General features: G+C 62.4%; 36 protein-coding genes (2 of these 36 only partly in view). 20 read left to right on the top strand and 16 right to left on the bottom strand.

Annotated elements, in window-relative coordinates:
• The 3 genes in view from gor to rpiA are tightly spaced (at most 18 nt apart) and all read right to left on the bottom strand, a layout consistent with a single transcriptional unit that may run on beyond the window.
• Positions 1–1,125 carry the 5' portion of a glutathione-disulfide reductase gene (gene gor, locus ACS3WA_RS06890; RefSeq protein ID WP_438277798.1) on the bottom strand. Its footprint begins 261 nt before the window's first position, so 1,125 of the gene's 1,386 nt are visible here — the first part of the coding sequence; its start codon is at positions 1,123–1,125; its stop codon lies off the left edge, out of view.
• Positions 1,126–1,143: 18 nt separating this feature from the next.
• Positions 1,144–1,653 carry a DUF2059 domain-containing protein gene (locus ACS3WA_RS06885; RefSeq protein ID WP_438277797.1) on the bottom strand — a complete coding sequence of 170 codons (510 nt, stop codon included), beginning with the start codon at positions 1,651–1,653 and terminating at the stop codon, positions 1,144–1,146.
• Position 1,654: 1 nt separating this feature from the next.
• On the bottom strand, positions 1,655–2,374 hold the full coding sequence (gene rpiA / locus ACS3WA_RS06880; RefSeq protein ID WP_438277796.1) for a ribose-5-phosphate isomerase RpiA: 720 nt from the start codon (positions 2,372–2,374) through the stop codon (positions 1,655–1,657).
• Positions 2,375–2,777: 403 nt separating this feature from the next.
• Here rpiA and ACS3WA_RS06875 point away from each other — a divergent pair, with 403 nt between their 5' ends.
• The 5 genes from ACS3WA_RS06875 (at position 2,778) to ACS3WA_RS06855 (ending at position 7,634) form a co-directional block, all read left to right on the top strand.
• Complete coding sequence (locus ACS3WA_RS06875) at positions 2,778–3,467, top strand: HAD family hydrolase (RefSeq protein ID WP_438277795.1); 690 nt, start codon at positions 2,778–2,780, stop codon at positions 3,465–3,467.
• A 163-nt stretch (positions 3,468–3,630) separates the two neighbouring features.
• Positions 3,631–4,092: a hypothetical protein gene (locus ACS3WA_RS06870; RefSeq protein ID WP_438277794.1), complete on the top strand. Its 462-nt coding sequence runs from the start codon at positions 3,631–3,633 to the stop codon at positions 4,090–4,092.
• Positions 4,093–4,206: 114 nt separating this feature from the next.
• Positions 4,207–5,238 carry a GTP 3',8-cyclase MoaA gene (gene moaA, locus ACS3WA_RS06865; RefSeq protein ID WP_438277793.1) on the top strand — a complete coding sequence of 344 codons (1,032 nt, stop codon included), beginning with the start codon at positions 4,207–4,209 and terminating at the stop codon, positions 5,236–5,238.
• Between the two features lie 249 nt (positions 5,239–5,487).
• Positions 5,488–6,027, top strand: coding sequence for a TRAP transporter small permease subunit (locus ACS3WA_RS06860; RefSeq protein WP_438277792.1), 540 nt, complete (start codon positions 5,488–5,490; stop codon positions 6,025–6,027).
• On the top strand, positions 6,024–7,634 hold the full coding sequence (locus tag ACS3WA_RS06855) for a TRAP transporter large permease (RefSeq protein ID WP_438277791.1): 1,611 nt from the start codon (positions 6,024–6,026) through the stop codon (positions 7,632–7,634). The genes ACS3WA_RS06860 and ACS3WA_RS06855 overlap by 4 nt, the downstream gene beginning before the upstream one ends.
• Positions 7,635–7,661: 27 nt before the next feature.
• Here the strand turns inward: ACS3WA_RS06855 and ACS3WA_RS06850 are convergent, their stop codons facing one another.
• The 3 genes from ACS3WA_RS06850 to ACS3WA_RS06840 form a co-directional block, all read right to left on the bottom strand.
• Complete coding sequence (locus tag ACS3WA_RS06850; RefSeq protein ID WP_438277790.1) at positions 7,662–8,750, bottom strand: TRAP transporter substrate-binding protein; 1,089 nt, start codon at positions 8,748–8,750, stop codon at positions 7,662–7,664.
• Positions 8,751–8,996: 246 nt separating this feature from the next.
• Complete coding sequence (locus tag ACS3WA_RS06845) at positions 8,997–10,130, bottom strand: Mrp/NBP35 family ATP-binding protein (protein ID WP_438277789.1); 1,134 nt, start codon at positions 10,128–10,130, stop codon at positions 8,997–8,999.
• Positions 10,131–10,303: 173 nt separating this feature from the next.
• Positions 10,304–10,693 (bottom strand): VOC family protein, encoded by a 390-nt coding sequence (locus ACS3WA_RS06840; RefSeq protein ID WP_438277788.1) that lies wholly within the window; start codon positions 10,691–10,693, stop codon positions 10,304–10,306.
• A 369-nt stretch (positions 10,694–11,062) separates the two neighbouring features.
• On the opposite strand from ACS3WA_RS06840, the gene ACS3WA_RS06835 reads away from it, so the two are divergent.
• From ACS3WA_RS06835 to ACS3WA_RS06815, 5 genes are all read left to right on the top strand, one after another.
• Positions 11,063–11,932: an NAD(P)-dependent oxidoreductase gene (locus ACS3WA_RS06835; protein WP_438277787.1), complete on the top strand. Its 870-nt coding sequence runs from the start codon at positions 11,063–11,065 to the stop codon at positions 11,930–11,932.
• A 183-nt stretch (positions 11,933–12,115) separates the two neighbouring features.
• On the top strand, positions 12,116–13,720 hold the full coding sequence (locus ACS3WA_RS06830) for a sensor histidine kinase (RefSeq protein WP_438277786.1): 1,605 nt from the start codon (positions 12,116–12,118) through the stop codon (positions 13,718–13,720).
• A gap of 111 nt (positions 13,721–13,831) precedes the next feature.
• Positions 13,832–14,344, top strand: a complete 513-nt coding sequence (locus tag ACS3WA_RS06825) for a TIGR02281 family clan AA aspartic protease (protein WP_438277785.1) — start codon at positions 13,832–13,834, stop codon at positions 14,342–14,344.
• Positions 14,345–14,634: 290 nt separating this feature from the next.
• Positions 14,635–20,271 (top strand): hypothetical protein, encoded by a 5,637-nt coding sequence (locus tag ACS3WA_RS06820; protein ID WP_438277784.1) that lies wholly within the window; start codon positions 14,635–14,637, stop codon positions 20,269–20,271.
• Positions 20,268–23,321 (top strand): hypothetical protein, encoded by a 3,054-nt coding sequence (locus ACS3WA_RS06815; RefSeq protein WP_438277783.1) that lies wholly within the window; start codon positions 20,268–20,270, stop codon positions 23,319–23,321. Before ACS3WA_RS06820 ends, ACS3WA_RS06815 begins: the two co-directional genes overlap by 4 nt.
• 23 nt (positions 23,322–23,344) lie before the next feature.
• On the opposite strand, the gene malQ is transcribed toward ACS3WA_RS06815, so the two are convergent.
• Positions 23,345–25,315, bottom strand: coding sequence for a 4-alpha-glucanotransferase (malQ, locus tag ACS3WA_RS06810; RefSeq protein ID WP_438277782.1), 1,971 nt, complete (start codon positions 25,313–25,315; stop codon positions 23,345–23,347).
• Between the two features lie 179 nt (positions 25,316–25,494).
• Between malQ and ACS3WA_RS06805 the strand changes: the two genes are divergently transcribed.
• The 7 genes from ACS3WA_RS06805 to ACS3WA_RS06775 all read left to right on the top strand — a co-directional run bounded on the left by ACS3WA_RS06805 (position 25,495) and on the right by ACS3WA_RS06775 (position 42,165).
• Positions 25,495–27,468: an alpha-1,4-glucan--maltose-1-phosphate maltosyltransferase gene (locus ACS3WA_RS06805; protein WP_438277781.1), complete on the top strand. Its 1,974-nt coding sequence runs from the start codon at positions 25,495–25,497 to the stop codon at positions 27,466–27,468.
• 8 nt (positions 27,469–27,476) lie between these two features.
• Entirely contained in the window at positions 27,477–30,743 is a 3,267-nt protein-coding gene (gene treS, locus ACS3WA_RS06800; RefSeq protein WP_438277780.1) for a maltose alpha-D-glucosyltransferase, read from the top strand.
• A gap of 15 nt (positions 30,744–30,758) precedes the next feature.
• Positions 30,759–32,909: a 1,4-alpha-glucan branching protein GlgB gene (gene glgB, locus ACS3WA_RS06795; protein WP_438277779.1), complete on the top strand. Its 2,151-nt coding sequence runs from the start codon at positions 30,759–30,761 to the stop codon at positions 32,907–32,909.
• Positions 32,909–34,984 (top strand): glycogen debranching protein GlgX, encoded by a 2,076-nt coding sequence (gene glgX, locus ACS3WA_RS06790; RefSeq protein ID WP_438278027.1) that lies wholly within the window; start codon positions 32,909–32,911, stop codon positions 34,982–34,984. Before glgB ends, glgX begins: the two co-directional genes overlap by 1 nt.
• The gene (treZ, locus tag ACS3WA_RS06785; RefSeq protein ID WP_438277778.1) at positions 34,981–36,741 is read left to right on the top strand and encodes a malto-oligosyltrehalose trehalohydrolase; all 1,761 of its coding nucleotides are present in this window, start codon (positions 34,981–34,983) and stop codon (positions 36,739–36,741) included. Before glgX ends, treZ begins: the two co-directional genes overlap by 4 nt.
• Entirely contained in the window at positions 36,741–39,587 is a 2,847-nt protein-coding gene (gene treY, locus ACS3WA_RS06780; RefSeq protein WP_438277777.1) for a malto-oligosyltrehalose synthase, read from the top strand. Before treZ ends, treY begins: the two co-directional genes overlap by 1 nt.
• A gap of 88 nt (positions 39,588–39,675) precedes the next feature.
• A complete protein-coding gene (locus ACS3WA_RS06775; RefSeq protein ID WP_438277776.1) occupies positions 39,676–42,165 on the top strand; it encodes a glycogen/starch/alpha-glucan phosphorylase in 2,490 nt (829 codons plus the stop codon).
• A 157-nt stretch (positions 42,166–42,322) separates the two neighbouring features.
• Here ACS3WA_RS06775 and ACS3WA_RS06770 read toward each other — a convergent pair whose 3' ends face one another.
• The 5 genes from ACS3WA_RS06770 to ACS3WA_RS06750 all read right to left on the bottom strand — a co-directional run bounded on the left by ACS3WA_RS06770 (position 42,323) and on the right by ACS3WA_RS06750 (position 47,084).
• A complete protein-coding gene (locus ACS3WA_RS06770) occupies positions 42,323–42,583 on the bottom strand; it encodes a DUF2249 domain-containing protein (protein ID WP_438277775.1) in 261 nt (86 codons plus the stop codon).
• 204 nt (positions 42,584–42,787) lie between these two features.
• The gene (locus ACS3WA_RS06765) at positions 42,788–43,588 is read right to left on the bottom strand and encodes an FAD binding domain-containing protein (RefSeq protein WP_438277774.1); all 801 of its coding nucleotides are present in this window, start codon (positions 43,586–43,588) and stop codon (positions 42,788–42,790) included.
• A gap of 23 nt (positions 43,589–43,611) precedes the next feature.
• On the bottom strand, positions 43,612–45,951 hold the full coding sequence (locus tag ACS3WA_RS06760; protein WP_438277773.1) for a xanthine dehydrogenase family protein molybdopterin-binding subunit: 2,340 nt from the start codon (positions 45,949–45,951) through the stop codon (positions 43,612–43,614).
• Between the two features lie 80 nt (positions 45,952–46,031).
• Positions 46,032–46,517, bottom strand: a complete 486-nt coding sequence (locus ACS3WA_RS06755; RefSeq protein ID WP_438277772.1) for a (2Fe-2S)-binding protein — start codon at positions 46,515–46,517, stop codon at positions 46,032–46,034.
• Between the two features lie 267 nt (positions 46,518–46,784).
• On the bottom strand, positions 46,785–47,084 hold the full coding sequence (locus tag ACS3WA_RS06750; RefSeq protein ID WP_292612135.1) for an HU family DNA-binding protein: 300 nt from the start codon (positions 47,082–47,084) through the stop codon (positions 46,785–46,787).
• A 193-nt stretch (positions 47,085–47,277) separates the two neighbouring features.
• Here ACS3WA_RS06750 and ACS3WA_RS06745 point away from each other — a divergent pair, with 193 nt between their 5' ends.
• From ACS3WA_RS06745 to ACS3WA_RS06735, 3 genes are all read left to right on the top strand, one after another.
• Positions 47,278–47,661 carry a VanZ family protein gene (locus tag ACS3WA_RS06745; protein WP_438277771.1) on the top strand — a complete coding sequence of 128 codons (384 nt, stop codon included), beginning with the start codon at positions 47,278–47,280 and terminating at the stop codon, positions 47,659–47,661.
• Positions 47,662–47,763: 102 nt separating this feature from the next.
• Positions 47,764–49,146: a cation-efflux pump gene (locus ACS3WA_RS06740; protein ID WP_438277770.1), complete on the top strand. Its 1,383-nt coding sequence runs from the start codon at positions 47,764–47,766 to the stop codon at positions 49,144–49,146.
• A 211-nt stretch (positions 49,147–49,357) separates the two neighbouring features.
• The gene (locus ACS3WA_RS06735) at positions 49,358–51,682 is read left to right on the top strand and encodes a PAS domain-containing sensor histidine kinase (protein ID WP_438277769.1); all 2,325 of its coding nucleotides are present in this window, start codon (positions 49,358–49,360) and stop codon (positions 51,680–51,682) included.
• Here ACS3WA_RS06735 and ACS3WA_RS06730 read toward each other — a convergent pair.
• The 4 genes from ACS3WA_RS06730 to ACS3WA_RS06715 form a co-directional block, all read right to left on the bottom strand.
• Complete coding sequence (locus ACS3WA_RS06730; RefSeq protein WP_438277768.1) at positions 51,679–54,642, bottom strand: bifunctional [glutamine synthetase] adenylyltransferase/[glutamine synthetase]-adenylyl-L-tyrosine phosphorylase; 2,964 nt, start codon at positions 54,640–54,642, stop codon at positions 51,679–51,681. The two genes, ACS3WA_RS06735 and ACS3WA_RS06730, sit on opposite strands and share 4 nt — an antisense overlap.
• Complete coding sequence (locus tag ACS3WA_RS06725) at positions 54,639–56,096, bottom strand: sensor histidine kinase (protein WP_438277767.1); 1,458 nt, start codon at positions 56,094–56,096, stop codon at positions 54,639–54,641. Before ACS3WA_RS06725 ends, ACS3WA_RS06730 begins: the two co-directional genes overlap by 4 nt.
• Before the next feature lie 5 nt (positions 56,097–56,101).
• A complete protein-coding gene (locus ACS3WA_RS06720; protein ID WP_438278026.1) occupies positions 56,102–56,779 on the bottom strand; it encodes a response regulator transcription factor in 678 nt (225 codons plus the stop codon).
• 341 nt (positions 56,780–57,120) lie between these two features.
• Positions 57,121–57,671, bottom strand: the final stretch of a protein-coding gene (locus ACS3WA_RS06715) for a Do family serine endopeptidase (protein WP_438277766.1). Its footprint extends 1,024 nt past the window's final position; 551 of the gene's 1,575 nt are visible here — the last part of the coding sequence; its start codon lies beyond the right edge, outside the window — the gene reads right to left on this strand; it ends in the stop codon at positions 57,121–57,123.

Raw genomic sequence — 57,671 nt, 5'->3', positions numbered from 1 at the left:
CCGGAAGCTCGTCTTGTAAATATCGACATTGGTGAACTGCGCGCGCGCCTGCGCCTCTGTCAGCCCCACCGTGCCGACCTCGGGTTGCGAGAAGACCGCCGTCGGAATGTCCGCATGATCCACACGCGTGGGTTTGTTGCCGAACACCGTGTCCGCAAATGCGTTCCCTTCCCGGATCGCAACCGGCGTCAGGTTGAAGCGATGCGTGACGTCGCCGACCGCATAGATGTGCGGCACGTTGGTTTGCGAAAAACCGTCGACGGCAACGCCGCCGTTCTTCGGGTTGATGGCGACGCCGGCCTTCTCGAGCCCGAGATTTGCAACGTTCGGATGGCGGCCGATCGCAAACAGCACCTGATCGGAGGCAATGCTCGACCCGTTCGACAGATGAGACGTGAACTCGTCACCGTGCCGATCGACCTTCTCGACGGTGCATCCCGTCAGGATGGTGATGCCCTCTTTTTCCATCTCCGCGCGGACGTGGGCGCGGACATCGTCGTCGAAACCGCGAAGGATATTGTCGCCGCGATAGATCAGCGTCACATCGCTGCCGAATCCGGCGAAGATGCAGGCGAACTCGAGCGCGATATATCCACCGCCCTGGATCGCAATCCGCTTCGGCAACTCCGCAAGATGAAACACCTCGTTGGAGGAGATCACGTGCTCGATGCCGGGAATGGACCGCCCGTGGTTGGGCGCGCCGCCCGTTGCGATCAGCACGTATTTCGAGCGGATGGTTTCGCCCGTCGCCAGCCTCAGCGTGTGCGGGTCCTCGAACACCGCCCTCGCCTTGACGACGCGCGCGCCCGCCTTCTCGACATTGGACGTATAGGCTGCCTCGAGCCGGGCGATCTCCTTATCCTTGTTGGCGATCAGCGTCGGCCAATCGAACGTGGCGGAGGGAATCGACCAGCCAAAGCCGGCGGCATCCTCGATGTCGTGGCGGATTTGGGATCCGTAGACCAGCAGCTTCTTCGGCACGCAGCCCCGGATGACGCAGGTGCCGCCCATCCGGTATTCCTCGGCGATCATGACGCGCGCGCCATAGCCGGCGGCGATACGGCCGGCGCGCACGCCGCCCGACCCCCCGCCTATGACGAACAGATCGACGTCGAAATCAGCCATTCGCAGGTTGGACCGAACTCAGATTTCCTTGCCGCGCTTGCGCATTTCCGAGCGGAATTCGCCGTTGACGATCTCCGCGAACTGCTGCGCCCACTGGTTCATGTATCCCATGCTCTGCTCGATCGCCTTGGGCTCCTGCGCGAGCAGCTTCTGTCCGAGCGGAGACTTGTAAAAGGTGACCAGATCCTTCAACTCCTGCTCGGTGAACTGGCTGGCATAAATCTTCGCCATGCCGTCGCCGATCTCCTTTTCGCGACCTGCCAGAGACTTGGCGACGACCAGGGCGACCTCGTTGAGATCCTTCTGGTAGTTCAGATTGGATTGAAGCAGCGTGGTCTTGGTCCGCTCCACCATCCCCGGAACCGCATTTGCGTACATCGCGTCCGCATGCTTCAGAGTCAGAAGCTCCTTGGCCGAGGCAATGGCGGCGGCCGACGGTTGGGCCGGCGGCTGAGCCGACGCAATGCCTGAGAACGTCAGCGCCGCGGCAAGACAAGCCGCCGACAGAAACCCTGAAAGACCCTTCATCTCAACTCTCCTGGTTGCGGCTCGACGGCCGCTCAACAACACGAATTCCTTGTGCGCCCGCCAACATCGCAACGCTCGCCATGCCAATGAACAACCCGTGCTCGACGACGCCAGGTATCGGATTCAACAATCTGGCCAGATGGGCGGCATCGGGTATTTGCCCGAGATCGGCATCGAAAATCCAGTGGCCGCCATCGGTGACGAAAGCATGGCCGTCGGGTCCCTTTCTGACGACCATTTGACCGGAAGCTCCGGCTTTCTCGAACGCCTCGGCAATCGCGCGTCGCGTCGCCGCGAGCCCGAACGGAATGACCTCGATCGGAAGGGGAAAGCGGCCGAGTCTTGCCACCCATTTCGTCTCGTCCGCGATCACGATCATGCGCTCCGAGGCCGCAGCCACGATCTTCTCGCGCAGGAGCGCCCCGCCGCCGCCCTTGATCAGATTCAGGTCTGGATCGATTTCGTCGGCGCCATCGACCGTCAGATCGAGCCGGTCGAGATCGTCCAGGGTGGTCAGCGGAATACGGCACCGCTCCGCGTCGGCTCGCGTTGCTTCGGACGTCGGCACGCCGACGACCTTCAGCCCATCCCGAACGCGCTCACCCAGAAGCTCGACAAAGTGCCTGGCGGTCGATCCCGTTCCCAGACCCAGTTTCATGCCGTCCTGGACATATTCAAGCGCACGGGCGGCAGCCTGTCTTTTCAATTCATCCAACGTCATTCCGACCTCGATTTTACGCAGTCCGCCTGTCCGGCGAGGCGTTTTCAGGTGAGTCGCCACCGAGCGGGTCGGTCAGGCAAACTCCCGAATCCGCACCAAGTGTGGAGTTGCTGGCATCCCGTTGATTCCGAAGCCCGCGTCAAGGGTTGCCGCAAGGACATGTCGGTCGGAACGCCGGCAAATTTGTGATTCCAGCATGGTTTAGGTTTAGAAGTTCACTTGAAGAATTTGCAGACAGGAAAGACTTGCAAAGAAAAAGAGCGAACTTCCGAGCCTAACCCACATCACACTAGCGTCGTTCGGCTGTAAGGAACAGGGCCAACCGGCGTTTTCGGCAGCTTCGATCTCCGCTTCGCACGTCGCCCTTGCATGTCCGATTGAAGGAAGGTACCGATCCGCCACCATGACGTCTTCACCCTCCCCCCTGGTCGTCTTCGACCTCGACGGGACGCTGGTCGATACCGCACCAGATCTCGCCGCTGCGCTGAACTTCGTTTTGAATCGCGAAGGCCTGCCCGCGCTATCTTTGCCGACGGCCCGCTCGATGATCGGCGCGGGAGTTCGGCGCATGATCGAGCGCGGCCTCGAACACGAGGATCACCCCGCGACGGTTGATGACATCACGCGGATGATGGGCGACTTCATCGACTACTACACGGCGCATATCGCCGACGAATCCCGCCCGTTCGACGGGCTCATCGAGGCGCTCGACGACCTGGCGACGCGAGGATATCGCTTCGCGGTCTGCACCAACAAGCTGGAAGCGCTCGCGAAACAACTGCTCGATCAATTGGATTTGAGCCCGCGCTTTGCCGCGATCTGCGGCGGCGACACCTTCGGCGTATCCAAGCCGGATCCGGCTATTCTGCTGCAGACAATCGCGCGAGCCGGTGGCCGTCCCGAGACCACGATCATGGTGGGCGATGCGGGCCCCGATATCGGAGTGGCGCGCCGGGCCAGCATTCCCGTGATCGGGGTCGAGTTCGGCTATACTGAAGTTCCAATCGCAGAACTCAAGCCCGACCGCCTCGTTGCGCATATGAGGGAACTGCCGGAAGCGGTCATCGCCCTTCGTGCCTCGGCACTGACGTAAATTGCTGATTTTGCTATAAATAACAACGCCGCTGGTTACGGCTATGAACAGCCCTTCAACAAGGGCGATCAGCGGTATTGCGACAGCCTTGTCACACTTCTATGGTCCGTGCGGGGGAGGCTGCGGCGGCTCGCCGCAACCGCAAGGGACGGATTGATCGAACATGCGCCGGTTTATCGTGATCGCCGTGGCAGGCGTCAGTCTGGCCGGCTGTTCCTCGTTTTCGCCTGACGCGTTCAAGCCTGCGCCACCTAAGGTAACGGTTGAGCTGGACTCGGTGCCCTCGGGCGCGGAGGCCCGGACGTCGCAGGGACAGTCCTGCAAGACCCCCTGCTCGGTGGAGGTCCCGGCCGCCGAAGGCTTCAGCGTGTCCTATACGCTGGCCAACTATCAACCTTTGACAGTGCCGGTTCAGGTGACGCATCAGCCCGGCGATTTGACATCCCCCGCGATCACGACGGCCGATCCCAACCCGGTGGTCGGTGAACTGCAGCCGGTCGCGCCGGCGAAACCTGTCCGGAAAAAGCCCCGCAAACGACGCGCGCCCAAGGCGGCCGCCGCTGCTCCGGCAGCCTCGCCTTTCCCTGAACCGGCCGCAGTTTCGGCACCCGCCCCGGACCGTTAACTTCTTACGCACTGCAACAAACACAAACCTTAGCGCATTGCGCATTGTATGGTAGCTGCAATCTGCCTACATTGCGGGATAGGCGCCGCTTGCCGTTGCGACAAGGCAAATTGAATGACCGGTTCTTCTGCCCTCTCCGAGGTTTCGAGCTCCCGGAAAATGGTCGACCCGTTTGGCCGTTCCATCAGCTATTTGCGCGTATCGGTCACGGATCGCTGCGATCTTCGCTGCTTCTATTGCATGTCCGAGGACATGACGTTCCTGCCGAAGGTTGACCTGCTGACGCTCGAAGAGCTCGACCGTCTGTGCTCGGCGTTCATCGCCAAGGGCGTGCGCAAGTTGCGGCTGACCGGTGGCGAGCCGCTAGTGCGCCGTAACGTGATGTCGCTATTCCATTCACTGTCGCGTCACCTCCAGACCGGCGCGCTGAACGAACTGACGCTCACGACCAACGGATCGCAACTGGCCCGTTTCGCCTCTGAGCTGAAGGATTGCGGCGTGCGACGGATCAACGTGTCGCTCGATACGCTCGATCCGGCCAAGTTTCGCGAGATCACGCGCTGGGGCGACATGCAGAAGGTCATGGCCGGCATCGATGCGGCGCAAACCGCCGGCCTTGCTGTGAAGATCAACGCGGTCGCGCTCAAAAACCTCAACGAAGATGAAATCCCCGCTCTGATGGAATGGGCTCACGGCCGAGGCATGGCGCTGACCCTCATCGAGGTCATGCCGATGGGCGACATCGGACAGTCCCGCACCGACCAGTACCTGCCGCTGTCGATGGTGCGGGCGCGGCTCGCCAGCCAGTACACTCTCACCGACGTGGATGACAGCACGGGCGGCCCTGCCCGCTACGTCCGGGTCAGCGAGACCGGAGGGAAACTCGGCTTCATCACGCCGATGACCCACAATTTCTGCGAGTCCTGCAACCGCGTCCGCATCACCTGCACGGGCACCCTGCACACCTGCCTCGGTCATGAAGACGCCTCGGACCTGCGCCGGCCGCTGCGCGCATCCGCCAGCGACGATCTGCTGTACGAAACCATCGATCGAGCCATCGGTCTGAAGCCGAAAGGTCATGACTTCATCATCGACCGCCACAACCGCCCGAGCGTAAGCCGACACATGAGCGTAACCGGCGGCTAGGCAGACAAGCCTCCCGGACGGCGTGTGTGCCGCTCTATACTCCCCCGATATCAACAAGCCTCCGGTTGACGACGGCAGCCCGGCGCTGGAATGGTGCGCCGGCTTCATGGTAGCGCAGTCCCGCGGTCCGCTCCACTCCGGGGAAGCGCCGAAACGTCGCGGCGCGCCGCCTACCCTGTCCTGCTTGCGTGAGCCCTGCTGGTCTGCAGTCCGGCTTCCAAAATCGCGGCGGGTCGCGAGGAGGATGTGATGCGTCCGTTTCTGGCCTTGAGCGCGGCCATCGACCAGCTCAACGAAAAGATCGGGTACGTCTGCAATATCCTCGTGCTGCTCGCCGTTCTGGTGAGCGCCGGCAATGCGATGATCCGATATGCATTCGGCTACAGCTCGAATGGCTGGCTCGAACTGCAGTGGTACATGTTCGCCGTACTCGTGATGTTCGGTGCGTCCTACACCTTCAAACGCAACGAGCATGTCCGCGTCGAAATCTTCTATTTGTTTCTCTCCGAGCGCGGCAAGCTCTGGCTCGACCTCCTCGGCACGCTGTTCCTTCTGATTCCGGCCTGCCTGTTGCTGAGCTACCTGTCGTGGCCGTTCTTCATGCAGTCCTACGCGGTCGGCGAAATGTCGGGGAATGCCGGCGGCCTGGTTCGCTGGCCGATCAAGCTCGTCATCCCCGCCGGTTTCGTGATGCTTGCACTTCAGGGTGTCTCGGAGGTGATCAAGCGCATCGCGGCACTGCTCGGCGTCGTCACGCTCGATACGACGTATGAGAGACCGACCCAATGATTACGCTCCAGATGATGCCGCCGATGATGTTCGGCGGGCTGGTTCTGGCGATGTTGATCGGCTTTCCGGTAGCCTTCACGCTGGCTGCGGTCGGACTCTCGTTCGGCTTCCTCGCGATCCATCTCGGCTTCTTCGACCTGAATTTCCTTCAGGCCATTCCGGGGCGCGTGTTCGGCAGCGTGCTGTCCAACGAGCTGCTGCTTGCGATTCCGTTTTTCACCTTCATGGGATCGGTGCTGGAGCGCTGCGGCCTCGCGGAGGACATGCTCGACTCGATGGGCCAGTTGTTCGGACCGATCCGCGGCGGCCTCGGATATTCGGTCATTCTTGTCGGATTCATTCTTGGCGCCATCACCGGCACGGTCGCTGCGCAGGTGATCGCCATGGCGCTGATCTCGATGCCGGTGATGATGCGCTACGGCTACAACACGCGCTACATCACCGGCGTGCTGGCGGCATCCGGCACCATCACCCAATTGGTCCCGCCGTCGCTGGTGCTGATCGTTCTCGCCGACCAGCTCGGAAAGTCGGTCGGCGACATGTATCTCGGCGCGTGGGGACCTTCGCTGTTCCAGATCGTGCTGTTCGCCGGCTACACCTTCCTGCTCGGCATCTTCAAGCCCGATCACGTTCCGCCGGTACCGAAGGAATTCCGCACGCTCACCGGCTGGCCGCTCTGGCGCAAATGCCTGATGGGCATCATTCCCTCCGCTGTCCTGATCTTCGTCGTGCTCGGCACCATGATGATGGGGCTGGCCACTCCGACGGAAGCGGGAGCCATGGGCGCCGTCGGCGCGATCGTTCTTGCGGCCATCCACCACAAGGATTTCAGCACCACCGGCCGAAAAGTCCTGATTGTCGGCGCGATCGCCGGCGGCATCGGCACGCTTGTGGGAATCTTCATAGCAGAAGGACCGGTCTTCAGGATCGCCTTCGCCCTCACCTATCTTGCCGTCGTGTGGATTTGCCTGGAAGCCGTCCGCATTCCCAGCCTTCGGGACCTCATCAAACAGGGCTATCAGTCGACGATGCGCCTCACCACCATGGTGACGTTCATCCTGATCGGCTCGACCTGTTTCTCCGTGGTGTTTCTCGGGGTATCCGGCGGCGAATGGCTCGAACATCTGCTGACGTCGTTGCCAGGCGGGGTGTGGGGCTTTCTCGCCTTCATCAACGTTTTCATCTTCTTCCTGGCATTTTTCCTCGATTTCTTCGAGATCGCCTTCATCATCCTGCCGATGATCGCCCCGGTTGCGCAGAAGCTTCTCGCTCCGATCGTCGGCGCGGACGCCGCTCTGATCTGGTTCGGCGTCATGATCTGCGTCAACATGCAGACCTCGTTCCTGCATCCTCCGTTCGGTTTCGCGCTGTTTTACCTGCGCGGAGTGGCGCCGCGCGAGGTGAAAAGCTCCGACATCTACTGGGGCGCCGTACCCTGGATCGGATTGCAGATCATCATGGTCGTGCTCGTGATCGCGTTCCCCGCAACCGTAACGGGGCTACTCGGCAAACCGGCGACCGTCGATCTCGACAAGATCAGGATCGAGGTCCCCGATATCGACGTCGCGCCGCTCGATTTAGGTCCACCGCCGAAACCACAGCAATAGAGTGCTGCATGCCAGGTGGCCGCGCCTTCAGCCGCGGGTGCGCGAGCGGATCATGAAGCTGTCGTAGGTATATTCGGCCACCTGCCACCACAGGTATTCGTCCGAGCGATAGGCCTGCATCGTATCGATCGCCTTCTTGAATTCGGGATTCTTCGCCGATATCTCGCCCCACAACTCGTTGGTGGCTTTCAGACACGCTTCGAGGATCTCGTTGTTGAACGGCCGCAGTTGGGTGCCGCCTGCGACGAGACGCTTGAGCGCGGCGGGATTCTGCATGTCGTAGCGAGCCGTCATCCAGGTGTTGGCGTTCGCCGCCGCATTCATCACGATCGTCTGGTAGGTCTTCGGCAAGGTATTCCACTTTTCGAGATTGCAGAATGCGTGAACCGTAGGGCCGCCCTCCCAGAAGCCGGGATAGTAGTAGTATTTCGCGACCTTCTGAAAACCCAGCCTTTCATCGTCGTAGGGGCCGACCCACTCGGCCGCGTCGATCGTGCCCTTTTCCAGCGAAGGATAGACGTCGCCACCTGCAAGTTGTTGCGGCACGACACCAACCTTCTGAAGCACCTGCCCGGCGATGCCGCCAATACGCATCTTCAGGCCCGACAGGTCGGCGACCGTCTTGATCTCCTTGCGGAACCAGCCGCCCATCTGCGTGCCGGTATTGCCGCAGGGAAAGCCGATGACGCCGAACTTCTTGAAGAACTCATTGGCGAGTTCATTCCCTCCGCCCTGATCGAGCCAGGAATTCTGCTGACGTGCGTTGAGCCCAAACGGCACGGACGCGAAAACCGCAAAGGTCGGATCCTTTCCGACATAATAATAGGAAACCGTGTGGCTCATCTCGACCGTATCGTTGGCCGTCGCATCGAGCGCCTGCAATCCCGGGACAATTTCTCCGGCAGCGAAAAGCTGGATTTGAAACTTGTTGTCGGTCATTTCCGCGACCTGCTTCGCGAAAAATTCAGCGGCGCCATAGATCGTATCGAGCGACTTCGGAAAACTCGACGTCATCCGCCACTTGATCTCGGGCGCCGATTGCGCGATTGCCGGCGAGGCGACGGCTGCCGCGGCGGCACCGGCTGCTGAGACCTTCAAAAAATCACGGCGTTTCATTCAGGCACTCCTTGTGAGGAACGTTTTGTGGGAAGGTTTTTGAATCCTGCGTACGGTTGCAGACGGCTCCGGCGAAACCGGGCTGCAGTCGAATAATTGACATTCTCCACCCGATTTGCAGCGAACGCGAAAGGCGAATGTCAAATCCAAAAACTCCACCAGACATCCATATCTGCGAGTAATCCTTGATTCCCGACATTTGCAAGAACGCCTGCTACACCGGAATGCGACTGTCAGATCTGACCCCTAGCAGGCGGTAGCGGTCGTCTCCTGAAGCCGGTCGCGCACATGTCCGGCAATCGTACGGTAGATCGCCGCGTGCGGTCCGTCGGGATCGCTCTCCACCACGGGATGGCCTGAATCCGAGGTCTCGCGAATCGACATGTGGAGCGGGATTTCGCCGAGGAACGGTACTCCCAGCCGTTCCGCCTCATGTCGCGCTCCGCCGTGACCAAAAATATCGCTTCGCGCGCCGCAATGCGGACACTGGAAAAAGCTCATGTTTTCGACGATGCCGAGAACCGGCACGTTGACCTTCCTGAACATGGCCAGCCCGCGCCGTGCATCAATCAGCGACAAATCCTGCGGCGTCGAAACGATAACGGCCCCCTTGAGCGGCACGGATTGCGCCAGCGTCAGTTGCGCATCGCCGGTCCCCGGCGGCATGTCCACGACCAGCACGTCGAGTTCGCCCCAGGCGACATCCCGCAACATCTGCCTGATGGCGGACGTCACCATCGGTCCGCGCCAGATCATCGCGCTTTCTTCCTCGATCAGAAAGCCGACCGACATGATCGCGAGACCGAAACGCTCGATCGGAACCATTTTTTTTTCGTCGTTCAGTTGCGGCTTTTCCCGAATACCGGTCAGCCTCGGCATCGAGGGTCCGTAGATGTCCGCATCGAGCAGACCAACGCGCAAACCGAGAGCCCGCAGACCGAGCGCGAGATTGAGCGCGGTCGTCGACTTGCCGACGCCGCCTTTTCCGGAGGCAACGGCAATAACGGCGGCAACGCCGGGAATGTCCGCCTGTCGCGACATCGGCGACTCTGGCGGCTTCTGCGGCGAACGATGTGCCGACACATGCGGAATCCCTTGCGCGCGCCGGGCCGGCGGATTGGTGGCGTTGCCAGGCTCGCGTTCGGCAGTCAAGGCAACCATCGCAACCGACACGCCGGGCATCGCACGCACGGCAGCCTCCGCCTGAGCGCGAATGCCCTCCCATGCGCCCGTCTCCGACGCCTCTACATTGATGGAGAAAAACACCCTGTCGCCGTTAATGGCGATCTCCGACAGTACGCCGGCGTCAGTCAGTGCCACGCCGCGCGGAGAAAGAACGCCAGCCACGCGATCGAGAACTTGTTGCGGCGTTACAGTCAAGTCATCACTCCGGGATCGGCTCACTAGAGCAAGAATGCCAGCCGCACCGGGATGCAAACGCTGGAATCGGATCACAAGTTGCGAAACAGGCTCAACATGGCTACCCGCCTCACCCCGGTCAACGTCCCTGCTTGACTAATCGAACGGCAAGTCCAGGCTCGAAGCAGCGGATGTCACTCCCGTTCAGCCGCCGCATCGTAGTTCAGTTCGATCATCACCCCGTTCGGGTCGTTGACGAAAATCTGCCACAGGGCTCCGCCGGGGACTTCGCGAGCCCTGAAAGCGAAGCCCTTGGACTCCAGATGCTGTTTCATGCCCCTGAAATCGCGGCTGGCGAAGGCGATGTGATGAACAACACCGGAATCCGGCTTCTGCGGCTCGGACGTCGGTGAAATATCGACGAGGTGAACCACCGGCCTGCCCTCGCTGTACAGCCACGCGCCGGGAAACGCGAAGTCCGGCCGATCGCCCTTGGTCAAACCGAGAATCTCCTCGTAAAAGCGTACCGTCTCGGCAAGCTTGCGGGTCCGGATGTTGAAATGATCAAGCGTACCCACACCCATGCCGCGCCGCTCCTGTGTCCGACTGATAAACCGATGCCGATCCAACTCTAACGCGTTTTGTAGCGTCTTGGAATTCCGCCGGCGACAACCCTCCATCTTACCATTGCATTGGTCTTCGCGCGCGCTTTCAGGATATTCCCTTCTTTGCCGCCGTAACCTCAAGGACTATGCTGGATGGCGGGCTGGTGGTCCGATTCTAACATTTGCATCCCGTTGCAGAGAGCGTCTTTTTTGCAAATGTTAGAATCTGAAGGACCACTGGCAATTACAAACTACTCGTGGCGTTTGGATTTGACATTCGCATCGCTAACTCGCGAGGCTCGACCGCGATGACGGAACAACCCAGGATTTTTTGAATAAGGTTTGGACATGGCCAAAGTCGCATTTCTCGGTCTCGGCGTCATGGGATTCCCCATGGCAGGACATCTCGCCGTGAAGGGTGGCCACGAGGTGACCGTGTTCAATCGAACGCCGGCCAAAGCCAGGGCATGGGCGGAGAAATTCGGCGGCAAAATCGCCCCGACGCCGCAAGCGGCAGCCGAAGATCAGGATTTCGTGATGGCCTGCGTCGGCAACGACGACGACTTGCGTGCGATCACGATCGGCAACGGCGGCGCTTTTGCCGGAATGAAGCGAGGCGCTACCTTTGTCGATCATACCACCGCCTCGGCAGAGGTCGCGCGCGAACTCGACGCCGAAGCGACCAGACGCGGCTTCGATTTTATCGACGCCCCGGTCTCCGGTGGCCAGGCCGGCGCTGAAAACGGCGTTCTCACCGTCATGTGCGGCGGATCGGAGAGCGCTTACGCAGGCGCCGAACCGGTCATCGCGGCCTATGCCAGGATGTGTAAACGGCTCGGCCCCGCGGGCGCGGGTCAGTTGACCAAAATGGTCAACCAGATCTGCATTGCGGGCCTCGTGGAAGGACTGTCGGAGGGCATCCATTTCGCCAAGAAGGCGGGACTCGACGTCACCTCGGTGATTGACGTGATTTCGAAGGGCGCAGCTCAATCGTGGCAGATGGAAAACCGCTCCAGAACCATGAACGAAGGCAGGTTCGATTTCGGCTTCGCCGTCGAATGGATGCGCAAGGACCTCTCGATCTGCCTATCTGAAGCCCGCCGCAACGGCGCCAGTCTTCCGGTCACTAGCCTGGTGGATGCGTTTTACGCGGAGGTCGAGAAAATGGGGGGCCGCCGCTGGGATACGTCCAGTCTCCTGGCGCGGCTCGAACGTTAACGGATGTCCGTTTCACGATAGGTGCGACCCGGGCCATTCGCCGCAGGAAATCCTGTTTCGAGCAGGATTTAACCTCCCGTTAACTGAATTGGCCTGCACTTTAAGGCAGCCCTTAATGATTTAGCGCCAGAAATAAGCGAGTGAGAGACTCGCGCGGCCGCGTGCAGGATTCGTGTTTGTTTGATGAGTACCCCCGCCGATAAACCTGAAGTCGTCCAGGTTCCGGTCGCGCCCGCGATTGTACCTTCCGCGCGTCATCGGCGCGCCGCTACCCAGCGGGTGCGCGAAGCGCGGGACCGCTTGACCTCGACGAGCGGAACGCGCCCCGCGTTCGACCACGAACTGCTCCGTCAATATGCGCAAACGCGGCTGTCGGCCTCGTTCGTGGTGATGCTGCTCGTGGTCGCCGCCGGCGTGCTGTTCGGCTTCTGGATGGAGCCCACCACGGCTGCGGCATGGATGTTCGTGATGCTCTCCATCCATGCCCTCATCATTTACAACTGCAACAATTTCCTCAAGGAGACCTCGTCCCACAACAGCACGCGCAGGTGGCGCGTGCGCTTCATCCTGCTCGACCTGCTGTACGGCCTGTGCTGGATGGCGATCCTGATCCACCCCTCCGGTTCGGACCCGGTTGCCATTACCCTGATGATGTCCCTGATGCTGCTGATCGTTGCGGTTTCGAGCATGCTCGCCGCCAGCCTGCCGATTGCAGCGCTTGCCGCAACCGCGCCGGTGACCTCGGCGATCGCGCTGAAGTTCGCAATCGGCGGCACCTTCAACAATTATATCCTTGCCGTTCTCGCGCTGGCTGCGGAAGGGTATTTTGCGCTGCTTGCGCATCGCCTTCATTCCACCACGCTGGCGACGCTTGAAGCACGCGCGGAGAAGGACGCTTTGATCGCTGAACTAGAGCAGGCCAAGGCCATTTCGGACGAAGCGCGACATCGCGCGGAGTCGGCCAATGTCGCAAAATCGCGATTCCTGGCTCAAATGAGTCACGAACTGCGGACGCCGCTCAACGCCATTCTCGGATTCTCCGAAGTGATGAAGAGCGAGATCTTCGGCGCGCATGCGGTCGCAGCCTACAAGAGCTATTCGGCCGACATTCATAATTCCGGCGTTCACCTGCTGAATCTCATCAACGAGATTCTCGACCTGTCGCGGATTGAGGCCGGCCGTTACGAGCTCAACGAGGAAGCGGTGTCTCTGGTCCATGTCGTCGCAGACTGTCACCATCTCCTGAAGCTGCGGGCCTCCAGCCGCGGCATCACTATTCACGAGGTGTTTGAACAAGGCATGCCGCGGATCTGGGGCGACGAACGCGCCACGCGCCAGATCGTGCTCAACCTGTTGTCGAACTCGATCAAATTCACGCCGCAGGGCGGCGAGATTTGGCTGAAGGTCGGGTGGACCGCCTCAGGCGGGCAATATCTCAGCGTCAAGGACAATGGCTCTGGAATCGCGGAAGACGAAATCCCGATCGTGCTGGCGTCTTTCGGGCAGGGTTCGAATTCGATCAAATCCGCGGAGCAAGGCGCGGGCCTCGGACTGCCGATCGCAAAGAGCCTGATCGACATGCATGGCGGCACGTTCACGCTGCGCTCCAAGCTCCGTATCGGCACTGAGGTTATCGTCACCTTTCCGCCGGAGCGCGTGATGTCCGCTTTGGCGCCGATGGCGGAGGAAGCTCCGCCGCTGCAACCGGCTCAAGCAGCCGACCCGACCATGGATGAAAGGCGCCGCATGCGGAACAAGCCGATCATGAACGCCGGCACAGGTCTTTAGACAAAAGCTCGGGAGCGCATGAATGATCGCCATCATCCTGAATGAGTATCGAAACGCCATGCCGAGCAGGTCGCATCGACCCACGACAGCCGAAAACATGATGGGTGCATCATGATCCGTATCCTGCTTGTCATCGGGATGCTGGCGGCGACGGCGGGCGCCGTGGTCGCCTATGGCGATCCCGCGCGAATATCGGCTGCGAAAAGCGTAGTCTCGACCATGCTGCGAGAGGCCGGCGCGCGCCCCCCGCGCAGCGTCCAGATTCCCCGCGCCCAGAACGGCGATTTTACGCTGCACGCCAAGATCAATGGCGTGAAAACGGCGATGATCATCGACACCGGCGCAACCTCCGTCGTCCTTACCTACGAGACCGCGAAGGCGGCCGGGTTGCCGCTGGAATTGCTGAACTACGACGTCGACGTCGAGACGGCGGGCGGACACGCGCGCGCGGCGCGGCTGACCCTCGACCGCCTTGCGGTCGGAAAGCTCGTCGAGCGATCCGTGCCTGCGCTCGTGGTTCCGCGCGGCCAGATGAAAACAAACCTTCTCGGGATGAGTTTCCTCAACAGGCTCGAGAGCTGGGAAGTTCGCGCAGACCGATTGATGCTCCACGGCTATCCCTAAAGCGGCGTTCGATTGCATGGAATCGATTCGCTTCCCGCGCGATGCGCGGCAATGACATCTCCACGTCGAACGCTGAAGCGGCCACAGCGCGAGCTTTGAACAGCATTTGTCACAAAAATGCGCACTTTGATTGAGAGCTTGTAAGCGTTGATTCGCTGCGTCTCTCTCGACTCTTGTTTTCCATATTTTGTCGGTCATCCGTTATCTCTATGGAAGAGCCGCTCCATATTTCAAATTCGATTTGACGGAATTGTTCGTACCGCGTCATTGCCGTTTCGGCGGAGGGCATTTTGACGACATTGCGATCCTGGATCGAGAGTAACGATTGGCTTCAAGGCATACTGTTAACATCGACGATTGATACGCTTCTCAGCGGACTCGAAGTTGATACCGCCACCATCAGCGACCCGGTCGGCGGATCCTATAAAGGCGAAGCGCACGCGGGAGCCGCGGCGCATCCGCTGTTTTTCGATCTCTCGCTCGCGCCGTTTGGTCCCCCGCTGCCGTTTCGTTTCGCCCTTCGGCCGGACGGCTTTGATCTCGCCTTCGACCTCGGACAGGTGCCTCCCGCCACTCGCTTCACCGATCTCGCGGCCGACAGCGCAGGACGCGCGTTCACGCCCGCGATCCACAATGGCGTAGCCGGCGGCGAGGAATGGCTCACCGCGACGGCGGGCCAGGTCAAGGTGATGGGTGCGACGATCGCACTCGTGATCGAGGGCCGGAAGGGCGCGCAGGCGACCATGCGCCTCGGGCCATCGATCGATCAGCCGGACGGCGTGGTCGGACTTACGCTCGATCCACCGACCGTCATGCTGGGATCGAGCGGTTTCGGCCTCGAGCTGCCGGATGGCTTCTTCATCGACATGAGCGCGCAAGCCACTCCGCCGCCCGCATCGGTCGACGGCCATCCGATCGCGCTGCCCGGCGATACGCCGGCGTGGAAAGGATTGTCGATCCGCAACGCGCGTTTCTACTTGCCCGAGAGCGTGCCGCTGTTCGGCCGCACCGCCGTCGATACGCAGATCGAGATCGGGCTCGATCCCGCAGGGATCGCGCTATCTGCGGAGGCTCATGTGCCGGCGCGCGATGGCAGGCCCGCAATGACGGTGCGCATCGAATGCATCGATCCGACGGCGACCGGCCTCACCTCTTTCCTTCCAACATTGGTCGAGGTCGCGGTGGAATTACCGGTCGACCAGTATCATGAGAACGTTGGTGGCGGAACTTTGCATATTCTCGCCAGCCGGCCGCTGATCGCACGCGCCCGCTTCGCGCGCGAGACCAATGACGCTGCCGCTCCCACGCGGCTGTCGATCGGCATCGAGGCGCAGGGCGATAACGGTATTCTGGCGGTCAGTGCCGAGGGTGGCGGTACCGCCGAGAAAGGCTTCATCGCCGCCGGCGCATTTGCGACCGCGCTGATTGCGGAGAAGAATCTCGGCAGCGCCGGCGCGGGGACACCAGCGGTTGCGCTGCTCACCGCCGGCATGGCGCTCAGCACGCTGCTCAACGACAAGGGCCGTCTCGTGGTCCACGGCGTCGAGCTTGCCACCGAAGGCAAGCCGAAGGGCCTCGCGCTCACCGACAAGCAGACCTTCACGCTCGACTATGCAGTCGATGTCGTGATCCGCCCCATCGACCTCGGCGTGATGTCGGTCTCGCTGGCGCCCGAGGAGCCGCTGCGCATCCGCTTGCGCGGCGTGGTGCTCTCGCTCGACCATTCCAAAAGCGGCCTCGGCATGATCGGGCTCGACTACCGGCACGCCACGATGGAGGTCGAGGATCCCGGCCGCTGGCTCATCGAAGGACCGGGCTCGTTGTTCGACGTGCTGGGCTCGCGCAGCGGGCGAGGTTCGATCTGGCTCGAGGTCGATCTGCGCTTCAAGCTCAACCTCGGCCCGATCCGGGTCTCCGGCGCGACCATCCGCGCGACGCTCGATCCCGACACCCACAAGATCACGGCAAGTATCCGCGGTCTCGACGCGCAGATCACCATGCCCGGCGTCATCGAGGGCGAAGGCAAGGTCAGCGTCAGCGACGCCGGCTTCGAGGCGATGATCCGCGTGCAGGTCGTGCCGGCCGGATTCAATGCCGAGGCGTCGCTGCGATTGCATGGCAAGATGGTGCTGCTCGAACTCGCAGCCGACCTGCCTGGACCGTTGCCGCTCGCCAACAGCGGGCTCGGCCTGTTCGGCGTCGGCGGCACGTTCGGTATCGCGACCACGATCGCACCGCCGGCTCCGGGCGAGGACCCGATCGAGCACGCGCTGCTGTGGGACCCGCAGGAGCCGCCGCCGCCCGGCCGCCCCGAGCCGTTCAACGAGTCCGCCGGCAACTTCACCTTCGGATTGGAAGCCGTGATCGGTACGCTGCCCGACATGGGCTTCGCCTTCAGCGCCAAGGCCGGCCTGTTCCTTACTGTGCCGGACCTCGTCGTGCTCGGCGCGATCGACGCGACGATCCTCTCCGGCCGCATGAGCATCACGCACAAGCCGGATCCCGATCCCGACTTCCTCGCGCTGCGCGGCGCCATCATCGTCGACCCCGCCGACGCGGTGACGTTCGGCATAGCGGGCACGCTGAACATTCCGGTGCTGCTGACGGCAAGGATTCCGTCTGGCGGACGCTTCCCCGTCACCGGCGATATCTCCGACTGGTCCCTCTACATGGGCGCCGACGGCTACGACGGCCAGGGGCGCGGCATCGGACCGGCGACTGTCAGAGTCTTGCCGGACATTTTTAACGTCGGGGCTTCCGGCTACTTCATGCTGCGCGGGAACGGCATCGAGAAGTGGCCGCGCGGCGGTCCGATGAGCTTCGACGGCTTCATCCTCGCCTTCGGTTTCGGCATCGACCTGAACTTCGGCCCGCGGCCGATCGTGTGGGCCGAGGTTCATGCATCGGCCGACATCCTGGTCGCGACGAGTCCGCTGATCCTCGCCGGCTTCGGTCATGTCGACGGCTCCGCGCATATCGGCCCGGTCTCTGTCGGCGTCTCTGCCGACCTGCAAGCCTTCATCGCCGAGGGCAACACGTCGATCTACGCCAAGGTCTGCGGACACGTGAACCTGCTGTTCACGAAGGTCCGCAAGTGCGTCGAATTGAAATTCAGCTCCGAACCACCGCTGACGGTGCCGCCTCCGACCTCGCTGCCGCTCGACCGGCTCGAAGGCGGGCAGATCGTCGGCCAGAACGCTCTGCTGATCGACGACAAGTACCAGCTTCTCCACGAACTGCGGCAGGCGCCTGAACAAGCGCAGACGGTCTGGCCCGACGCGCTCATCGCCCTCACCTTCGCGTTTCCGCCGCGTCTCGCCGGCGGCTGCGGCGGCGCGCAGTTTCCCACCATCGACCAGTATCCCGAGGGCGATCGCGCCCGGCCGTTCGGGAGCAACCTGCTCGATTATCAATGGGAGCTGCGCAGCCTCCAGCTTTTCGATGTCACCGGCGACGAACACGGTCCGGGCACACCGGCGCCGGGCAAACTGAGCGCCGCGTGGCAGGCGGGACGTACCGGCAATCCCGGCACGTCGGCGGAACCGGCCGAGCTGATCCTGTTCGATATTAAGGGCACGTTCTTCATCGACCGCATGAGCGACGCCGGCCAGTCGCTGCCGGGCGATCCGATCGGCGCGCTCGGCAGCGTTTGCAGGCCCGATGCACGAGCGCGCATCGGCTGGACGCTGGGCATCGACGCGGTTGCGCATGAGGAACTCTGGCGCCTGACGCCAGAGACCGTCAGCGCCGATCCGACGCGGAGCCGCGTCGGCGGGCTGCTGATGCCGGGGTTCACGCGGTCGGACGTGCAAACCGTCACGCCGCTCGACGAGATCGGGCGTCAGGCGCTGCCGCCGATGGTGAACTACGTGAAACCGCGCGGCGCGTCCCTTCCCTCTCCGATCAAGGTCGAACGGGACTTTACCGGCGCGCTGCTGCTGGAATACGCGATTCCGGCTGATGGCAGTGAACTCGCATTCGAGAGGCTCAACCTTCGCTTCAACGCGACGATCTATCTCGACGAACCGATCGCCAGCAGCGGCTTCCTGTTCCTGTGGGCGCCGTCCGCAAGTCTCGACGGCAAGGGACCTGGCCTGGTGCGCGTGTACGATCCCAAGGACCGGAGCAATGCGTGGTATCCGGACACGAAGGACATCGGCAACGGCCAGCAGGTGCTGATCTTCAAGGCTCCGGGCACCGTGACCGCGCTGCGGATCGAGTGGCCGGCGACGCAGCAGCTTGGCCTGCTCGGACTGGAAGGCATGACGGCAACGGCGCTTGCCGCCGCACAGGCGCGCAACGACGCGCAGGCCGCGGCCGCCGCCATCCAACAGCAGGCCGCCAACCACGGACCGCTCACCGATACCGCACATCAAAACGGCGCCTCGCGCTGCCTGCTGCAACCCGGCAAGACCTATCGCCTCGATGTGGAGTTGGCGTGGACCGGCACGCTCTACAAGCAGATCATCTATGGCTTACGCGTACCGGCCGCGACGTCAAGCTCCGACGTCGATCCGACGCTACCGACAAAGCGCAGCTATTTCTTCAAGACCACGCCCGTGCCTCCGACGCCCGCGCCGCAGCCTCATCCGGCGCCCGGCGGCACCGTCTATTACGGACAACCGATCACAGCCGTGAAGTTCGGATTGCCGAACTATCTTCAGACGCTACATCGCGCGCAGGATACGTTCGCGCCGGAACTGCTGGAACGCCACCTCTCCGGCTACGAGCCGTCACAGAGCGAAGTCGCGCGCTTCCGCCACGATCCGCTGCGCGCGCATTTCGACGTCGGGCACATCGAAGCGCTCGCCAAACTTTACAATTACACGCTCAAGCTCGGCCTGCGCCGCACCGATACCGCCGAACCGTCCAGCAATCTGTCCCGGCTGGTTGCCGCATTCAGCGCGGCGCTCAATCCGGCATTCCTGAGCGGCGCCGACCAGCGCCGCTATCAGGTCGCGACCGGCGTCGCCCTGATCGATGGCGATGTGGTTGTGGCTGAGACACATCCCTGCCCGGTGCCCAAGCCCGGCCTCACGCTCGACGCCACCGCAGAGCTTGAGCCGCAGGCCTGGTACGAACTTTACGTTCATATCGATTCGACAATCGCGGGCGCGCCCGCCGCGCGACTGCCGGGCGTCAGCTTCCAGACCTCGCGCTGGTTCGCACCGGCCGACATGCTCGCCGCCTTGAGCTTCGGCGCGACGACGGCCGGCGCTGCGACGGGCGATCTCGAGATCCAGGCGGTTTCCGGTTTTGCGCGCGGACCCGTGCTCGGCGACGACGGCGCATTCGACGACGCGCTCCGCCGGATCGGACTCGAAGGATGGCCGATCGCGGAAAAGCCACGCACGAGTCTCTTGTGGCTGCCGCGCTCGGACGGCAGCGGCTGGGATTGCGCCGGCGTCCTCATCGAATCGCCCGAGCCGATCCATCGCGAAGGCCGCTGCACCGTGGACGGATTGAGCGCCGTGCTTGCGCCGAGTCATCCGGTCGTGACCTTTAACACCCAGTTCCGCGACCGCTCCGGCTCGCGCATCCTGTTCCTCACAGATACGCCATTCCTGCCCTCGCCCTGGTTCGATGTTGGCCATCTCGTTCCCGGCAGCAAAATCCCCAGCGGGATTTTCAAGCGGCTTGCCCGACCGATAACGAAGACCCTCTCGGACGCCGCGCCCCGAACCGCGACGACGCGCACCAAGGCCGCACGGCGCTCGCTCAAGGTGGCGGTTGCGCCGTCGCCGGTCGTCGGCCACCCAAGCCACCTCATCAAGCCAGGAGGAATGAAGCCGCTGCCGATTCCTCTGAGTCACCAACCCATGTTGCGGCTGAACATGACCGACCACCGACCCGATGGGACAATCGCGGCGCTCACCGGGCTCCTCGTTCTTCCCAAAGCGCCGCTGTTCGCGGGAGAAGCCCGATGATCCGCTTTGCTTCGCCTGCCTGGCTTGCGCTGTTCGCATTGCAAGCGGAGAATGACGCCGATCTGCCGGACGGCGTTCATATCCGCATCCAGTCGTCGCCGCTGCTCGGCCTTCCGATCGCGCCGTGGCTCGTCTGGCAGGTGCCGGTCAGCACCCGCACCGTGGCGGCGCCGCGCGATCCCAAACGGCTCAAGACTCCGCTCCCGATCGAGCCGCCCGAAGCGGAGCAGGACACGACCCGCTATGTCGCGGTCGAGGCTGTTCCACCCAGCGGCGGCAGGACCACAATTGCGCTGCTCGATCCTGACACAGGCGAGCTAATTTCGCGGCGATCCAGGCGGGCCACCATCGTCGGCGGTCCGGTGACCCGCCGAGTGCGTCTTGGCGGCAACGTCGCAGGCACGCGTCTGAAGATCTATGCGATCTATTTGAAGTCGAGCGAACGGATCCGCGAAGAGAAGCCCATCGCGACACTGCCGTTGCCCATTTCCGGCGACTGCGGCTGGTACTACGGCGGCATCACTCAGCAGGACGGTCTGAAGCGCGTGGCGCGCGGCGCACCGCGTCGGTATACGGCGCTCGATCAGCCCGATGGACAGCTCGAATCGCTCGGCCCTGAAGACGAAGTTGCCAGGATCGATGCCCAACGCGCCGAGGTCGATGCCGCACTGGAGGCGGTGATCCGTGCTCCCGCCGATGCGCCATGGAACGTGACGCTGGCCGTGCCCGACCAGGGCAGCTCGCCGCCGCAAAGCGCCGATGTTCCGCAGCTCGACAGCGTGCTGATGCCGATCTGCGATCCGGGCTTCGCGCGCTATCTCGGCTTCGCGGACAATATCGGCAAGGTGATCCGCCGCGACATGGCGCGGCCGATGATCGGACTGGTCGCCGCCGGCGTGTTCGCAGTCGATCCGAAGCGGGTCATCTCCGAAATCGAGTTCGGCCCGTTCAAGCTGGTCACGCGGCTCGAAGATCGGCTGCCGCCTCTCGATGCAGACGAACAGGCGATGGTCGATCGCGTGCTCGGTCTCACCGGCGCCAGTGATGTCGCCAACGAGTTGCGTGACAAGGGTTTCGAGATCCGCTGTTTCACGGCTGCCGCCGGCGCGGTGCCGCCACCGGATCCGCTGCCGGCGCCCGGCGTCTCGCTCGCAAAGGCAAGCTGGATTGCCGCGCCGAGCGGCATCAGCACCTCGTTCCGGCAAGGCTTCGCCCTGTCGACCACGCCGTTCGCACCGCTGCTGGCGATGGCGCGGGACGACGGCAAGGGCTTCAAGCCGCGGACGCGCTGCATCAAGACCAAGACCGTGCGACGGCACGTCGTGCTGCTGCGCGGAGAAGACAGTGCGGGTAACCAGATCGCATCCGATGCGCCGATCTCTGCTGGCGCGAAGAATCGTTATCGTTTCTGCTCCGGCGATCTGTTCGGCCGCTTCGGCAAGCCGTCAGACATCGACGTGCCAGATCCCGACCGCCCCGCTCCGCCTCCGCCGGTGCTTCGCGCAATGCCGCTGCGCGCGGCGCTCGACGATCAGGCTCCCGGCAAGCTGTCGCCGGGCTCGCTCGACGTGCGGGTGCCCGTTCCCGACGACAGTTCGGTCGGCATCGGTGGCCGTCCGATCGCAACGCTGGAACTCGCCTTCGCAGACGAGACGCTCAAACTTGCCGCAACACCCGGTACAACGATCACGCAAGTGTTCGCGCTGCCGGCGCTGCCTCCCCAAAAAAGCGACGCATGGTCTCTCACCGCCAAGTTCCTCGATGACAACGGTACACCATCGCTGCAGACTACGCAGACTGTGCACATCACCGATGGCCGGCGTCCGCGGCCGACGCCCGCCGGGCCCGGCATCATCTGGACCAGCCGGCCGGGCCCGTCGCCGGACGTCGAACTGCGCCTGTCGTGGCCGGCGGAGCCGGGACAAGCCTATCGGGCGTGGATCGCCGACCAGCGCGGCCTTGAGCTAGCCGTGGCTCCAACCCGCGCGGCTATTGCGCTCGACGGTTACACGAAGCAACAGCAAGGCCATTTGAACGGTCGCGCTGATCGTTTCCGGCTTATCACCGACACGCCAATCACCGCCGACAGCGACGGACGCGCGCGCCTTGCAACGACGCTGCCGCGGACGTTGCAGACGGTCGGATTCCTGCGGATCGTGCCGGAGACCGCTCGGGACACCGAAACGAACCCAAACGCCTGCGGCCTCGTGCAGGCGGACTTCGATGCTTGCGGTCTCGTGCCGGTCGCGGTGCCAAGCGACAATCGCCCGCCGATCCCACGCCTCACCCTCGCCATGAATTCCGCGGGCACGCCGGAACTGACGGTCGAGGCGGTAGGGTTCGACCTTGATGCGATTGAGGCGGCAGAGCCCGGACTGTTCGCGCAGCCGCCGACCGCGGCGAACCCGCCTCACTATCGTCTGCGCCGCGCCAGCGGCGCGGTCAACGATCCGATCTACGCGCGCATGGTCGGCGGCATCCGCCCTCTTTCGCTCGATCGCAGCAGTACGCCTCGCTTCGCTGCGACGTTCGCGGATACGTCCGGGTTGCTTCCGTTCGTGCGTTATACCTGGTGGGCGGAGGTCCGCCTGCCTGCGGAGCGACGTCTCCCTCGCGGCGCGACGATGCTCCCGCCGCCGGGAGCGATCACGGCGGAGAATGCCGCGCAGGCCGAGGATGCGCCTGCAGCCTTCAGTCTCCTGTCAGCCCCGGTCACCGTCGTGAACGCGCCGCCGGGTGCGCCGGCCGCGCTCGACGCCGCTTCGATCACCGCCACCATCATCGCTGCGGGCGGCGGATTTGCGCTTCAAATCATTATCGCCGACGTGCCCGTTGCTCATCCGCAAGCAGTTGGTCCCTACCGCGTCCGGCTGTGGGCGGAGCAGGATGGCGCAGCGCCCGTCCTGCTGGTCGACGGGATGCCGACCGTCAATCCGACGTTCCAGTGGACCGGAGCGGTCGCATCGAACGGCGCCACCAATGTTTATGTCGCAGTCGTCGACCCGCTCGGCCGGGACAGTGCGACCACGGTCAAGGAGGTCGTGGCATAATCACATCGCGGCGGCGCGCGATTTCAACGATCGTCGCGAAGCGCGTGTCGAAGCGCTCCGACATCGATCCAACGGTCGATATCCTGCAATTCGACTGCCAGCCGCCGGCGCCAATTGGGATGCTCATTCACCGTGCCCGGAATGTTCGGCTGATCCTTCAACCCGATGAGGTCGTCGAGCGCGATCGCGAGTATGCGCGAGGGTGTCCGCGCGAGAAATCCAATGGCTCCAAAAAAGCTCTTCGATGCGATATGTTCTTCGCCGAGTCTCCATTCGAACGCGCGGTGTGCGTGCATCCGCATCTCGTCGGTCTCGCCGGGATCAAGACCCAGCCCTCGCTTGAGCTTGAGATCGGAATGCGATTGCCAGCCTGCGAACGAGGCAAGGTCATGCGTGTTGAAAGTCACAAGGGCATTCGCGGCATAACCTGACGACCCGAAAAACGCACCATCATGACCGCGCTCGAACATCATCACCTTGTACGACCACACGCCCCATGTCGCGAGGATGTCGCGAAAGCCATCCGGCACCGTTCCCAGATCCTCGCCGATCACCACGCAGCGCTGGTCGACGCTTTCCTGCGCAATGACGCCGAGCAGCGCCTCCAGCGGCATCTCCACATAGACGCCGTCCCGGGGCGAGGTTCCCGACGGTATCAGGTAAAGCCGGTTGAGACCGAGAACGTGATCCAGCCGTATAGCTCCCGCGAAGCGCATCGATGCGCGCAGCATCTCGCGAAACGGTGCGAAGTCGCTCGCCTCCAGTCCGGCGGCATTGAATCCCGCCAGCCCCCAGTCCTGGCCGGCCGTATTGAGTTGATCGGGCGGCGCGCCGACCGAAAGCGCGCGAGAGATGGCACCCTGTTCATTCCAGGCATCGAATCCGCCAGCCTGCACGCCAACAGCGATATCGAGATAAAGTCCGACCGCCATTCCGCGTTCGGCGGCAAGATCAGCGCATGACTGTAACTGGGCCGCCGCGCACCACTGCACGAACTCCACGAATTCGATCTCGGCACGCTGCGGACCATTTCGAAAGGCTTGAATTCGGGCATCATCAGGTCGCCGCCACTCCTCCGGCCATTGCCACCACGGCAGCAGACCAAATTGCCGCCGCAGCACCTCGAAGCACGCAAAACGCCGCAGCAATTCGCCACGCTCCCGCCTGAACGACTCGAACGCGACGAGAGCGGCCGCATGTGCAGTATTGGCCGTATCTGTAGTCTGGAAGATCTCGAACGCGTGCCGAAGCGCCGCCAGTTTCAATTCCGCAACAGCCGCGTAGTCGATCAGGTTACCGGAGCGGGCGCGGTCGAGGTGCTCGCGATGCCGCGTCAGCCACGCGCCCGAAAACCCCGGCAACCGTTCGGGATCGATATAAAGCGGATTGAGAAACAGCCGGCTGTTCGGCGCATAGGGACTGCATTCGAGCGGCCGGTCATCGAACAGCGCATGAAGCGGATTGAGTCCGATCCCCGCGCAGCCCCAACCCGCAGTCAGTTCGATCAGCGCGGCGAGATCCGTGAAATCGCCGATTCCCCAATTGCGCGACGACGCCAACCCGTAGAGTTGAACCGAAAGAACCCAGACTCTGTCGAACGACGCTCCTTGATAAGCTCTCGCCGGCGTCACCAGTAACGGAATCGAATCGATCGTATTTCCGTGCTCCCGCTCGATCGTCAACCGGTACGTTCCGATGGGGATCGCAGGCGGCAAATCGATCGTTCCGCCAGCCACGCACCCTCGCGCGAGCATCTGGTTGGATTCAACAAGCCGCCAGGCAAAACCGTCCGCTTCGGTGCCAACCGGCACCCGACGACTGTCGGCGTCGGCGACGATAACCACGGGTTGTTTCAGGAACGGATGTCGCGAAGGAGGCGGCAGACCATCAACCACGGCGCGCAGCCGTTCGCCACTCACCACATGGCGGTGACCCTGCCCGTCGATAAATTCCAGATCGACGCCATAGTCGCGTGCTTTTGAATAAACATCCATTCCCCAGCCCCAAGCCGAAGGCACGAACCATCCGAGATTTCGACTATCCGCGATTTCGTCGGAACGACGTCACGGAAAGAGTTAACACCATAGCAAGATCGCAGTTCCGCCGGGAACTTTGCGGCGCCGCACGGGTTAACGCCCGGGTCCTTCATTCACAAGCAGATCGGCAGCGCGTGATGTCCGTATCAACGCAAAAGAACATGCCGTTACGGGTAGGCGAACGCGGTGCAGCCACAGGCAGTTTCCACATCGAGGATATATATCCCTGCGTGGACGGCGGACGATTTCCGGTCAAGCGCGTTGCAGGCGACGTCGTCGACGTCTGGGCAGATATTTTCAGAAGCGGTCACGATATCATCGCCGCGCAGTTGATCTGGCGGCGCGAGACGGATCGTGATTGGCGGAAGTCGCCAATGACGCTGCACGACAACGATCGCTGGTTCGGCAGCTTCACGCCTCGCGATCCCGGATGCTACGTCTATGCCATCGAGGCCTGGACCGATGAGTTCGCCACATGGAGGCATGGCTTCGAGCTGAAGCAGCAGGCCGGCCAGGACGTCTCCCTCGACGCGCTGGAGGGAGCCACGCTTCTGACGCGCGCGCAATACGGCGGCGAGGAAGCCACCACTGTCATCGTCCGCCAATGCGAGGACTATCTGAAAAGCGGCGATCCCGCGTGCCTGCTTGTGCCGGAGCTGGCAAGCGCCATGGCCGAGAGCCTCGAACGCGGCGATCTCACGCGGTCCCAGCTTTACCCACTGACGATCGACCGCAACCTGGCGGTGGCGGGAGCGTGGTACGAGATGGTGCCCCGCAGCCAGAGCCCCGTGCCCGGCCAGCACGGCACCTTCCGCGACTGCATCGCGCGCCTGCCCGATATCGCCGCAATGGGGTTCGACGTTCTCTACTTTACGCCGATCCATCCGATCGGCAGAACCAATCGCAAGGGCCGTAACAATGCGCTGACTGCCGCCGAAATTGACCCCGGCAGTCCCTACGCCATCGGCGGACGCGAGGGCGGGCATGACGCGATCCATCCCGAACTCGGCACCTTCGACGACTTCCGTGATCTGATCGCTGCCTGCAAGACTCATGAAATGGAGGTCGCGCTCGACATCGCGGTGCAGTGTTCGCCCGATCATCCCTGGTTGACGCAGCACCCCGATTGGTTCAAGCGGCGTCCCGACGGCACGATGCGCTATGCGGAAAATCCTCCGAAGAAATACGAAGACATCGTCAATCCTGATTTCGGTTGCGACGATGCCGGCTCGCTGTGGAACGCGCTCCGCGACGTTATCCTGTTCTGGGTGAACCAGGGCGTGCGCATCTTCCGGATCGACAATCCGCACACCAAGCCGTTGAATTTCTGGGAATGGCTGATCCGCGAGGTCCAGACGAAAGACCCGGGCGTCATCTTCCTCGCCGAGGCGTTCACGCGACCGAAGGTCATGAAAGGCCTGGCGAAGCTCGGCTTCACTCAGTCCTATACCTACTTCACGTGGCGTACGCGGAAGTGGGAGATCGAATCCTACCTCACCGAACTGACAGGATATCCTGAACGCGACTACTACCGACCGAATTTTTTCGTCAACACGCCGGACATCCTGCCCTACCACCTGCAAAGCGGCGAAGCGTGGATGTTCAAGTCGCGCGTGGCGCTGGCGGCGATGCTGTCGAGCAACTACGGAATCTACAATGGGTTCGAGCTTCTGGAGCACGAACCCATTCCGGGTCGCGAGGAATATCTCAACTCGGAGAAGTACGAAATCAAGACCCGCGACTGGAATGCACCGGGCAACATCAAGCCTTACATCGCCGCGCTCAATCGCGCGCGTCGCGAAAATCCGGCGCTTTTGCAAACCCGCAATCTGAGATTTCTTCCCGTGAGCAGCGACCAGATTGTCGCCTTCACCAAGCAAACGACGGATGCCAACAACACCATCGTCGGCGCCATCGCGTTGTCGCGCGACGCATCCGAATTCTGGCTGCCGCTGGATTCGGTCCGCATCCGGGTCGCCGACGACCTGTCGCCCGTGGTCGCAGTGGAAAATCTCATGACCGGAGAGCGTCACGCCATCGAGTGGGGCGGTGTGCGCTTGAGGATCGATCCGCTCCGCGATCCCGCGCTCTTATTTCGTTGTCTGGCGTGAGGCGCGTCATGAACGACATGACTCAAATCCGTGCCGACAGATACGTCCAGACCGACGATCTCTGGTACAAGGACGCCATCATCTATCAGCTTCACGTCAAGGCCTTCGCCGACAGCAACAACGACGGCATCGGCGACTTCGTCGGCCTGACGGGCAAACTCGATTATCTTCAGGAATTGGGCGTCACCACGCTTTGGCTTCTGCCGTTCTATCCGTCTCCCGGCCGCGACGATGGATATGACATTGCCGATTACGGTTCGGTCAATCCCGACTTCGGCACGATGAAGGACTTTCGGCGCTTTATCTCCGAAGCGAAGCGCCGCGGACTTCGCGTGATCACCGAGCTCGTCATCAACCACACCTCCGATCAGCATAGCTGGTTCAAGCGAGCGCAGCGCAGTCCGCCCGGATCGAGCGCGCGGAACTGGTATGTCTGGAGCGATACTGACAAAAAATACCAGGATACGCGGATCATTTTCACTGACACGGAAAAGTCGAACTGGGCGTGGGATGCCGAGGCCAATGCCTATTACTGGCACCGTTTCTTCACGCATCAACCCGATCTCAATTTCGACAACCCGCGCGTGGTCAGGGCCGTCGTTCAGGTCATGAAGCGATGGCTCGACGCGGGCGTCGATGGATTCCGATTGGATGCCATCCCGTATCTATGTGAGCGCGACGGCACCAACAACGAGAACCTTCCCGAAACGCATGCAGTGATCAAGCACATTCGCGCCGAGCTCGATTCCTACGCCAAGGGCAAGGTGCTTCTCGCCGAGGCCAATCAATGGCCGGAGGACGTCCAGTCCTATTTCGGCGACGGCGACGAATGCCACATGGCCTATCACTTCCCCCTGATGCCGCGCATCTACATGGCTATCGCGCAGGAGGACCGCTTTCCGATCACCGACATTCTGCGGCAGACACCGGATATTCCCGCAAATTGCCAATGGGCGATGTTTTTGCGCAACCATGACGAGCTGACGCTCGAAATGGTGACGGATATCGAGCGCGACTACCTCTGGTCGACCTACGCCGCCGATCCACGCGCGCGCATCAATCTCGGCATTCGCCGCCGCCTCGCGCCCCTGATGGACAATGACCGGCGCAAGATCGAGCTGATGAACTCGTTGCTGATGTCGTTTCCCGGCACGCCGATCATCTATTACGGCGACGAAATCGGCATGGGCGACAATATCTATCTTGGCGATCGCAACGGCGTCCGCACCCCGATGCAGTGGACGCCGGACCGCAACGGAGGATTTTCGCGTTGCGATCCCGCGCGCCTTTATGCGCCCCCGGTCATGGACGCGGTCTACGGCTACGAGTCTGTCAATGTCGAGGCTCAGTCGCGAAGCCTGTCATCGCTGTTGAACTGGATGAAGAAGCTGATTTCGGTTCGCAAATCCAGCCACGCGTTCGGCCGCGGTACCATGTCCTTCGTGCGCTCCTCGAATCGCAGCGTGCTCGCTTACGTGCGGCAGCATGGCGACGAGGTTCTGCTCTGCGTCGCCAACCTCTCACGATCGGCACAAGCCTCCGAACTCGATCTGTCGCACTGGAAGGGCCGCTCGCCGGTCGAAATGCTGGGACGAACGACCTTTCCCGATATCGGCGAACTGGCCTATCTGATCACGCTTGCTCCGTATGGATTCTACTGGTTCCAACTGACTGAAAAGCCGCCCTCCCCGAATGTCGCTACGGTGATCGTGCCGGATTACGAGACCCTCGTTGTTCCACTGGGCTCGACCTGGATGTCGCTGGCGCGGACCCGTTCGATCTTCGAGCGCGACGTTCTTCCCTCCCATCTCGCCCGCGCTCGCTGGTTCCCGGAGCGATCGGCCACCGCTATCACCGCGCGCGTTCCGGCGGCGATACCGCTCATGAAAGATCAGATTTCCCGGCCATGGCTGATGATCTTCGACGTTACCCATCGCGGCCAGTCGGGGCGATACGCGATGCCGATCCGGATCCGATGGGACCGGCTCGATCGTCGCAATTTCGATCCACGAAACATCGCCGCGGTGCGGCAGGGATCGCGCGAGGGAACGCTGATCGACACCGCTCATGAGAGCGACTTGATCGCTGGCATCATCGATGGCCTGCGCCAACGGGCAAGCTTCGAGGAAGGCGAATTGCGGCTTTCCTACAGGCCCACGGAACGGCTCGCCTCGATTGCGGAGGAGCCGATCTCCAACGTGCGCGCGGTGCAGACCGAACAGTCGAACAGCACCGCACTGGTGGACGACAGGTTTGTCGTCAAGATCTATCGCAAGCTGGAAAACGGCATCAACCCGGAAGTGGAAGTGGGCCGCTTTCTGACCGACGTCGCCGGGTTCGCCAATACGCCCGCTTTGCTCGGCAGTGTCGAGTTGACGGGACCCGAGGTTCAGACTGCCGTCGCCATCGTTCATGCCTTTGTCGGCAACCAGGGCGACGCATGGACCGTCAGCGGCGCCGCGCTGGATCGCTTTGTTGACGAGCAGCGGCTGGTCGGAGCGAGCGATTCGGCTCCGGCGCTGGAGGAGAAGGCGGCATACCAGCGCTACATGATGCAAACCGGCAAGCGGGTCGCCGAAATGCACATCGCGCTGGCCGGCCACGACGACATCGCGGATTTCCGGCCTGAACCCCTGACTGCTTCCGACGTCGCGCACCTTGTCGATCGGCTGGTGGCGCGCGCCGAGAAAACATTCGACCGCCTCGCCCAAGCCAAGCTTTCCGAGTCGGATCAACGCCTTGCCGGCCAACTCCTGAATATCCGTGGGTCGCTGCATGATCGGCTCACGGACCTGCTGCCGCCTTCGATTCAGATGCATAACATCCGGCACCATGGCGATTTTCATCTCGGGCAGATCCTCGTCGTCCGCGACGATATCTTCATCATCGACTTCGAAGGCGAACCCCGGCGAGCTCTCCCCGAGCGGCGAATGAAGGCGCCGGCAGCCCGCGACGTCGCCGGCTTGATCCGGTCCATCGACTATTCCGTGACTTCGGCGCAAGAGCGCGCCCTCAAGACTGGAACGGATGACGACGGCCGGCTGGCCGCGGCCTTGTCGGCATGGCGCGACGAGGCGACGCAAACCTTCCTGACGGCCTACCGCGAAGCGATGTCCGATCTTCGGCTATGGCCGCAGGATGACGACCAGGCCGACAGCACGCTGCGGTTCTTTCTGCTCGAGAAGGCCTTCTATGAAATCGACTATGAACTCGCGCATCGTCCTGACTGGCTTCGCGTTGCCTTGAGCGGCGCGCAGCGCGTGCTGCGTCAATAGGAAGCGAGATCGCGCATGACCGAACTGTCTTCCGAAGCCCGCGCCATCGTCGAAGGGCGGCATTCCGATCCCTTCCACTATCTCGGCTGTCATCGCGAGAATGACCGCAGGGTGGTTCGCGCCTATCTGCCCGAGGCCTCCGAGGTACGCGTCGTCGACGAGCGCGGCGAAGAGACGGCACTGACGCGCATTCATGACGCCGGGCTTTTCCTGGGTGACCTGCCGAACGGCGCCGAGCGCTACCGCTTCCGCGCTCGCTATGGCGCCGACACGGTCGAACTCGAGGACCCTTACCGCTTTTTGCCGATCCTCAGCGATTTCGATCTCTATCTGCTTGGCGAAGGCACGCATCAGCGGCTCTATGACAAACTCGGCGCCCATCCGATGACAATGGACGGCGTCGACGGCACGGGATTCGTCGTGCTTGCGCCCAATGCGCGGGCCGTCGCCGTCGTCGGAGATTTCAATTGCTGGGACCGGCGCCGGCATCCGATGCGCGTGCGAGCCAGCGGATTCTGGGAATTGTTTATCCCGGGCGCGCGGACAGGCGACCGCTACAAATTCGCGATCACCGACCAGAGCGGTGGCCTGCTGCCGTTGAAATCCGATCCGATGGCTTTTGCCGCAGAAGTGCGACCGAACACCGCCTCGATCGTATTCGACGAGACCGCGCTTCCCCGCCCCACGCCCGCGGCCGCCACGATCAATGCGCGCAACACGCCGATCTCGATTTACGAGGTCCATCTCGGGTCGTGGCGACGTGGCGACGGCAACCGCTGGCTGTCGTACCGCGAACTCGCGGACACGCTGCCGCACTATGCCAGCGACCTTGGCTTCACCCATGTCGAATTGATGCCGGTGAACGAGCATCCGTTCGACGGCTCCTGGGGCTACCAGCCCACCGGCCTTTATGCACCGACCAGCCGTTTCGGTCCGCCCGAGGATTTTGCGTATCTGGTCGATGCCTGCCATCGCGCAGGGCTTGGGGTTTTGCTGGACTGGGTGCCCGGCCACTTTCCCGACGATCCCCACGGGCTCGGCCGTTTCGACGGCACGTCGCTTTACGAACATGCCAATCCCTTGCAGGGCCGCCACCTCGACTGGGACACCCTGATCTACAACTACGGCCGCACCGAAGTCGTCAATTTCCTGGTTGCAAACGCCTTGTTCTGGCTCGATCGCTACGGTGTGGACGGTCTTCGCGTCGATGCAGTCGCCTCCATGCTCTACCTCGATTACAGCCGTCCCGAAGGCGGCTGGATTCCCAACAAGCACGGCGGCCGGGAAAATCTCGAAGCCATCGAATTTCTGCGCCGGTTCAATCGAGAGGTATTCGGACAATTCCCGCACGCCACGACGGTGGCAGAGGAATCGACGGCATGGCCGCAAGTCTCGCGCCCGACCGAGTTCGGCGGCCTTGGCTTCGGCTACAAATGGAACATGGGCTGGATGCACGACACGTTGAACTATATCGGCAAGGACCCGGTCTATCGCAAGCACCATCACGGCCAGATCCTGTTCGGGCTGCATTATGCGTTCTCGGAAAACTTCATCCTGCCGCTGTCCCATGATGAAGTGGTACATGGCAAACGCTCGATCCTGGGCCGCATGCCGGGCGATGACTGGCAGCGTTTTGCAAATCTCCGCGCCTACTACGCGTTCATGTTCGGTCATCCCGGCAAGAAGCTGATGTTCATGGGCTCCGAGTTTGGCCAGGAACGCGAGTGGAACCACGATCACGCGCTCGACTGGTATCTTCTCGATCAAGCCCGGCACCGGGGAATACAGAACCTCGTTCGCGACCTCAACGCGCTCTATCGCGCTCTGCCGGCGCTGCACGAACTGGATTGCGATCCGGCCGGTTTCGAATGGATCGTCGCGAACGATGCTAATCGCAGCGTCTTCGCATGGATGCGCAAGGGCGACAACGGACGGTCGCGCTGTCTCGTGGTCGCCAATTTCACGCCTACGGTCCATCGCGGATACCGCGTGCGCGTGCCGTTCGCGGGCAAGTGGCGCGAAACGCTCAATACCGATTCCGCGCATTACGGCGGAAGCGACGTCGGCAACGACGGTATGGTCGAGACACTGGACGGTGTCATCCCCGAACTCAGCCTGACGCTGCCGCCGCTCGCGGTGATCTTTCTGGTGCCGGAATCTGCATGATGAAAATCTCGGAAGGCACACATGTCCGCCTCGGTTCGAACTGGGATGGGCGCGGCACGAACTTTGCGCTTTTTTCAGCCCATGCGGAAAAAGTCGAACTTTGCCTGTTTGACAGCCAGGGGCGGCGGGAGATCGAGCGCATAGCCCTGCCCGAGCACAATGAGGATGTCTGGCATGGCTACCTGAGCGACGTCTCGCCCGGCCAACTCTACGGCTATCGCGTGTACGGACCCTACGATCCTCAGCACGGACACCGCTTCAATCCCCATAAGCTGCTGCTCGATCCTTACGCCAAGAAGGTCAGCGGACGGCTCGTCTGGAGCGATGCGCATTTCGCCTACCGCACCGGCAGCCCGCGCGAAGACCTGTCCTTCGACCGGCGCGACAATGCGCGCGCCATGCCGAAAGCCACCGTCATCGATGACACGTTCAACTGGGGCCGGCGCGAACCGCGGCCCAGCATTCCCTGGGAAGATACGATTATCTATGAGGCTCACGTCAAGGGCCTGACCAAGACGCGTCCGGACATATCTCCCGATTTGCGCGGCAGCTACCGTGCGCTCGCAGCCCCCGCCATGATCGACCATCTGCGGCGACTCGGCGTCACCACGATCGAACTGCTGCCGATTCACGGCTTCGTCGACGATCGGCATCTCGTCGAGCACAAGCTGAGCAATTATTGGGGATATAATTCCATCTCGTTTCTCGCTCCAGAACAGCGTTTCGCAAAGAACGATGCGCTCAACGAATTCCGCATGTCGGTTGCCCGCCTTCACGACGCCGGATTCGAGGTCATGCTCGACGTCGTCTACAATCACACCGCTGAAGGCAATCACCTCGGGCCGACGTTGTCGTTCCGCGGCATCGACAACGCGTCCTACTATTGGTTGATGCCGGATAATCCGCGTTATTACGACGACTTCACAGGTACCGGCAATTCGTTGAATCTGACCCATCCGCGCGTGCTGCAGATGGTGATGGACTCGCTGCGGTATTGGGTCGAGGTCTGCCACATCGACGGCTTCCGTTTCGATCTTGCCAGCACGCTGGCGCGCGGTCCCCATGGATTCGACCGCAACAGTTCCTTCTTCAATGCGATCCGGCAAGATCCGTCCCTTGCCGCCGTCAAGCTTGTCGCGGAGCCCTGGGACGTGGGCGCTGGCGGCTACCAGGTCGGAGGCTTTCCCTCGCAATGGTCAGAGTGGAACGACCGATATCGCAGCACGTTGCGGCGATACTGGGCCGGCGAAGGAAATCTGATCGGCGATGTCGGCGGCCGCATGACCGGATCGTCCGACCTTTTCAATCATGACGATCGTTCGCCCCGCGCGGGCATCAATCACGTCACCGTCCATGACGGATTCACGCTCGCCGATCTGTTTTCCTATAACGAGAAACATAACGACGCCAACGGTGAGGATAATCGGGACGGCTCCAACGACAATCACAGCAACAATTGCGGCCACGAGGGGCCGACGGACGATCCCGCGATCGTTGCGCTTCGCCGTCAGCTTCGCAAGAATCAGCTTGCATGCCTGCTGCTTGCCCAGGGCGTCCCGCTTCTCCTCGCAGGCGACGAGATCGGCAATAGCCAGAATGGCAATAACAACGCCTATTGTCAGGACAACGAGATCGGATGGATCGACTGGAGCGGTCTTGGCCATGAGGGCGACGACATGACCGATTTCGTCGGACGCCTGACCGCGATCCGAAAGCGGTTTGCGCAAGTCAGGGCGCGGCATTGGGTCGTCCGCAAGACGGCTGACGGCTCCTACGGCGTGCTGTGGTTGACGCCTGAGGGCAACGAGATGACGGACGCCGACTGGAATTTTCCGGAGGGTCGGTTTCTTTCCTACGTGCTTGGACCGATGGAGCGCGACCGTGAAGCTCTTTATGTCGTTCTCAACGCCGCTCCGGAGCCGATCGAATTCAGAATTCCGGGCATGGAAGAGTACAAGACATGGTCGGTGGTGCTCCATACCTCCAACGACGAGGCTGAAGGCAGCACGCACCAACCCAACGCGACGATGCAGGCGCCGCCTCGCAGCGTCATCGCGTTCGCAGGCCGGCCATGACAGCCAGCCGCTTCGGCCCCATTCTCCGGCCGGACGGCGCGACGTTCCGGCTCTGGGCGCCGGCGGCTGCCGAAGTGGAAGTCATAACCGACGTTGCGCATACGATGGCAAAAGACAACGGCGGCTGGTTCATCGCCGACGTGCCCGCGGCCCGGCCCGGCACGCGCTATCATTTTCGAATTGACCGCAGCCTCAACGTGCCGGATCCGGCGTCCTCGTATCAACCCGACGACGTAACCGGTCCAAGCGAGCTAGTCGACCATGGCCATTTCCACTGGAAGGCGATCGACTGGCGCGGCCGGCTCTGGCACGAGGTGGTCATCCTCGAATGCCATGTCGGCACCTTCACGCCGGAGGGCACTTATCGCGCAATGATCGGCAAGCTCGATCATCTCGTTGCGACCGGGATCACGGCCCTCGAATTGATGCCGCTGGCCGACTTCGCCGGCACCCGGAATTGGGGCTACGACGGCGTGCTGTGGTATGCGCCCGATCATGTCTACGGTACGCCGGACGATCTCAGGGAGTTGATCGATCAGGCCCATCTCCGCGGACTGATGGTCTTTCTCGATGTCGTCTATAACCACTTTGGACCGGAGGGGAATTATCTCGGACTTTACGCGCCGCAGTTCTTCTGCGCGGAAACGCCTTGGGGATCTGCGATCGATTACCGGGTGGCCGAAGTGCGCGCCTTCGCTGCCGACAACGCGCTGCACTGGCTCGGCAACTACCGGTTCGACGGGCTGCGGCTCGACGCCGTGCATGCTCTCGCCGAAATGGGTGAGCCGACGATCCTGAACGATATCAGCCGCGCCGCCGGCGTTCTGGCGCACCAGAGCGGACGGCATATCCACCTTGTACTGGAGAACGACGATAACCGCGCGGTGCTGCTCGATCCATCGTCCGCCATTCCGGACGGGAAGTATCGCGCGCAATGGAATGACGACTACCACCATCTCTGGCATGTCATTCTCACCCAGGAGACGCTCGGCTATTACGGCGACTACGCCACGCAACCCCGTCGCCTGCTCGCGCGAACCCTGTGCAGTGGCTTCGCCTATCAGGGAGAGCCTTCTGCCCATCGCGGCGGCCGCTCTCGCGGCGAGCAGATCGGCGCACTCCCGCCCGCTGCCTTCGTGAACTTCCTTCAGAACCACGACCAGATCGGTAACCGCGCGCTGGGCGACCGCCTCGAATGGACTGCCGACGCAAGGGCTATCGAGGCCGCGCTCGCAATCACCCTGCTCGCGCCGATGCCGCCGTTGATGTTCATGGGCGAGGAATGGGGAGCGACCACGCCCTTTCCGTTTTTTTGCGACTTCAAAGGCGACCTCGCCGAGGCGGTGCGAGCGGGACGACGCAGGGAATTCGCCGAGGCCTACGAAATGTTCGGCGACAACGTACCTGATCCCCTTGCGCAGTCAACGTTCGAGTCAGCGGTCCTGCCGTGGCCGAAGGACGGTCAATACCCGCCGCGATATGCATTCATCAGGAAATTGTTGCGCATTCGCCATGACGAACTCATGCCGCATCTTGGCAACGCAGCATTCGCCTCCGCCGAACTCCGCCACACCGATCGCCTACTCTTGGCATACTGGCGCCTCGGCAACGGCTCGCTCTTGCATCTTCGCGCCAACATCTCCGATCACAACGTCACCAACGATGCCTCGCCAATGCGGGGCCGGATGATCTGGGGTGAGGAGCCGCCCGCGCGCTTGCCGGCCTGGTCCGTTTTCTGGTCGATCGGAGCGATCTGATGGACAGCGCCGTTCCGCGTGCAACCTATCGCCTGCAGTTTACGTCCCAATTTACTTTCGACGACGCTGCGGCGATCGTTCCGTATCTCAAGAAGCTGGGCATCACGCACCTCTATGCGTCTCCCTTCATGAAGGCGCGGCGCGGCAGCACCCACGGTTACGACATCGTCGATCACAATATCATCAACCCCGAACTCGGCGGCGAGGATGGCTTCAACCGGTTGAGCAATGTTTTGACGTCTCACGGGATGGGAGTGATTCTCGATTTCGTTCCAAACCATATGGGCGTGCATTACGCCGACAACGCCTGGTGGCTGGACGTACTCGAATGGGGACCAAAGTCGGCGTTCGCCGAATCCTTCGATATCGATTGGGACGTTCTTCCATTCCGTACCAAGCCGGGACTGCTGCTTCCGATATTGGGGGCAATGTACGGCGTTTCGCTCACGCAAGGCGAGATCGAGTTGAAGTATGATCCGAGAGAGGGAAGTTTCTCGGCGTGGTATTTCGAACATCGGCTGCCGATTGCGCCGGAACGTTACAGTGACATCCTCAAGACGATCACCAGCGAGCTTCCGCCGGGCTCCGCCCGCGACGATCTGCTTGCCATCGCCGAGCGCTACGGTGGCCGGGATAATCCCGGGCGCGGCCGGGCATCCGCGCTCGAGCGCGACATCGCTGCTATTGCTGGAGGCACGGCCGCCATCAATCAAGGCCTCAAGGCCTACCGGGCTGGCCCCGACAACCCAGCGCAGACCAAGGCCCTTCACCACCTGCTGGAACGGCAGCACTACAGGCTCGCCCACTGGAAGCTTGCAACCAGCGAAATCAACTATCGGCGATTCTTCGACGTAAACTCGCTGGCCGGACTTCGCGTCGAGAATCGCGACACGTTCGACCGCATTCATGGTCTCGTCCGCCGGTTGATTGCCGAGAAAAAGATACAGGGCTTGCGGCTCGATCATATCGACGGGTTGTACGATCCGGCGCAGTATTGCAGGCGTCTGGGGCGGCTGATCCGTGAAGCGCAAGGCGCAGATCGCCGCCCGTTCTATCTGTTGATCGAAAAGATTCTCGGAGATCACGAAGCGCCGCCGCAATTCGCCGACATCGACGGTACCACGGGTTACGAGTGCCTGAACTTCATTTCCCAGGTTCTCGCCGATGAGAATGGCCTGGAAACCCTCGACGAAGTCTGGCGTCAGGCCAGCGATATCGCGCCCGCTTTCGATCCCGTATTGCGGGCCTCGAAACGACGCGTGATCGAGACGTTGCTCGCAAGCGAATTCACCGTGCTCACACGTTTGCTGACCCGCATCGCCGCGGGTCATTATTCCACACGCGACTATTCCGCCGATAGTCTTCGCCAGGCCTTCGAGTTGTTCGTCCTGCATTTTCCGGTTTACCGCACCTATATCACCCAGGCCGGACCGAGCGAGAGCGAGCGGAAACTTATCTCCGAGACGATCGCCAAAGCGCGGCAGGAGTGGTTCGCTGCCGACGACGGGATTTTTGATTTCCTGCAGGATGCGTTGACGCTTGATCTGCTCGCTCCCGGAAAGCCGCCGCACAGCCGTCAGCGGGTTCGCCGGTTTGCGCTTAAAGTCCAGCAGTTCACCGGACCGACGATGGCCAAGTCACTCGAAGACACCGCCTTCTATCGTTATCACCGCCTTCTTGCCTTCAACGAGGTCGGCGGGGATCCGGCCGCGCCGGCTCTCGACATTGCCGGCTTTCATCGAAAGATGCTCGACCGCGCCGGGCGCCGGACCCACGGACTGATCGCCACGGCAACTCATGACACCAAGCGCGGCGAGGATGCGCGCACGCGGATTCTCGCGCTGACCGAGTTGTCGGACGAATGGGCGAGCATGGTTGGACGGTGGAAGACGTTCAATGCGCGATTGGTATCCACGAACAATGGCGTCCGCAGCCCGTCCGTCGCGGACGAATACATGCTGTATCAGGCGCTGATCGGGGCCCTGCCCTTCGATGATATCGATCACACATTTGTTGCGCGAATGCAGTGCTATGCCGAGAAGGCCTGCCGCGAGGCCAAATTGCAGACGAGCTGGCTCAATCCTGACGCGGCCTACGAAGCCGGCGTCAGGCAATTTCTGGCAGGCATTCTGGACGAACACCAGTCGTCCGACTTTATTCAATCCCTGAAAACCTTCGGACGCCGCACATCGCTGATCGGCGCGCTGAATTCGCTGAGCCAGATCACCCTGAAGGCGACAATTCCCGGTGTTCCGGATTTTTACCAGGGCACCGAGCTGTGGGATCTATCGCTGGTGGATCCGGATAACCGGCGGCCGGTGGACTTTACGGCACGCGAAGCCATTCTCGACGCCGGAGCCGCTGATATCTCAGCTCTCACCGGGAGCTGGACCGACGGCCGAGTCAAGCTCGCATGGATACATCACCTGCTCGACCTGCGCGCGCGCCATGCAAAAGTCTTCGCCGACGGGGATTTCAGGCCGCTGACCGTGGAAGGCGCGCATCGTCGCCACGTCATCGCATTTGCCCGTACTCTTCGCAGCGAGGCCATCGTCGTCGTCGCCCTGCGGCATTTTGCACCTTTCACCGACTCCGGCATGATGTGGCCGAAGTTTGACAACCTCGACGCCTGTGTGGATCTCGGCAATCTGACTCTGATCCATCTGGCGGTGATAAACCAGAAACTCGACCTCAAGCGAGTGCTTGACCGGCTTCCCGTCGCCGTTCTGGCAGCGCGGGTTTCGACGAGGTCCGAGATTGGTCGCGCTGCGCGGTTGAAACAAAAGTTCCAAAAACGAAATAACCGCGATACGGTCGAGCTCAAGAACCACAAGACTGCCAATTGATCACGCACGGAATTGAGCATTAACTTTCTGAAATCGGCAATTCGCGGTTGCCCGTACCTATCGGCGCAAAACAGATCTGGATTACAGGATGGTCTTCAAACTTTTCCCCAAGCAGGATCGCAGCTTCGACGATGATACGTCGATGCCAACCGGCTCCGGAGACGATCGAATCGTCGCGGAGATCAAGAGCGCGATCCTGTCAAAGATCATTCTGGTCGCCGGAAAGGATGTGAAACACGCCAACATTCACGACTGGTATGTTGCGACGGCGCTGACGCTGCGCGACCGCATCGTCTATCAATGGCTTCAATCCGATCGATCCGCTCAGAACAACGGTGACAAGCGCGTCTATTATCTGTCGCTCGAATTCCTGATCGGACGGCTGCTGACCGATGCCCTGACCAACATGTCGCTGATGCAGCCGTTTCGCACGGCGATCGAAGACCTCGGCATCAATTTTGACGCACTGCGCGATGTGGAACCCGACGCCGCGCTCGGCAATGGCGGCCTGGGCCGACTGGCTGCGTGCTTCATGGAAAGCATGGCAACCCTTGCGATCCCGGCGCAAGGCTACGGCATTCGTTATGAGCACGGACTGTTTCGTCAGATCGTTTCAAACGGATGGCAGGAGGAGTTTCCCGAGCAGTGGCTTCTCTCCGGAAACCCCTGGGAATTCGAACGCAGCGACGTGATCTTCGACATCCAGTATGGCGGACGCCTGGAGCGCATCGAGCAGCCCGGCATGCCGGCCCGTACGCTCTGGATACCGGATGAGACCATTCAGGCGGTCGCCTACGACACGCCGATCGTCGGCTGGCGCGGCCGTCACGTCAATGCGCTAAGGCTGTGGTCCGCACGCGCGGTCGATTCGATGCGCCTCGACACCTTCAACAGCGGCGATCATCTTGGCGCGATGTCGGAGATGGCGCGCGCAGAAGCGATCTCGAAATTTCTTTACCCGAGCGACGAAACGCCGGCCGGCCGCGAATTGCGCCTGCGTCAGGAATACTTTTTCGTTTCCGCCTCGCTGCAGGATATTCTCGACCGCCATCTGCATACCGAGGGCGATATCCGATCGCTGCCATCTCATGCCGCGATTCAGCTCAACGATACCCATCCGAGCCTCGCTGTTCCCGAACTGATGCGACTGCTGATAGATAAATATCAGATCGATTGGGACGATGCCTGGGACATCACCACCAGGACAATCTCCTACACCAACCACACTCTGTTGCCGGAAGCGCTCGAGACCTGGCCGGCCGAACTGTTTGAGCGGATGCTGCCGCGCCATCTCGACATCGTGTACCGGATCAACGCGGACCATCTTGCGGCGGCGGAAAAGCATTCGGGAGCCGATAGTCGATTTAGCGCATCGGTATCGCTGATCGACGAAACCGGCGGCCGCCGCGTTCGCATGGGCCATCTCGCCTTCGTCGGCTCCCATCGCATCAATGGCGTCTCAGCCATGCACAGCGAGCTCATGCGCGAAACCGTGTTCGCCGACCTGAACAGCCTTTATCCCGGCCGCATCACCAACAAGACCAACGGCATCACCTTCCGCCGCTGGCTGCATCAATGCAATCCGAAACTCACATCACTGCTGCAGGATGCATGCGGCGTCGCGGTTCTTGATGAACCCGAGCGGTTGCGAATGCTGGAGCGATTATCGGATGACCGCGCGTTCCAGCAACGCTTCCAGGCCGTCAAGCGGGCCAACAAGATTGCGCTCGCCCAGATCATTGCCAGCCGGCTTGGTATCGCCGTCGATCCGTCGGCACTGTTCGACGTCCAGATCAAGCGTATTCACGAATACAAGCGTCAACTTCTCAACGCGATCGAGGCGGTGGCGCTCTATCAGGCCATCCTAGCCGACCCGGACGGAAACTGGACGCCGCGCGTCAAGATTTTTGCCGGAAAGGCGGCTGCGAGCTATCGGCAGGCCAAGCTGATCATCAAGTTCATCAACGACATCGGCGAGGTGATCAACAACGATCCCGCGATTAAAGGCCTCCTCAAGGTCGTCTTCCTGCCGAACTATAACGTCAGCGCCGCCGAGGTCATCGTCCCGGCGAGCGATCTGTCCGAACAGATTTCCACCGCCGGTATGGAAGCTTCCGGAACCGGCAATATGAAGCTCGCACTGAATGGCGCTATCACGATCGGAACGCTCGACGGCGCCAATATCGAAATTCTCGAGCACGTCGGCGAGGACAATATTTTCATTTTCGGCATGACAGCGGACGAGGTTGTCCGGCGCCGCGCCACCGGACTGGACGCCACCGACGTCATCTCGTCGTCGTCGAGGCTGGCCGGCGTGATCGACGCCATCGAACGCGGCGTGTTTTCGCCGGACGACGTTTCGCGTTTTGCGCCCATCGCACACGCGCTGCGGTTTCTCGATCACTACATGGTGTCGGCGGATTTCGAGAATTACTACCGGACGCAACGCGCCGTCGACACGAAATGGCATGGTCCGGAGTGGACACGCTCAAGCATTCTTAATGTCGCACGCATGGCATGGTTCTCGTCCGACCGCACCATCCGGGAATATGCCGAAGATATCTGGAATATTCCCTGACACGATGGCGACCCGCCGACGAACACCACCGCGTCCTGCTTTAAAAAGGGAGGCGCCGGCGGAGTGAGAGCCGCCGGCGCGGTCGACAAGCGATCCCTGCGGAAGATCTTCTTGTCGACGAAGGTGGCAGGGCGGTCGTCTCCGACCGCTGTGTGGGTCAAGCCACCTTGAACTGTTTGGCGATCTCCACCTTCCAGACCGATGGACCCTGCTCCAGATAAGTCCACGAAAACTCGCCGGGATGCCTGGCCTGGATCTGAGAGTAGAGCGGCATCGGATCGTGATCGTTGACCAGGACGAATGACTCGCCCGCCCTGAGGTCGCCAACGATCCGAAAAGCCTTGGTACTGCGTTGCGCCGGCTCCAGATTGCGGAAGTCGATTTCGGCGACATCAATCTCTTCAGTGGTCTGACACATGACCGCTCCTGTCGCCCAAGGGGCCTTCGGAAAGAGCTTTGCCTTCACATTCGGAGAATCAAAGAATCACTCTGTATGTATGTATACTCACCTGATTAAGATCTACAGTCAATACATCTTTTGAAACATCGGCAAACGCCAACCGATCGCCGCAAGGCAGCGCCTTGAACGTGGTCCGCATAATACGAATTCGGATCGGCCGGATCAGTTCGCCTGCTGGACGGCGCGCTGGGCCATGACCTTGACCAGATTGGCACGATAGGCCGCCGATCCGTGAATGTCAGCGATCATGTCCGCATCAGCAATCCTGATCGCGTCCAGCGCCGATGGAGACCAGTCGGCCTTGAGCGCCGCCTCGATCGCGCTGACGCGCATCACGCCATTCTGCGACGCGCCCGTCGCGGCCACGCGGACGTCGCCTGCCCCGGTCTTTGCAACGAACACACCCGTCAACGCGAAGCGCGAAGCCGGATGACGCATCTTGGCGTAGCCGGCTCTTTCCGGAATCGGGAAAGCGACCTCGGTGATGATCTCGCCGTCTTCCAGTGCCGTCGTGAACAGCCCTTTGAAGAAATCATCGGCTGCGATCAACCGTTTGTTGGTCTTCACAGTTGCGCCGAGCGCCAGAACGGCGGCCGGATAGTCGGCGGCCGGATCGTTGTTGGCGATCGATCCGCCGATGGTGCCGCGATAACGAACCGCCGGATCGCCGAGCAACGACGTCAGATGCACCAGCGCCGGAATCGCCTTCTTCACATCGGCGTTGGTCATGATGTCATAATAGGTCGTCGCCGCCCTGATCGTGAGCGTGTCGCCGGACGCCTCGATACCGACCAGTTCCCTGATCCCGGCAAGATCGATCACGTCGGAGGGAGCCGCAAGCCGCTGCTTCATCACCGGCAGCAACGTGTGCCCGCCGGCGAGATATTTCGGATCGGAAGCCTTGGCGAACAGCGAGACGGCTTCGTCGATGCTGGCGGGGCGATGATAGGTGGTCTGATACATGGCCGCGTCTCCCTGCCCGCCGTTCAGCCGTGAATCGCGCGCCAGACGCGGTCGGGCGATGCCGGCATCGCGAGATCGTTGTTGCCGATGGCGTCGGCGATGGCGTTGATGACGGCGGCAGATGCGCCGATCGCACCGGCCTCGCCGCAACCCTTCACGCCGAGCGGATTGCCCGGACACTCCGTCATGGTGTGCTGGATGTTGAAGGACGGCAGGTCCTCGGCGCGCGGCATCGCATAGTCCATGAACGAGGCGGTGAGCAACTGACCGTTCTCGTCATAGACCGCGTGCTCCAGCAGCGCCTGACCGATGCCCTGGGCGAGACCGCCATGGACCTGCCCTTCGACGATCATCGGATTGATGAGGCGGCCGAAGTCGTCCGCCGCGACGAAGTTGACGAATGTCGTCTTGCCGGTGCCGGCGTCGACCTCGACCTCGCAGATGTAGGCGCCCGCCGGAAACGTGAAGTTGGTCGGATCGTAGAACGCGCTCTCCTTCAGCCCCGGCTCCATGCCGTCTGGCAGGTTGTGCGCGGTGTAGGCGGCAAGCGCGACCATCGGCAGCGCGATGGTCTTGTCGGTGCCGGCCACCTTGAACTGGCCCTCCTCGATGACGATGTCGTTTTCCGACGCCTCAAGCTGATGCGCAACGATCTTCTTCGCCTTCGCCTCCACCTTCTCCATCGCCTTGACGATGGCCGACAGGCCCACGGCTGCCGAGCGCGAGCCGTAGGTGCCCATGCCGAATTGCACCTTGTCGGTGTCGCCGTGCACGATCTGGACCTGATCGATCGAAATTCCGAGACGGCCGGCAACCACTTGCGCAAATGCCGTCTCGTGCCCCTGGCCGTGACTGTGCGATCCCGTCAGGACTTCTATGGTCCCGACCGGATTGACCCGCACCTCCGCGGATTCCCACAAGCCGACGCCAGCTCCGAGGCTGCCGACGGCCTTTGACGGCGCGATGCCGCAGGCTTCGATATAGCAGGACACGCCGATGCCGCGCAGCCTGCCCTCGCCCTTTGCCTTGGCCTTGCGCGCGGCGAAGCCGGCATAATCGATCGCCTTCATGGCGGCATCGAGCGACGCGTTAAAGTCGCCGGTGTCGTAAGCCATGATGACCGGCGTCTGATGCGGAAACTGGGTGATGAAGTTCTTGCGCCGCAGTTCGGTCGGATCGACCTTGAGCTGGCGCGCCGCGGTTTCCATCAGCCGTTCGACGACGAAGCTCGCCTCGGGCCGGCCCGCGCCACGATAGGCGTCCACCGGCGCGGTGTTGGTATAGACGCTGATCACCTCGGCGAAGATGTTGGGAATGTCGTACTGGCCCGACAGCAGCGTCGCGTACAGATAGGTCGGCACCGATGAGGAGAACAGCGACATATAGGCGCCGAGATTGGCATGGGTCTTCACGCGCAATCCCGTGATCCTGTTGTCCTTGTCGAACGCCATCTCGGCCCTGGTCAGATGATCGCGGCCGTGCGCGTCGGTCAGGAATGACTCGGTGCGGTCGGCGGTCCATTTCACCGGGCGGCCGGTTTTCTTCGCGGCCCACAGCGCCACCATCTCCTCGGGGTAGATGAAGATTTTCGAGCCGAACCCGCCGCCGACATCGGGCGCGATCACCCGCAGCTTGTGCTCCTGCGCGATATTGTAGAACGCCGAGAGCACGAGCCGCGCCACATGCGGATTCTGCGAGGTGGTATAGAGCGTGAAGTGCTCCTCGGCCGGATCATACTCCGCGATCGCGGCGCGCGGCTCGATCGCATTGGGCGTCAGACGATTGTTGGTGATGTCGAGCGAAACCACATTCGCGGCCGCCTTGAACGCCGCGTCGGTCGCGGCTTCATCGCCGAGCGTCCAATCGAAGATCACATTGCCCGGCGCCTCCGGATGAAGCTGCGGCGCGCCGCTCGCGACCGCCTCGCGCATATCGACGACGGCCGGCAGCTCCTCGTACGTCACCGCAACCGCTTCGGCCGCGTCGCGCGCCTGGTTGCGCGTCTCGGCGATGACGACGGCAACGGCCTGCCCGACGAAACGTACGGTCTCCGGCGCCATGGCGGGCCACGCCCCCATCTTCATCGGTGAGCCGTCTTTGGAATGAATCATCCAGCCGCAGATCAGGTTGCCGATCTTGTCGTCGACCAGCTCCCTGCCGGTCAGGACGGCAACCACGCCCGGCATCGCAAGCGCCGGCGCGGTGTCAATCGCGGTCACCTTGGCATGGGCGTAGGGGCTGCGCACGAACGCGGCATAGGTCATGCCGTGCAGGCGGATATCGTCGACGTAGCGACCCCTGCCGGTGATGAAGCGCTTGTCTTCCTTGCGTAGCGCGCGTGCGCCGATTCCCTCGATTCCCATTATTCGCTCCCTTCGGAGTGATGCCGCGCCTCTTCCATCGAAATACGGCGCGACCGGAGTTTCCTGAGCGGCCTGCGGGGTTATTCCGCGGCCTGCGCCGTCGTCATCCGGCCGGCGGCGTCGAGCACCGATTTGACGATGTTGTGATAGCCGGTGCAGCGGCAGATATTGCCTTCCAGCTCCTGACGCAGAATGTCCTCGGTCAGCCCCGCGCCATGGCGGCGCACGATGTCGATCGAAGCCATAATCATGCCGGGCGTGCAGAAGCCGCACTGGAGCCCGTGATTGTCACGGAACGCCGCCTGCATCGGATGCAGTTCGTCGCCGTTGGCGATGCCTTCGATGGTCGTGATGCTCGTGCCGTTGGCCTGCCCGACCAGAACCGTGCAGGACTTGATTGCACGGCCGTCGATATGAACGGTGCATGCGCCGCACTGGCTGGTATCGCAGCCGACATGTGTGCCGGTCAGTCCCAGATGATCGCGCAGCAGGTGAACGAGAAGCGTCCGGTCTTCAACCTCAGCCGAAACCGGCTTGCCATTGACCGTCAATGTGATCCTGGCCACGGGGATCCTCCCAGGCGATTTCTCATCGGTCAAATAGAACCACGCCCGGCGAACTTTGTAACTCCGATTTTCGTCCTATGCCCTTTCGCAGGATGTATGATCGTTCTGCCGCCGGTGCAGAGCGCGCTCGCCCTGCACGGGAATGTGATGATCGTGATGGTCTCAGGCAAAGTCCACCACGCCAGTCAGCCGCCGGAAGCCCGCTGCCAGCGAATAGCGACCAGACAGGGATCACCAAAAAAACAAGGGCCCCGAAGGGCCCCTGCATCACACCGCGTCTTTCGCAGCCTTGACCGGCCGCGCCCTGACGATCTTTCGGGCCGGCTTCGCCTTGAAGGTCATCGGCTCGCCGGTGAACGGGTTGGTGCCCTTGCGCGCCTTGGTCGCCGGCTTCTTGATAACCACGAACTTTGCAAAGCCCGGCAGCAGAAAGGTGCCGGTCTTCTTGAGCTCCTTGTAGCCTGTGGTCGCAAGCGCCTCGAGAACGCCCTTCACGTCCTTCTTCGATAATCCGGCCTGAGCCGAGACTTTCTCAACGAGCTGTGATTTCGTCATCTGGGTTGCCATCATCGATCCTGTCTGTTGATTCGGCCCGGAAAACAATATTTCGAAATACAGCCAAAAAAACACACCTTATGGGATTTATAACAGCTTACTTCGAGCGCCCCTCGCCGCGTCCGATCGTCCGCCCGGCACAAATCGGAGCGAGGCCGGGCCGTGCCGCCCTTTGCGCGAGGGCAAATCATGCTATGCGATGGCGATGAGGAATCTCTTCCGCTTATGCACCTTCGTCCTGATCGCGGCGGTCGTGTTCGCGACGCTCGGGCCGCCGCGCTATCGCCCGCACTCCCCGCTTGGGCAGGACGGTGAACACGCCCTTGCCTTCGTCCTGGTTGGCGTCGCCGTCGGCCTGGCATTTCCGCACCGGCGCCTGCTTGTCGCGCCGATGTCCGTCATGCTGGTAGGTCTGCTCGAGATCATGCAACTATGGGCGCCCGGCCGCCATGCGCGGCTGGAGGATTTCCTGGTCGACGCCGTGGCAACGTGTGCGGGCCTCGCGGTCGCTGCGGCGATCGCCTGGTTTGCCGCAATGGATCAAGATCCCGATCAGCGGCGGCTGGCGGCGCCGCATGGGCACATCTGAAATCGGAACAATTCGCAACGAGGAAGTCGGGCCGCGAATGAGTGGCAATTGCGCTGTCACGCGCGCTTTTATCCGGAAAGCCGGACTGCTAAACCTCCGCGGATGTCAGGTCTTGCCTCCAATTCCAAAACGAGGGTCGCCGCCGTTTCGATAGCCGCCAGCGCCAGCATGGCGGCGGTCAAGTTCGTGGTCGGCGTGGCGATCGGAAGTCTGGCGCTGATTTCCGAGGCGCTGCACAGTTCGGTCGATCTCGTCGCTACGGTCGCAACCTGGATCGTGGTAAGGATTTCCGACCGGCCCGCCGATGACGAGCATCACTACGGCCACGGCAAGATCGAAAGCCTTTCGGCCCTTGGCGTCATCGCCCTTCTCTACGTCCTTGCGGGCGGCATCGTGGTGCAGGCCTACGCCCACTTGCGCGATGGAGTGCCGCCGCCGACGCTCTCCGCCATTCCGTTCGTCGTGCTGGCGGTCGACATCGCCGTCAATTTCTGGCGTGCCCGAGCGCTGCACCGGACCGCGCTTGATACCCGCAGTCAGGCGCTGGAGGCCGACGCCCTGCACTTTGCTTCCGACGTCCTCGGATCGGTCGCCGTCATCATTGGGCTGGCGCTGTCCGGACTGGGCTACGCGTGGGGCGATGCCGCGGCTGCGATCGGCGTCGCCGTGCTGATCTCCGTGCTGGGTTTGCGGCTCGGACGTGCCACCGTGGAAACGCTGCTGGATCGCGCGCCGGAAGGGTCCGCCGAGCGGGCCCGCGCCGCGATCAGAACATTGCCGGGCATCATCGATATCGAGCGTTTGCGGGTCCGGATGGTCGGTCCCCGGCATTTTGTCGACGTGATCGCCAAGGTGCCGCGAACCTATCCGATCGACCGCATCGACGCCATCAAGCAGCAGGCGCAGGACGCCGTGTCCGCCGCTCTCGGCGATGCCGATCTGACATTCACCGCGATACCGGTCGCGCACGACAACGAAAGCGTCCGCGAGCGCATCATGGTCATCGCCCGCAATTCGGGGCTCGCGATTCACCACGTCACCGTGCACGACCTCGGAGAAAAACTGACGGTCAGCATCGATCTGGAGGTCGATGGCGACATGGCGCTGGTGGACGCCCATGCGATCGCACACCGGCTGGAGCATGACATCCGCCACGCATTCGGCGCCGACGTCGAGGTGGACACGCACATCGAGCCGCTGGAGCCGGAGCTTCCGCTCGGGACGGACGCCGCTCCCGCACGGATCGATGTCATCCGAAAGGCCTTGTCCGGTTTCGCCGAGGGCGGTGCGATCCATGACATTCACAATGTGCGCGTCCGGAACACCGATGCGGGCGAGATCGTCAACTTCCATTGCCGCGCCGCCCCGTCGATGAGCGTCGCCAGGGTGCATGACCAGGTCGACGCGATCGAACGCGCGTTGCGACGCGCCTTCCCGAGCGTCAAGCGCGTCATCAGTCACGCCGAGCCGCCGCGCGGAAGCTGATCGCTGTTGCAGGACCATGTTCTCGTTTCGGACTCACAAAAGGCGACCGCGAAGACTCCTGAAATCTCCATTGGACAAATTTATTTCGTATTAACGAATCGTTGACTCTCGACAGCATCAAAAAAGTGGATTCAAATCGCTGCGATTCGGAGGGGGCGGGGCTGCTCATTCCGGATCGGACGTAGGGAAATTTCTCACGGGGGCCTAAGGCATGGCGCACGCTCAGGCGGCGAGCGCTTGCGCTCAATCCGATTCAATCAAGGGATTGGCGCAATCGATCGCAAAACCGGCCTACCGCAGGCTATTGGTCGCCGAACCCGTGCTTCGCCGCGCCGTTCCCGCGCTGATCATCGCTTTCCTGGTTACGATATGCATTGGCGCCCTGGTGCAGGTCATCGATCAGACCCGGCAAAAGCAGGCAATGACGAAACACGATCTGCTCGCGCTCGCCGACCTGCTGGCCGAGCGGCTTGAGCACGTCGGAGTGATCCGCCAGGATCGCCCCGCCTCCGTCGAGCGCCTCCAGAATCTGTTGCCGGAACTCATTCCCTCGTGGGCGATCGCGCCCGGCCGCCATATCATCGTCACCGGCGCCGATCAGCGTGTTCTCGCGCGCGTCCCGCTCGAGGTGGCGCCTGGCGAGACCAGCCGAATTCTTGAACTCGTCAGCGTCGCGCAGTCGCCCGCGTTGCGCGGCACCTCGCCCGCGAGCATCACCGATATCGTCCTTCTGGATGGCAGCAGCGCGTTCGCGACCCAGCGCGTCGTCAGATCGTTGCTGGGCCAGGTCACCGTCATCCAGGAAAAAAACGATTCGATCTGGCGCCCGGATACGGCGCTCTCGATCACGCTGTCGGCAACGACCGGGTTCGTGGTCCTGATCCTGGGCTTTGCCTTCCACTGGCAATCCACCCGCGCGCGCGAGGGCGATCTCATCAACGACGCGGTCCGCTGCCGGATCGATACCGCGCTCAACCGAGGCCGATGCGGTCTCTGGGACTGGGATCTGTCGCGCGGGCGGATCTTCTGGTCGCAATCGATGTTCACCATGCTCGGCCTGGAAAGCCGCAGCGACCTGCTCACCTTCGGCGAGGTCAGTTCGCTGGTCAATTCCGACGACATCGACCTGTTTGAAATCGCGGACCAGCTCATCGCGGGAAAGATCGGTCATATCGACCAGAGTTTCCGGATGCAGCACAGCGACGGACACTGGATCTGGCTGCGCGTGCGTTGCGAGCTCGGTCATGGCGCCGGCGGCAGAGGCGCTCACCTGATCGGCATTGCCGTCGACATCACCGAACAGAAAAGCCTCGCCGAGAAAACCGTCGAAGCCGATCTGCGGCTGCGGGACGCGATCGAAACCATCCCGGAAGCCTTTGTGCTATGGGACGCCGACGATCGCCTGGTGCTTTGCAATTCCCACTTCCAGCGCCTGCACAAACTTCCCGACAGCGCGGTCGCTCCCGGCACAGCCTACGAGACCGTGATCGAAGTCGGCCGCATGCACGAAATCAGGGCACGACAGCCCGGGACCGGCACGGCCAATCCCGGCGGGCGGACATTCGAAGCGCAACTGGATAACGGCAATTGGCTTCACATCAGCGAGCGCCGCACCAAGGACGGCGGCTATGTGTCGGTCGGTACCGACATCACCCGGATCAAGGAGCACGAGCAGAAGCTCGTCGAAAACGACCTTCGGCTGCGGGCGACCGTCATCGATCTCAAACGGACGCAGGCAACACTCGAGCAACAGGCGATCGAACTCGCTGACCTTGCCCGGAAATACGCGGAGGAGAAGGATCGCGCCGAGGACGCCAACCGGGCAAAATCGAAATTCCTGGCCAATATGAGCCACGAGCTGCGAACGCCGCTCAATGCGATCATCGGATTCTCCGAGATCATGAGCAACGGTATCTTCGGAACGCTCGGCTCGACGAAGTACAACGAATACTGCCACGACATCCTGACCAGCGGCCAGTATCTGCTCGAAGTCATCAACGACATCCTGGATATGTCCAAGATCGAGGCGGGCCGCATGAAACTCGACATGGAGCCGCTCGATCTCTCCGGGTCTCTGGCGGAATCGCTGCGGGTCGTCACAGGCCGCGCGACGGACAAGAATCTGATATTCGACGTCAGGACCGACGACGACATTTCCATCGTCGCCGACCATCGCGCGGTCAAGCAGATCATCGTCAATCTGCTGTCCAACGCAGTGAAGTTCACGCCCGACGGCGGACGAGTTCTGGTGCGAAGTCAGATGCTCGAGAATTCCATCGCCCTGACGATCGCCGACACCGGCATCGGCATCGATTCGCACGCGTTGTGCAGGCTCGGCAAACCCTTCGAACAGGTCGAAAGCCAGTTGACCAAAACCCATGCGGGGTCCGGCCTCGGACTCGCGATCGCGAAGTCGCTCGTCAACCTGCATGGCGGATCGATGCGACTTCGTTCAAAGCCCGGAACGGGGACCGTGGTCCGCATCACGCTGCCGCTTCACGGCTGCCGCGAGCAACCGGCCTGTGCCGCAGCTTAAGTCTTGCCTTCCATCAGTCTGAGAAATACGCCGCGCACATCTGCCTGGGTATCGCGGACGCGCGCTTCGAGCGCCGAGAAGTCGGGAGCATCTCCGGCCCGCGCCAATACCGGCAGCAGATCGTCGCCCGCTGTTTCGGGCTTGAATTTGTCGCTGACGCAGAGCCGGAGAATCTGGGTCAGGTCGTGATAGAGTCGCGCGGCGGGCCGCAGAATTTCCGCATCCGGCAACGACAGGACACCCAGCCGCTGCGCGTTATCGAGCGCCTGCTGGGTGTTGACGCTGAGAATGTCCGGCTTGTCCGCCGCATGGACGAGTTGAAGATACTGCGCGATAAAATCGATATCGACCATGCCACCGGCGGCATGTTTCAGGTCCCAGATGTCCTGTTCGCCTTTTTCCAGCGCGATCGCGCGACGCATTTCCGCAACATCGCTGGCGATGAGCCGGGCATCACGCCGCCGCGTCAGAATGGTCCGGATGACGCGCTCTATCCGGGCGCGAAACGCCGGCGACGACGAGATCACCCGCGCACGCGTGAGCGCCATGTGCTCCCAGGTCCAGGCCTCGTGCTCCTGGTAGTCGGCGAACGAGTCGATATGCGACGCGACAGGGCCGGCTCGCCCGGAGGGGCGCAGCCGCATATCCACCTCATAGAGAATGCCGTAGTTGGTCCGCGTGGTGAAAGCGCTGATGAGGCGTTGGGTGAAGCGCGCGAAATATTGCGCGCCGTGCAGCGACCGCGCTCCGTCCGAGTCCGGATGTTCGGAATCGAAGTCATACAGCAGGATCAGGTCGAGATCGGACGACGCCGTCATCTCGCGGCTGCCGAGCTTGCCCATCGCAACGATCGCGGTCTCCTGCCCCGCGATCCGGCCGTGCTGACCGGAGAACTGGTGCCTCACCAGGCCATGCACGGTATCGACGATGCCCTCGGCCACGTCGGCGAACACGTGCCCCGCCTGCCGCGCCGACACGGTGCCGGAGAGGATGCGAGTGCCGATCAGGAACAGGCTTTCCTGGCCGAACAGCCGCATCCGGTCGAGAAACTCCTCGTAGGAATCGGCGTCGGCGAGTGTAGCCGCCAGCCGCGCAGACAGTTCCTGCCGGTCGGGCATGGCGCCGAAGAAACGCGGATCGATCAGCCCGTCCATGATCTGGGGCCGGCGCGCCAGCATGTCGGCGAGCCGCGGCGCCGCTCCAAGCACGAGCGCGACCAGCGCAACGAGATCCCTGTTCTGGCTGAGCAGCGAGATCAGCCGGCCGCCGCGCTGCAGCGCCTGCAGGAACCGATCGAACGCCATCACGGCACTGTCCGGCTCCTCCGCGCGCGCCAGGCCGTCGATCAGCGTGGGCACGAATGCCTCGAAGGCGGCGCGTGTCGCCTCGACCTTAAGGACTCGATATCCACCAGCCATCCATTGCTGGATGGTGCCGGCGACCATTCTCGGCTGCCTGAAGCCGAGCTTCGACAGATGATCGAGAAGCCGCGCATCCTCAGGTCCGGAACTGTAGTCCACCGACGGCAACGTCGCGGTGCCCGCCGGATCGCCTTCGAACAGCCGGCTGTAGTGTCCCTGCACGCGATCCAGGTGCACGAGCAATTCGGCGGCAAAACCCGCCCGATCGTCAAACCCGAGAAAGCGCGCGAACCGTTCCATCGCCTCGGCATCGGCAGGCAACGTGTGCGTCTGCTCATCTGCCATCATCTGGACCCGATGCTCGACCTTGCGCAAAAACAGATAGGCGGCGGTCAGTTCGCCCCGCGCCTGTTCCGTGATCCAGTTGCTCGAGGCAAGAATGTTCAGCGCCTCCAGCGTCGGACGCACCCGCAATTCGGGATGCCGTCCGCCGGCGATCAACTGCTGGGTCTGTGCGAAGAACTCGATCTCGCGAATGCCGCCGCGACCGATCTTGACGTTGTGGCCCTCGACCGCAATCTCGCTCTGCCCGCGAAAGGTCTGCATCTGCCGCTTCATGTCGTGAACGTCGGCAAGGGCTGCGAAATCGAGATGCTTGCGCCAGACGAAGGGCGATATCTCCGCGATCATGGCGTCGCCAGCCTTGCGGTCGCCGGCGCAGGGCCGCGCCTTGATCATGGCGGCGCGCTCCCACGTCCGCCCTTCCCGCTCGTAATAATCGAGCGCGGCGGCGGTCGAGACGGCGACCTGCGTCGAGGCGGGATCCGGCCGCAAGCGCAGGTCGACCCGGAAGACATAGCCGTCGCCGGTCCTCTGCTGCAGCATGCGCGCCAGCGACTGCGTAAGGCGCACGAAGAACGGCTGCGGCTCGATCCCGGGCGCAAGCGTCGGCGCGGCGAGATCGAAAAACACGATCAGGTCGATGTCGCTGGAATAGTTGAGTTCGGCCGCACCCATCTTGCCCATTGCGAGCACCACGAGGCCGCTGCCGTCCTCGGGCCGCTCGATGTGGGCAGGCTGCAGGCGGCCCCGCGCCATCTCCTGCCGCAACAGGAATCGCAGCGCGCTGCGGACCGCGGCACCGGCGATGTCGGTCAACCCCGCCGTGACCTGCATCACCGGCCAGATCCCGCCGATGTCGCACAGCGCGATCAAAAGCGCTGCCTCCGCCTTGACGGCGCGAAGCCGCCGCATGGTCTCGGCTTCGTCGCCGGACTCCGCCGCTGCCGATATCTCCGCGATCAGTCGCGCCAGATGGCCTTCGGGCTCGCCGCGAAACAGACGCAGCGTCCGGTCCGGATCGGCGCGCATCAGGTCGAAAAGATAGGGTGACGACTCCGCGACGCCGAGCAGGATGGCCTGGACCAGGGGAAATGCCGCGGTCAAAGCCCGCATTGCGCCGGATCGCTCGGGCGTCAGATCGGACAGCCAGTCTTCAAGGCGGCGTTCGGCTTCGGCGCGCGCGAACACCTTTGGACCGTCCGCAAGACGCGCCGCCAGACAGGCCCGGTCCGCGTCGGCCTTCGCGGATGAAATCATGCGCCAATCTGTTGCACGTCCGGCGTCGGCGCCGCAAGCCCCTCACCGTTTCGCGCCGGGATCGACAGCGTCGCGCGCAAGCCAGGATGCGCATCGTCGAGCGTCAGATCGCCGCCGTGCAACGTGGCCACCGCCGATGCCAGGCTCAGGCCGAGGCCGGACCCCGGCAGCGTCCGGCTGGTCTCGAGCCGCACGAAGCGTTCGACGGCGTGCTTGCGGTTAGGTTCGGGAATCCCGCAGCCGTGATCGGTCACCGCGAGAATGATGCGGTCGCCGTCACGGCGGGCTTCGATCAGGATGGTTTTGTCGGCGGCGGTCGCGTCCGCACCGAGCGGCTGGGCGGCCGCTTTCGGCTGGCCGTATTTGATCGCGTTCTCGACAAGGTTTGCCAGCGCCTGGCTTATGAGTTCGCGATTGCCATGCACCGGCGCAGGCTCGGATCGCACGCTGAGCCTCAACCCGTTGTCTTCGGCCAGCGGCTCGTAGAGCTCGTGGATACCCTGCGCGACGTCGGCGGCGTCAAAATCCGCCATGTTGTCGCGCGCCTGTCCCGATTCCGCCCGCGCGATCATCAGGAGCGCGTTGAAGGTCCGGATCAGGCCATCGGATTCCTCGATGGTCTGTTCCAACGCGGCGCGATAGTTCCCCTCGCCGGAGTTGGCGAGCGCTTGCTCGGCGCGATTGCGCAGCCGCGTCAGCGGCGTCTTCAGGTCGTGGGCGATGTTGTCGGAGACTTCCTTCAGCCCGTTCATCAGCGCTTCAATGCGTTCGAGCATCGCATTGAGGTTCTCCGCAAGCCGGTCAAGCTCATCGCCTGAGCGGCCCACCGGAAGCCGTCCGCCGAGGTCGCCAGCCATGATGCGCTGCGTGGTTCCGGTCATCGCATCGATCCGGTGCAGCACGCGGCGCGCCACGAAGATGCCACCGCCAAGTCCGAGGATCACGACGATCAGAAGCGACCACTGCGCGGCCGAAGCCACGACGCCGAAGATGCGATGACGCTCCTCAAGGTCACGACCGATCAGCAGGCGAAATCCATTGGACAGCTCCGTCACATTGACCAATGCGAGATGGTCGGTCTTGTCCTGCTCGTCGAGCCGGCGGTACTCCGTCTCGCTCCAGCCGGTGGTTTCCATCACGCCGGGCTGAAGCGAGCCGACATTGCCGGCGACCGCCAGTCCGGCCGGCGTCGTCACCAGGTAAAGATTGGAGCCCGGCCGCAACGCGCGATTCTCGATCGCGAAGACAAGGCCGCGCAAGCCGCGCCGGTTGAATACACCGGTGAGCAAGCCGATTTCCTCGCCCACCGTCGCCGTGATCTGATCGGTGATCAGGCGGCGGGTATTCCAGGCGAAGTATCCGAGAAGGGAAGCCGCGAACAGCGCGAACAGCAGCAGATAGACCAACGTCAGCCGAAACGCCGTGGTACGGAACAGCTTACCGAACGCCGTCACCGGCGTTACCGTATGTCATCGCGGATCATGTAACCTGCGCCGCGAATGGTATGAAGCAGCGGCCGGTCGAACCCCTTGTCGATCTTGGAGCGCAGCCGCGAAATATGCACGTCGATGACGTTGGTCTGCGGATCGAAGTGATAGTCCCAGACGTTCTCCAGCAGCATGGTCCGGGTCACGACCTGTCCCGCATGCTTCATGAGGTATTCGAGCAGGCGAAACTCGCGCGGCTGCAGCGTCAGTTCTTCCTCGCCCCGCGCGACGCGATGCGACAGCCGGTCGAGTTCGAGATCGCCGACACGATAGACGGTCTCCTCGCGGCCGCCCTGGCGGCGCGACAGCACTTCTACCCGGGCCAGCAATTCGGCGAATGAGTAGGGTTTCGGCAGATAGTCGTCGCCCCCGGCGCGCAGGCCCTTGATGCGATCATCGACCTGGCCGAGCGCGGAAAGGATGAGCACTGGTGTCCGGTTGCCCTTGTCGCGCAGGGAGCCGATCACGGAGAGCCCGTCGCGTTTCGGCAGCATCCGGTCGATCACCAGCACGTCGTAGTCCCCGCCGTCGGCAAGCGAAAGTCCCTCCTCGCCGTCGCCGGCAAGCTCCGCGACATGACCGACCTCGCGAAACGCCTTCACGAGATAGTCCGCGGACTCACGATCGTCTTCGATGATCAGCAGGCGCATCTGGTTGCTGGGGCTACCCAAGATGTTGTCTTTCCATCACCATGGCGCGCCCCTCGCCCGCGCGCAAGGCGGCGAGATACGCCCCGCAATCCGCAAAAAGCGGGCGGTGGAGCTTGGGGCAACTCCACCGCCCTAGTCCTTCCGACGAAGGGGGGCTGTTTCCATCGGAAGGTGGCTCAAGGGGACGGGCTTTTGGCCCGCCCCCCGGAAAGTGCCGTCAGCGGGGGCGACTAATGCCGGCGACGCTTCCCATCTCTTGTCCTCGTGCTTGCGAGGTTCAATTCTTGCAAGGTTCACACCTGTTTTCGATCCGGCGCAGCCCTTGGGGTCGGGATCATGCCCTAACCCTTCGCGATCGGAATCGCCACGAAACGCGCCGTGTCGCCGGAGCGAACCCGCATCAGAACACTGTTCTTGTTGTCCGAGCGCGCCGCCTTGATCGCATCGCGCACGTCGGTCGAACTGGAAACGCTCTTGCCTCCGACCTCGAGGATCACGTCGCCTTCCTTGAAGCCACGATCGGCGGCCGCGCTCTTCGGATCGACATCGACGACGACGACGCCAGCCGTGCCAGCGCCCGCAACCGACGCCGCCGGGGCGACCGTCATGCCGAGCCTGGGAATGTCGCTGCCGTGCAGTGATCCGCGATCCTCGTCGTTCAGGTCGGCTTTCGCTTCGACGGTATTGGGAAGAGTGCCGAGCGTCAGGTTGACGACCTTGTCCGTACCGTTGTGAAGGACGTTCAACTTGATCGACGTCCCCGGCGCCAGGCCGCCGATGGTCCGGGCCAGTTCACGCGCATCCTTGACGGTTGCGCCGTTGACGGCCGTGATCACGTCGCCGGACCGGATGCCGGCCTTCGCCGCCGGACTGTCGGCCTGCGGCTCAGCCA

The organism is Nitrobacter sp. (assembly GCF_051535235.1).
Classification (GTDB): Bacteria; Pseudomonadota; Alphaproteobacteria; order Rhizobiales; family Xanthobacteraceae; genus Nitrobacter.
Note: the sequence above shows the minus strand (reverse complement) of the source record. Positions and strands in the feature narration are given on the sequence as shown.

Bases quoted from the DNA above. Each gene is read 5' to 3' on its own strand.
- ACS3WA_RS06885 (WP_438277797.1), bottom strand. From the start codon at position 1,653: ATGAAGGGTCTTTCAGGGTTTCTGTCGGCGGCTTGTCTTGCCGCGGCG.
- rpiA (WP_438277796.1), bottom strand. From the start codon at position 2,374: ATGACGTTGGATGAATTGAAAAGACAGGCTGCCGCCCGTGCGCTTGAA.
- ACS3WA_RS06875 (WP_438277795.1), top strand. From the start codon at position 2,778: ATGACGTCTTCACCCTCCCCCCTGGTCGTCTTCGACCTCGACGGGACG.
- ACS3WA_RS06870 (WP_438277794.1), top strand. From the start codon at position 3,631: ATGCGCCGGTTTATCGTGATCGCCGTGGCAGGCGTCAGTCTGGCCGGC.
- moaA (WP_438277793.1), top strand. From the start codon at position 4,207: ATGACCGGTTCTTCTGCCCTCTCCGAGGTTTCGAGCTCCCGGAAAATG.
- ACS3WA_RS06860 (WP_438277792.1), top strand. From the start codon at position 5,488: ATGCGTCCGTTTCTGGCCTTGAGCGCGGCCATCGACCAGCTCAACGAA.
- ACS3WA_RS06855 (WP_438277791.1), top strand. From the start codon at position 6,024: ATGATTACGCTCCAGATGATGCCGCCGATGATGTTCGGCGGGCTGGTT.
- ACS3WA_RS06850 (WP_438277790.1), bottom strand. From the start codon at position 8,750: ATGAAACGCCGTGATTTTTTGAAGGTCTCAGCAGCCGGTGCCGCCGCG.
- ACS3WA_RS06840 (WP_438277788.1), bottom strand. From the start codon at position 10,693: ATGGGTGTGGGTACGCTTGATCATTTCAACATCCGGACCCGCAAGCTT.
- ACS3WA_RS06835 (WP_438277787.1), top strand. From the start codon at position 11,063: ATGGCCAAAGTCGCATTTCTCGGTCTCGGCGTCATGGGATTCCCCATG.
- ACS3WA_RS06830 (WP_438277786.1), top strand. From the start codon at position 12,116: ATGAGTACCCCCGCCGATAAACCTGAAGTCGTCCAGGTTCCGGTCGCG.
- ACS3WA_RS06825 (WP_438277785.1), top strand. From the start codon at position 13,832: ATGATCCGTATCCTGCTTGTCATCGGGATGCTGGCGGCGACGGCGGGC.
- ACS3WA_RS06815 (WP_438277783.1), top strand. From the start codon at position 20,268: ATGATCCGCTTTGCTTCGCCTGCCTGGCTTGCGCTGTTCGCATTGCAA.
- malQ (WP_438277782.1), bottom strand. From the start codon at position 25,315: ATGGATGTTTATTCAAAAGCACGCGACTATGGCGTCGATCTGGAATTT.
- ACS3WA_RS06805 (WP_438277781.1), top strand. From the start codon at position 25,495: ATGTCCGTATCAACGCAAAAGAACATGCCGTTACGGGTAGGCGAACGC.
- treS (WP_438277780.1), top strand. From the start codon at position 27,477: ATGAACGACATGACTCAAATCCGTGCCGACAGATACGTCCAGACCGAC.
- glgB (WP_438277779.1), top strand. From the start codon at position 30,759: ATGACCGAACTGTCTTCCGAAGCCCGCGCCATCGTCGAAGGGCGGCAT.
- glgX (WP_438278027.1), top strand. From the start codon at position 32,909: ATGAAAATCTCGGAAGGCACACATGTCCGCCTCGGTTCGAACTGGGAT.
- treZ (WP_438277778.1), top strand. From the start codon at position 34,981: ATGACAGCCAGCCGCTTCGGCCCCATTCTCCGGCCGGACGGCGCGACG.
- treY (WP_438277777.1), top strand. From the start codon at position 36,741: ATGGACAGCGCCGTTCCGCGTGCAACCTATCGCCTGCAGTTTACGTCC.
- ACS3WA_RS06775 (WP_438277776.1), top strand. From the start codon at position 39,676: ATGGTCTTCAAACTTTTCCCCAAGCAGGATCGCAGCTTCGACGATGAT.
- ACS3WA_RS06770 (WP_438277775.1), bottom strand. From the start codon at position 42,583: ATGTGTCAGACCACTGAAGAGATTGATGTCGCCGAAATCGACTTCCGC.
- ACS3WA_RS06765 (WP_438277774.1), bottom strand. From the start codon at position 43,588: ATGTATCAGACCACCTATCATCGCCCCGCCAGCATCGACGAAGCCGTC.
- ACS3WA_RS06760 (WP_438277773.1), bottom strand. From the start codon at position 45,951: ATGGGAATCGAGGGAATCGGCGCACGCGCGCTACGCAAGGAAGACAAG.
- ACS3WA_RS06750 (WP_292612135.1), bottom strand. From the start codon at position 47,084: ATGGCAACCCAGATGACGAAATCACAGCTCGTTGAGAAAGTCTCGGCT.
- ACS3WA_RS06745 (WP_438277771.1), top strand. From the start codon at position 47,278: ATGAGGAATCTCTTCCGCTTATGCACCTTCGTCCTGATCGCGGCGGTC.
- ACS3WA_RS06740 (WP_438277770.1), top strand. From the start codon at position 47,764: ATGTCAGGTCTTGCCTCCAATTCCAAAACGAGGGTCGCCGCCGTTTCG.
- ACS3WA_RS06735 (WP_438277769.1), top strand. From the start codon at position 49,358: ATGGCGCACGCTCAGGCGGCGAGCGCTTGCGCTCAATCCGATTCAATC.
- ACS3WA_RS06730 (WP_438277768.1), bottom strand. From the start codon at position 54,642: ATGATTTCATCCGCGAAGGCCGACGCGGACCGGGCCTGTCTGGCGGCG.
- ACS3WA_RS06720 (WP_438278026.1), bottom strand. From the start codon at position 56,779: ATGCGCCTGCTGATCATCGAAGACGATCGTGAGTCCGCGGACTATCTC.